Annotated in this window: 45 protein-coding genes and 11 pseudogenes (2 of these 56 only partly in view); 19 read left to right on the forward strand and 37 right to left on the reverse strand. The window is 66.4% G+C overall.

Annotated elements, in window-relative coordinates; all coding sequences use genetic code 11:
• Positions 1-87, forward strand: the end of a protein-coding gene (locus C7T91_RS03010) for a c-type cytochrome (protein WP_108257936.1). 360 nt of this gene lie to the left of the window's left edge; the window shows 87 of its 447 coding nt (coding positions 361-447); its start codon lies beyond the left edge, outside the window; the stop codon is at positions 85-87.
• A 10-nt stretch (positions 88-97) separates the two neighbouring features.
• On the forward strand, positions 98-532 hold the full coding sequence (locus tag C7T91_RS03015; protein ID WP_108257937.1) for a c-type cytochrome: 435 nt from the start codon (positions 98-100) through the stop codon (positions 530-532).
• Positions 533-585: 53 nt separating this feature from the next.
• Here the strand turns inward: C7T91_RS03015 and C7T91_RS03020 are convergent, their stop codons facing one another.
• Together C7T91_RS03020 and C7T91_RS39015 are read right to left on the reverse strand one after the other, a co-directional pair.
• Positions 586-870 carry a hypothetical protein gene (locus C7T91_RS03020; RefSeq protein ID WP_108257938.1) on the reverse strand — a complete coding sequence of 95 codons (285 nt, stop codon included), beginning with the start codon at positions 868-870 and terminating at the stop codon, positions 586-588.
• A gap of 688 nt (positions 871-1558) precedes the next feature.
• Entirely contained in the window at positions 1559-1771 is a 213-nt protein-coding gene (locus tag C7T91_RS39015; RefSeq protein ID WP_161555716.1) for a transposase, read from the reverse strand.
• 17 nt (positions 1772-1788) lie between these two features.
• On the opposite strand from C7T91_RS39015, the gene C7T91_RS32155 reads away from it, so the two are divergent.
• Together C7T91_RS32155 and C7T91_RS31330 are read left to right on the forward strand one after the other, a co-directional pair.
• Positions 1789-2097, forward strand: coding sequence for an IS110 family transposase (locus C7T91_RS32155; RefSeq protein ID WP_161555717.1), 309 nt, complete (start codon positions 1789-1791; stop codon positions 2095-2097).
• Between the two features lie 361 nt (positions 2098-2458).
• Positions 2459-2823 (forward strand): annotated as a pseudogene (locus tag C7T91_RS31330) (IS5/IS1182 family transposase); the annotation flags it as partial.
• Between the two features lie 21 nt (positions 2824-2844).
• Here the strand turns inward: C7T91_RS31330 and C7T91_RS03030 are convergent.
• Together C7T91_RS03030 and C7T91_RS03035 are read right to left on the reverse strand one after the other, a co-directional pair.
• Positions 2845-8121, reverse strand: coding sequence for a beta strand repeat-containing protein (locus C7T91_RS03030; RefSeq protein ID WP_108257940.1), 5277 nt, complete (start codon positions 8119-8121; stop codon positions 2845-2847).
• A complete protein-coding gene (locus tag C7T91_RS03035; protein WP_108257941.1) occupies positions 8112-8732 on the reverse strand; it encodes a hypothetical protein in 621 nt (206 codons plus the stop codon). Before C7T91_RS03035 ends, C7T91_RS03030 begins: the two co-directional genes overlap by 10 nt.
• A gap of 19 nt (positions 8733-8751) precedes the next feature.
• On the opposite strand from C7T91_RS03035, the gene fcl reads away from it, so the two are divergent.
• On the forward strand, positions 8752-9822 hold the full coding sequence (gene fcl, locus C7T91_RS03040; protein ID WP_330848800.1) for a GDP-L-fucose synthase: 1071 nt from the start codon (positions 8752-8754) through the stop codon (positions 9820-9822).
• 216 nt (positions 9823-10038) lie between these two features.
• Positions 10039-11202: a glycosyltransferase gene (locus C7T91_RS03045; RefSeq protein ID WP_108257943.1), complete on the forward strand. Its 1164-nt coding sequence runs from the start codon at positions 10039-10041 to the stop codon at positions 11200-11202.
• A gap of 61 nt (positions 11203-11263) precedes the next feature.
• On the opposite strand, the gene C7T91_RS03050 is transcribed toward C7T91_RS03045, so the two are convergent.
• The 3 genes from C7T91_RS03050 to C7T91_RS03060 form a co-directional block, all read right to left on the reverse strand.
• Positions 11264-12580, reverse strand: coding sequence for a polysaccharide biosynthesis/export family protein (locus tag C7T91_RS03050; protein WP_201741984.1), 1317 nt, complete (start codon positions 12578-12580; stop codon positions 11264-11266).
• 157 nt (positions 12581-12737) lie between these two features.
• A complete protein-coding gene (locus C7T91_RS03055; protein WP_161555718.1) occupies positions 12738-13364 on the reverse strand; it encodes a YjbF family lipoprotein in 627 nt (208 codons plus the stop codon).
• Positions 13365-13369: 5 nt separating this feature from the next.
• Positions 13370-15421 carry a YjbH domain-containing protein gene (locus C7T91_RS03060; protein ID WP_161555719.1) on the reverse strand — a complete coding sequence of 684 codons (2052 nt, stop codon included), beginning with the start codon at positions 15419-15421 and terminating at the stop codon, positions 13370-13372.
• 223 nt (positions 15422-15644) lie between these two features.
• On the opposite strand from C7T91_RS03060, the gene C7T91_RS31335 reads away from it, so the two are divergent.
• Positions 15645-16268 carry a hypothetical protein gene (locus C7T91_RS31335; protein WP_145962754.1) on the forward strand — a complete coding sequence of 208 codons (624 nt, stop codon included), beginning with the start codon at positions 15645-15647 and terminating at the stop codon, positions 16266-16268.
• A gap of 20 nt (positions 16269-16288) precedes the next feature.
• Here the strand turns inward: C7T91_RS31335 and C7T91_RS03070 are convergent, their stop codons facing one another.
• Entirely contained in the window at positions 16289-16489 is a 201-nt protein-coding gene (locus C7T91_RS03070; protein ID WP_145962755.1) for a hypothetical protein, read from the reverse strand.
• Positions 16490-16857: 368 nt separating this feature from the next.
• Between C7T91_RS03070 and C7T91_RS03075 the strand changes: the two genes are divergently transcribed.
• The gene (locus C7T91_RS03075) at positions 16858-17640 is read left to right on the forward strand and encodes a metallophosphoesterase (RefSeq protein ID WP_108257948.1); all 783 of its coding nucleotides are present in this window, start codon (positions 16858-16860) and stop codon (positions 17638-17640) included.
• Positions 17641-17674: 34 nt separating this feature from the next.
• Here C7T91_RS03075 and C7T91_RS03080 read toward each other — a convergent pair whose 3' ends face one another.
• Positions 17675-17884, reverse strand: a complete 210-nt coding sequence (locus C7T91_RS03080) for a hypothetical protein (protein WP_108257949.1) — start codon at positions 17882-17884, stop codon at positions 17675-17677.
• Between the two features lie 109 nt (positions 17885-17993).
• Entirely contained in the window at positions 17994-18839 is an 846-nt protein-coding gene (locus C7T91_RS03085) for a sugar transferase (protein ID WP_236637944.1), read from the reverse strand.
• Between the two features lie 266 nt (positions 18840-19105).
• Between C7T91_RS03085 and C7T91_RS03090 the strand changes: the two genes are divergently transcribed.
• Both C7T91_RS03090 and C7T91_RS03095 read left to right on the forward strand, forming a co-directional pair.
• Positions 19106-20410, forward strand: a complete 1305-nt coding sequence (locus tag C7T91_RS03090; RefSeq protein WP_108257951.1) for a UDP-glucose dehydrogenase family protein — start codon at positions 19106-19108, stop codon at positions 20408-20410.
• A 67-nt stretch (positions 20411-20477) separates the two neighbouring features.
• Complete coding sequence (locus C7T91_RS03095; RefSeq protein ID WP_108257952.1) at positions 20478-21491, forward strand: NAD-dependent epimerase/dehydratase family protein; 1014 nt, start codon at positions 20478-20480, stop codon at positions 21489-21491.
• A gap of 40 nt (positions 21492-21531) precedes the next feature.
• Here C7T91_RS03095 and C7T91_RS03100 read toward each other — a convergent pair whose 3' ends face one another.
• The 6 genes from C7T91_RS03100 to C7T91_RS03125 form a co-directional block, all read right to left on the reverse strand.
• Positions 21532-22920: a phosphomannomutase gene (locus C7T91_RS03100; protein WP_108257953.1), complete on the reverse strand. Its 1389-nt coding sequence runs from the start codon at positions 22918-22920 to the stop codon at positions 21532-21534.
• A 3-nt stretch (positions 22921-22923) separates the two neighbouring features.
• Positions 22924-24336 carry a mannose-1-phosphate guanylyltransferase/mannose-6-phosphate isomerase gene (locus C7T91_RS03105; RefSeq protein WP_108257954.1) on the reverse strand — a complete coding sequence of 471 codons (1413 nt, stop codon included), beginning with the start codon at positions 24334-24336 and terminating at the stop codon, positions 22924-22926.
• Between the two features lie 112 nt (positions 24337-24448).
• The gene (gene galE / locus C7T91_RS03110) at positions 24449-25441 is read right to left on the reverse strand and encodes a UDP-glucose 4-epimerase GalE (protein ID WP_108257955.1); all 993 of its coding nucleotides are present in this window, start codon (positions 25439-25441) and stop codon (positions 24449-24451) included.
• Between the two features lie 181 nt (positions 25442-25622).
• Positions 25623-27530, reverse strand: a complete 1908-nt coding sequence (cysN, locus tag C7T91_RS03115) for a sulfate adenylyltransferase subunit CysN (protein ID WP_108257956.1) — start codon at positions 27528-27530, stop codon at positions 25623-25625.
• Between the two features lie 52 nt (positions 27531-27582).
• Complete coding sequence (gene cysD / locus C7T91_RS03120; protein WP_108257957.1) at positions 27583-28485, reverse strand: sulfate adenylyltransferase subunit CysD; 903 nt, start codon at positions 28483-28485, stop codon at positions 27583-27585.
• Positions 28486-28509: 24 nt separating this feature from the next.
• Positions 28510-28815 (reverse strand): hypothetical protein, encoded by a 306-nt coding sequence (locus tag C7T91_RS03125; RefSeq protein WP_108257958.1) that lies wholly within the window; start codon positions 28813-28815, stop codon positions 28510-28512.
• Positions 28816-29474: 659 nt separating this feature from the next.
• Between C7T91_RS03125 and C7T91_RS39020 the strand changes: the two are divergent.
• Together C7T91_RS39020 and C7T91_RS03140 are read left to right on the forward strand one after the other, a co-directional pair.
• Positions 29475-30730 (forward strand): annotated as a pseudogene (locus tag C7T91_RS39020) (IS110 family RNA-guided transposase).
• A 379-nt stretch (positions 30731-31109) separates the two neighbouring features.
• Positions 31110-32285, forward strand: a pseudogene (locus C7T91_RS03140) (IS110 family RNA-guided transposase); the annotation flags it as partial.
• 543 nt (positions 32286-32828) lie between these two features.
• Here the strand turns inward: C7T91_RS03140 and C7T91_RS03145 are convergent.
• The 3 genes and pseudogenes from C7T91_RS03145 to C7T91_RS03155 form a co-directional block, all read right to left on the reverse strand.
• A pseudogene (locus C7T91_RS03145) lies at positions 32829-32963 on the reverse strand (IS5/IS1182 family transposase); the annotation flags it as partial.
• A gap of 19 nt (positions 32964-32982) precedes the next feature.
• Positions 32983-33891 (reverse strand): transposase, encoded by a 909-nt coding sequence (locus C7T91_RS03150; protein WP_108257961.1) that lies wholly within the window; start codon positions 33889-33891, stop codon positions 32983-32985.
• 280 nt (positions 33892-34171) lie between these two features.
• Positions 34172-34528, reverse strand: a pseudogene (locus C7T91_RS03155) (hypothetical protein); the annotation flags it as partial.
• Positions 34529-35009: 481 nt separating this feature from the next.
• Here C7T91_RS03155 and C7T91_RS03165 point away from each other — a divergent pair.
• Positions 35010-36698, forward strand: a complete 1689-nt coding sequence (locus C7T91_RS03165; RefSeq protein ID WP_108257962.1) for an alpha-amylase family glycosyl hydrolase — start codon at positions 35010-35012, stop codon at positions 36696-36698.
• A gap of 244 nt (positions 36699-36942) precedes the next feature.
• On the opposite strand, the gene C7T91_RS40300 is transcribed toward C7T91_RS03165, so the two are convergent.
• The 4 genes and pseudogenes from C7T91_RS40300 to C7T91_RS03190 all read right to left on the reverse strand — a co-directional run.
• Positions 36943-37140: a transposase gene (locus C7T91_RS40300; protein ID WP_108257963.1), complete on the reverse strand. Its 198-nt coding sequence runs from the start codon at positions 37138-37140 to the stop codon at positions 36943-36945.
• A 695-nt stretch (positions 37141-37835) separates the two neighbouring features.
• The gene (locus tag C7T91_RS40305) at positions 37836-37967 is read right to left on the reverse strand and encodes a transposase (RefSeq protein WP_456237835.1); all 132 of its coding nucleotides are present in this window, start codon (positions 37965-37967) and stop codon (positions 37836-37838) included.
• Between the two features lie 55 nt (positions 37968-38022).
• A pseudogene (locus tag C7T91_RS40310) lies at positions 38023-38229 on the reverse strand (hypothetical protein); the annotation flags it as partial.
• A 302-nt stretch (positions 38230-38531) separates the two neighbouring features.
• Positions 38532-38744: pseudogene (locus C7T91_RS03190) on the reverse strand (IS256 family transposase); the annotation flags it as partial.
• 277 nt (positions 38745-39021) lie between these two features.
• On the opposite strand from C7T91_RS03190, the pseudogene C7T91_RS03195 reads away from it, so the two are divergent.
• A pseudogene (locus C7T91_RS03195) lies at positions 39022-40282 on the forward strand (IS256 family transposase).
• Positions 40283-40725: 443 nt separating this feature from the next.
• On the opposite strand, the gene C7T91_RS34585 reads toward C7T91_RS03195, so the two are convergent.
• Positions 40726-40944, reverse strand: coding sequence for a hypothetical protein (locus C7T91_RS34585; protein ID WP_236638058.1), 219 nt, complete (start codon positions 40942-40944; stop codon positions 40726-40728).
• On the opposite strand from C7T91_RS34585, the pseudogene C7T91_RS03200 reads away from it, so the two are divergent.
• Positions 40871-41283, forward strand: a pseudogene (locus C7T91_RS03200) (Dps family protein). The gene C7T91_RS34585 and the pseudogene C7T91_RS03200 sit on opposite strands and share 74 nt — an antisense overlap.
• Positions 41284-41302: 19 nt before the next feature.
• Here the strand turns inward: C7T91_RS03200 and C7T91_RS03205 are convergent.
• The 4 genes from C7T91_RS03205 to C7T91_RS34590 all read right to left on the reverse strand — a co-directional run bounded on the left by C7T91_RS03205 (position 41303) and on the right by C7T91_RS34590 (position 43259).
• Positions 41303-41560, reverse strand: coding sequence for a DUF1289 domain-containing protein (locus C7T91_RS03205; protein WP_108257965.1), 258 nt, complete (start codon positions 41558-41560; stop codon positions 41303-41305).
• Positions 41561-41611: 51 nt separating this feature from the next.
• Positions 41612-42874 (reverse strand): imelysin family protein, encoded by a 1263-nt coding sequence (locus C7T91_RS03210; protein ID WP_108258478.1) that lies wholly within the window; start codon positions 42872-42874, stop codon positions 41612-41614.
• 71 nt (positions 42875-42945) lie between these two features.
• Entirely contained in the window at positions 42946-43068 is a 123-nt protein-coding gene (hemP, locus tag C7T91_RS03215) for a hemin uptake protein HemP (protein WP_236638030.1), read from the reverse strand.
• A gap of 53 nt (positions 43069-43121) precedes the next feature.
• Entirely contained in the window at positions 43122-43259 is a 138-nt protein-coding gene (locus tag C7T91_RS34590) for a hypothetical protein (RefSeq protein WP_236637945.1), read from the reverse strand.
• Positions 43260-43626: 367 nt separating this feature from the next.
• Here C7T91_RS34590 and C7T91_RS03220 point away from each other — a divergent pair, with 367 nt between their 5' ends.
• Both C7T91_RS03220 and C7T91_RS03225 read left to right on the forward strand, forming a co-directional pair.
• Positions 43627-44916, forward strand: a complete 1290-nt coding sequence (locus C7T91_RS03220) for an MFS transporter (RefSeq protein WP_108257966.1) — start codon at positions 43627-43629, stop codon at positions 44914-44916.
• 412 nt (positions 44917-45328) lie between these two features.
• On the forward strand, positions 45329-47413 hold the full coding sequence (locus tag C7T91_RS03225) for a methyl-accepting chemotaxis protein (RefSeq protein WP_161555720.1): 2085 nt from the start codon (positions 45329-45331) through the stop codon (positions 47411-47413).
• Between the two features lie 621 nt (positions 47414-48034).
• Here C7T91_RS03225 and C7T91_RS03230 read toward each other — a convergent pair.
• Positions 48035-50260 (reverse strand): annotated as a pseudogene (locus C7T91_RS03230) (DNA gyrase subunit B); the annotation flags it as partial.
• 17 nt (positions 50261-50277) lie between these two features.
• On the opposite strand from C7T91_RS03230, the gene C7T91_RS03235 reads away from it, so the two are divergent.
• Complete coding sequence (locus tag C7T91_RS03235) at positions 50278-50523, forward strand: hemerythrin domain-containing protein (RefSeq protein WP_108257968.1); 246 nt, start codon at positions 50278-50280, stop codon at positions 50521-50523.
• Between the two features lie 4 nt (positions 50524-50527).
• Here C7T91_RS03235 and C7T91_RS32160 read toward each other — a convergent pair whose 3' ends face one another.
• The 4 genes from C7T91_RS32160 to uvrB form a co-directional block, all read right to left on the reverse strand.
• Positions 50528-50836, reverse strand: coding sequence for an SMR family transporter (locus tag C7T91_RS32160; RefSeq protein ID WP_161555721.1), 309 nt, complete (start codon positions 50834-50836; stop codon positions 50528-50530).
• A gap of 273 nt (positions 50837-51109) precedes the next feature.
• Positions 51110-51508, reverse strand: coding sequence for a hypothetical protein (locus C7T91_RS03245; protein ID WP_108257970.1), 399 nt, complete (start codon positions 51506-51508; stop codon positions 51110-51112).
• Between the two features lie 4 nt (positions 51509-51512).
• Entirely contained in the window at positions 51513-52088 is a 576-nt protein-coding gene (locus C7T91_RS03250) for a hypothetical protein (protein WP_236637946.1), read from the reverse strand.
• 139 nt (positions 52089-52227) lie between these two features.
• A complete protein-coding gene (uvrB, locus tag C7T91_RS03255) occupies positions 52228-54423 on the reverse strand; it encodes an excinuclease ABC subunit UvrB (RefSeq protein ID WP_108257972.1) in 2196 nt (731 codons plus the stop codon).
• A gap of 459 nt (positions 54424-54882) precedes the next feature.
• Here uvrB and C7T91_RS03260 point away from each other — a divergent pair, with 459 nt between their 5' ends.
• Complete coding sequence (locus C7T91_RS03260) at positions 54883-55194, forward strand: ETC complex I subunit (protein ID WP_108258480.1); 312 nt, start codon at positions 54883-54885, stop codon at positions 55192-55194.
• Positions 55195-55363: 169 nt separating this feature from the next.
• Here the strand turns inward: C7T91_RS03260 and C7T91_RS03265 are convergent, their stop codons facing one another.
• The 4 genes and pseudogenes from C7T91_RS03265 to C7T91_RS03275 form a co-directional block, all read right to left on the reverse strand.
• Positions 55364-56005: a hypothetical protein gene (locus C7T91_RS03265; protein ID WP_236637947.1), complete on the reverse strand. Its 642-nt coding sequence runs from the start codon at positions 56003-56005 to the stop codon at positions 55364-55366.
• Between the two features lie 4 nt (positions 56006-56009).
• On the reverse strand, positions 56010-56288 hold the full coding sequence (locus C7T91_RS34595; RefSeq protein WP_236637948.1) for a hypothetical protein: 279 nt from the start codon (positions 56286-56288) through the stop codon (positions 56010-56012).
• A 171-nt stretch (positions 56289-56459) separates the two neighbouring features.
• Positions 56460-56729: pseudogene (locus C7T91_RS39030) on the reverse strand (TniQ family protein); the annotation flags it as partial.
• Positions 56730-56838: 109 nt separating this feature from the next.
• Positions 56839-56988, reverse strand: partial view of a TniB family NTP-binding protein gene (locus C7T91_RS03275; RefSeq protein WP_330848801.1) — the 3' portion only. The gene runs 711 nt beyond the window's last position; only the last 150 of its 861 coding nucleotides appear in the window; its start codon lies off the right edge, out of view; the stop codon is at positions 56839-56841.

Raw genomic sequence — 56988 nt, forward strand, 5'->3', positions numbered from 1 at the left:
GCGGCCACGGAGGCCGACATCGCGGGCGCCCGCGAAACGCGCCCGTCCCATGCCGATCTGCGGGCGATGCGCCCCGAAGGCGAATGAGGAGACTGCCATGCTGCGCTGCCTTGCCCCCCTCCTGATCCTCGCCCTCCCGGCCGCGCCGGTGCTGGCCGCCGACAGCAAGGCGCGCAGCGACTACATCCTGCGCTGTGCCGGCTGCCACGGCATGACCGGCGAAGGCACGGTCGAGGGCGGCGTGCCCGCCTTCCCCGACTCGGTGAGCGCGATCGCCAACCTGGACGCCGGGCGCACCTACATGATGCACGTCCCGGGCGTCACCGGCGCCTCGCTCGACAATGCCCAGATCGCGCAGGTGATGAACTACGTGCTCGAGGAATGGGGCGACGGCAGCAGCACGCCCTTCACCGAAGCCGAAGTTATCCGCCGCCGCGCCGTTCCCGTCGCCGATGTCGTCGACGAGCGCCGCAGCGTCGCCGATACGCTGGCCGCCGAAGGCATCTACATCGCCGAGTACCCCTGGCCCTGAGCCGGGCCTTCGGCACCTTTGACCTTCCCCCGGTTCCCGGACCGGAGCGGCATTCACTCTGCGGCCATCTTGGCGGTCATGTCGATCCTTGCCTGCTCGGGCGTGCGGTGTCCCATGGTCGAGAGGCGGCGGCGATTGCAGAAGATGGCAATGCATTCGAACAACTCCGCCTTGGCCACGCGGCGCGACCGGAACCTGGCGCGGTGCACCGGCGCGGACCTGAGCGATCCGAGGACCCTCTCCATCGGCGCGGTCTGCGCCTTCGCAGGGTCCCCCGGATTATCCGGTCCGCTGGCGCAGTCCAGCTTGAATTCCAAGCAGTTGCCGTTGCGGCTCATCGAGGCGACGGCCGTCCAGGCATAGGGAAGCCGCCGGAAATTGCCGCTGGCGCATTGAACTCCGCGGTCGGAGCGGCAGATCAGCCCCGGGCCGGCCGGTAGTTCTGCGGCACCATCCGCATCGCGTCGACGGCCAGGCTGCTCTTGAGCCGCCCGGACATCGACCCTCTGCCCTCCCGGCGATCTCCATCGCCGCGTTCGCCATCCGTCTCGGAGTTGCCCATCGCGGCGCCATCGGTCCGAGCCCGATGGGCGGCGGGGCATCAATGGCGACGGCGCGCCGCGCCGCAGCGCCTGCGGCTGGCCCCGAAGATCGCCCGCAGCCCAGGAAGAAGACCGTCCCGCGCGGCCTGCCGCGCTGCCCTTTCCGGGGCGGCGGTGCGCCAGAATTGGAACCAGCTCGGCTAACAGAGAGCACCCGTCACGGCGCCCCCGAGCGCGATCCGCCCGAGCGAAGGGGCCCGTGTGCAGCGATGACGACGCGCTTGTCCTTCACGGCTCCGCCGCCCACTGCGCGACGCCGGTCAGGTCACGCCGTCGCCCATCGGGCTCGGACCGATGGCGCCGCGATGGGCAACTCCGGGTGACAAGACCGGCGACGAAGCCTTCCGCATCACCTTCCGCCTCTTCCCTGAGACGGCGATTCCCGCGACCTCGGCCTGCTGCCTGCGGATCGCCTCGGCCGCCGCTACAGCCGCTGCAGCCGCCAGCCTTTCAGCTGCGAGCGCGTCACGCCGAGTTCCCGGGCGACGCTGGTCTGCGTGGCGCCGGGCTCGGAAAGTCGGGCAACAGCCTGCTCCTTGAATTCGGCGGTGAAACTGCGGCGGGGCTTCTGCTCATGTGGGGTCCCTCTCTCTGGAAGTACTGCAACTCCCAGTCCGGGAGCCGCGGGCGAGGTCAAGGATAGGTCTGGCGAAGATGACGGATCATGCCATCGGCATCGATATCTCGAAATCCCGTCTCGATGCCTTCCGCCTTGAGGATAGCGCGGCGAAGCAGTTCGGGAACACGTCCCGCGGTTTCCGGGCCCTGATCCGATGGCTGGGCAAGGCACCGGTGGCGCGCATCGTCTTCGAGCCCACCGGCACGTATCACCGGGCCTTCGAGACGGCGCTCCCGGGCAAGTTTCCACAGCGCCCCCGGGTTCGACAGCCAAATAGGGATTTCGGCGGGCCCCACCCATCCGCGCACAAGGAAAACAAGATAGCGTCCGTCAACGAGGTGTAATTTCCCGGGGTGCCGCTCGGACCGGTGGCGCGGCCCGCTCATGGTGCAAGCGCCACCTCGGCATAGACGAGATGGAGGAGGATCGGGAAACGGTCCGGTGGACCGTTTCCCCGACGACGGTTGGAGATCCGGGCGGTCGAGGTCGCCTCCGGCAATGTCGGCGATGTCGAGCCGGTGAGCGCCACCGGTCCGGGCGAACCGGCGAGGGATGCTGCCGGAACTCCTGAAGCAGATCGGCCCGGATCAGGAGATCGCCACCGTCACCGCCGAGTTGCCAGCGGATGCGCCGTCGTCCATCGGGCTCGGACCGATTGCGCCGCGATGGGCAATTCCGGGCACCGCTGGCGCCACCTGCGACAAAAGGCAGCGCCATTCGGCGATCCGGTCGCGCGGAGGCATGGCGGTCGTCCCATTCGTGAGAACGGCCGTCTCTCGAAAAGGACTGGCCTTCCGCCTTGGCCCGAAATGGCATCCTGCGGGCGCCCCGGCGCCACGTACGGGCGATCTGGAAGAAGTGGTCCGGCGACCATGTCCGGAGCAGGATCGAGGCTGGGATGAGAAGCCTCAAGTCCTTCGGCGAGCAGATCGCATCAAAGATCCCGATCGCCAGACCGCCGAGATCCACATCCGCGCCATTCACCGCTGTGCTCGGCCGAGGACGCGTGCCGCTCTGTCTTGAACAGCTTCGGCGCTGCGGGCACCGCCGAGATCCGACATGTGGGCTGACCTCAACTCGGGAAAGAGGCATCACGTCCAGCCCGCGGCGGCTGCAACGATGCCGTCACTATCCCCATGCCCTGCCGATCCACGGCGCAAGGCGATGTCCGACAGCAAATTCAGGTGCAGCGTGAAGCCGCCCAGGCTCCAGGCGCTGGTCGGACGGCGGCCGGTCGATGTCGCCTCCGGCCTTGCCGCCCGCTCCCAGTCCGGGAGCGGGCCGTCGCCGGGCTTTCCGGCGAGGCGGGCGGAGCGCAGGCGGGCCGCGATCGCCGCGCCGACCGAGGTGGTCACCACATCGGCATCGCCGCGGGCCGAGATCGTCGTCAGGCCGGCGCCGGTCAGGTCGATCTGCGAGGCCGAGATCACCGCACGCACCGAGCTGTCATAGGCGGCGGTGGTGATCGCCACCGCACCGGTCAGCGAAACCGCCGCCGTGCCGCTGGCCGCGACGCTGGCGGCGGCGGCGACGGTGGTGGTGCTCAGCTCCGCCTTGTCGGTGGCGGTGACAGACAGCGACCGGACATCCAGATCGCTGCCGCCGCTGACATCGGCCTGGATCGTGTTGTCCATGCTGACATTCACTTCGGCGCCTGCCCCCGCGCCGCTCAGCGCGAAATCGCTGCTGGCGGAGACCGAGAGCGCCGCGGAGACGCCCAGCGTGGTGACGCGCGCCCGGTCGCTGCCCTCGAAATTCTGCGCGTTGACGATGACATCGGCAGTGCCGTTGACCGAGCTGTCGATCACCGAATCCGAGATCGAGGCCAGGACCGTCTGGGTCACCGCGGTGGTTGCTGTGCCTGCGGCGATGGCGACGCCGACGGCGACGCTGGAGGAGGCCGAGACCGTCAGCGCGGCCGAGACATAGGTCGTGTCGATCTCGCTGATGTCGCGCGCCTCGACGGTGACGGAATCCGCCTCGGTCAGGGTCGAACCGTCGATCACGGCTTCGGTGGACCCGCCGGCAACGGCATTGGTCGCGACCACCGCCGCGGTGACGCCGAGCGCGAAGGAGCCCGAAGAGGCCGAGGCCGACAGGCTGGCCGCGACCGCATCGGTCTGGATGTCGGTGTCGTTCCAGGCCTGGACGGTGACCGCGCCCGGATCGGTGATCTCCGAGTCGGTGATGTTCGCCGAGGTCGCGGTCTGCATGTCGAGATCGGCGGTGACCGCCGAAATCGCGATGGAAATCGCCGCGGTGTTGCCGAAGGTCAGCGAGGCCGAGGCCGAGACGGCCGTCGTGTCGATCTGCGCCTCATTGTCGGCGATCACGGTGACCGCGCCGGCATTGACGATCTCCGAGCCGGAAATCGTCGCCTCGACCGTGTTGTTCAGCACGTTGTCGACATCCGAGCCCGACCCGGTCAGGCCGACCGCGATCTCGCCGCCGCCGGCCGCGGAAATCGACACGGCGACCGCATTGGCATTGATCGTGGTGTCGTTCAGCGCATCGACGCTGACCGCGCCGCCCGCATCGACATTGCTGCCGATGATCCCGGCCTGCAGCTCGGTGTCGATCTCGTTGAGGCTGACCGAGACGGCGATGGCCGCGGCGATCGAGGCCGATCCGCCCTGGCTGATCGCCAGCCCGACGGCCGCCGCCACCACGGTGGAGGTGATCGAGGAGCTGTCCTCGGCATGGACGGTCACGCCGCTGCCGCTGGTCGCGTCGCTGTCCTCGATCAGGGCCGCCACGCGGTTGTCGAGGTCGTTGTCGGCCCCGGCGCCCGAGCCTGCGCCCGCGAAGGAGATGTCGCCGCTGCTGGCCGAAACGCTCGCCGCCACCCCGGTGGCGGTGATCGAGGCATTGCCGTCGGCCGTCACGTCGATGCTGGAGCCGCTGACCGTCGAGCCGAAGATCCCCGCCTCGGTCTCGGCGTCGAAATCATTGATCGCGACGATGATCGACACGCCGATGGCGAAGCTCGCCGAGCTGCCCAGCGACACCGCCACCGTGGCCGCGACCACGGTCGACTCCAGCGTCGTCGTGTCGGCGGCGTCGATATCGACCGCCCCGCCCGCGCTGACCCCGCCCTCGGGGACGCCCATCACCAGAACCTCGGGCGAATCCTCGATGACCGCGCGCGAGATCCCGCTATGGGTGTTGGTCGCGCCCGCCCCGGCACCAGCGATCGTGCCCGAGACATCGCCCGAGGCGCCGACGCTGACGCTGGCGGCATAGGCGATGGCCGTGGCCTCGACCGAGGAGGTCACGTCGATATCGATATGGCCCGGCGTCGTCACGTCGGAGGAAATGATGCCCGAGGTCGTGTCGGTGCCGATCTCGTTGGTCGCCGCCGCGGCGGTCAGGTCCGCGCCGAAGGCGATCGAGCCCGAGGCGACGGTGACGCCGACCGCGACCGATCCCGAGGTCGCATGGATCACCGTGTCATTCACCGCAGTGATCTCGACATCCGAGGTGCCCGAGACGGTGCTGTTGCGGACCACCGACTCGACCGAGCCGTTCACGGTGTTCTGCACCACGGCCACGGTCACCGAAACGCCGACCGAGATGTTGCCGCTGCTGGCGGTCACGCTCAGCGTCGCGGCGGTGCCGGTCACGTCGATCGTGCCCGAGGAATTCGCATCCATGTCGAGCAGGCCGCCGCCCAGCACGCTGCTGTTCTCGACGAGCGCCGAAGTGTCGGTGGCAATCACGTTGTCGGCGGTCGCGACGGTGACCGTCAGCGCGATCGAGCCGTCGCTGCTGCCTGAGACAGAGGCCGAGGCCGCCGTCACGGTCGCGTCGATATCGGAATTGTTGTCGGCCTGGATGGTCACCGCCCCGTCGACATCCGCCGAGGCGCCGTTGATCAGGCCGGCGGTGATCGTGTTGCCGCCGTCTCCGCCGATGCTGTTCTGCGCCCCGGCGCCGGTGCCGGTCCCCGAGAGCGAATAGGAGCCGCTGATCGTCACCGCGATGGACGCAGAGGTCGCCACCACATCGACCGAGGCATTCGACTCCGCCGTGGTCTCAAGCGAAGCGCCATGGACCTCGGACCCGTCGACCACTGCGCGCAGGTCGCTGTCGATTTCGTTCTTCGCATTCGTCGCCGTGATCGACAGCCCGCCGGCGCTGCCCGAGCCGCTGACCGCGGCACTGATGCTGGCCGCCGTGACCACCGCCGTGACCGAGGAATCGTCGGTCGCCGTCAGCGCCACCTCGTCATCCGCCGTCACCACGGCGCCGCCCTCGATCACCGCCTCGACGACATTCTGGATGTCGTTGAAGGCCAGCGAGATATCGGCCGAGAAATTCGCCGCCGTGCCGTTCGAAGAGCTGGAAATCCCGATCGAGGCGGAGGTCGCCGTCGTCGAGATCGACGAGGTCGTGGCCGCATCGAGCGTCACCGCGCCCGCGGTGCTGGTCACCGCGATGTCGTTGATCGCCGCACGGACCGTGTTCGAAATGTCGTTCAGCGTCACCGCGACGCCCAGGTCGCCCGACACCGAAGTGCTGTCCGAGCTGATCGACAGGCTCAGCGAGGCCGCGATCGCATCTGCGGTGATCACGGTGGAATCCGAGGCATCGAGCGTCACGTCGCCCGACACCGTGACCGTGGCGCCGGAATCTGCGGTGTCCTCGATCACGGCAATCGCGGAATTGGCGACCAGGTTGTCCGCCGCAGCCCCGGTGGCGGCGACGCTGATCGCGGAATCCGAGCTTTGGGTGACCGCAAGGGCGATGCCGAAGGCCAGCGAGTCGATCACCGAAGCGGTGGAAGCGGTCACATCGAGGCTTGCCGCCTCCACCGTGGTGGAGGTCAGGCTGGCCTCGGTATCGACCTCGATCTCGTTGACCGTGACCGAGACGCCGAGCCCGACGCCGACCTTGGCGCCGTCGCCGCTGCCGACATTGAGCGAGACAGCCACGGAGCCCGCGATCGCCTCGATCATGGTTTCATCGCTGGCCGAGACGCTGACCGCGCCCGCGGCGTAGATCGTGCTCGGATTGATCAGCGCGTCGACCGTGCCGGTGACGTAGTTGCCCGAGCCGGAGCCCGCGGCGCCGAAGGCCAGGTCGCCGCCGGTAGACAGGGACCCGGCGATGCCGAGCGTGAAGGCGTCGATGCTGCTGGTCGTGGCCGCGGAGACGGTGACCCCGCCCGAGATGGCGCCGGTGCCGCCGTCGGAGGAGACATGCGCCCCCTGCAGCGCCGCCGTCGTCGCGCGGGTGATCTTGTTCTCCGCCGCCGAGGCGCCGGCCGTCACGGCCCCGAGCGCGCTCGAATCCGCCGAGACGCCGAGTGCCCCGGACCCGGCATCGGCCGTGATCTCGCTGTTGTCGGAGGCCAGGATCTCCACCCCGCCGCCGGTGACCGTCACGGCCTGCGTGCCGGAGGGATTGGCGATCCGCGCTTCGGTGGTGGCGTTGATGTAGTTGCCGGAGCCGGCGCCGGCCCCGGCGAAGGCCGAGCCGTTGGTGCCGCCCGCGAAGGAGCCCGCGATGGTCAGCGTGTCGATCTCGGCATCGTTCATCGCCGTGACCGAGACATCCGCCGCCGTCACCGGCGTGTCGGTCGCCGTCGCCCGGATCGTCTGGGTCAGGTCATTGACCGCGACCGAGGCGCCGAAGCTTCCGGCATTGCTGCCGTCGCTGGCGGTGAAGGCCAGCGCCGCGCCGCCCGCATCTGCCACCAGGACAGACTCGTCCTGGGCCGCCAGCACGAAACCGCCGGTCGTGTTCACCGTGCTGCCCGCGCCGATCGTGGCCTGGGTGTCATTGGTGACGACATTCACCACCACCGCGCCGACCCCGGCAAAGGCGATGCTGGAGCTGTTGTTGTTGTCCTGCGAACTGCCGGTGTCGATCACCCCGGCAACAGCGACGGTGAAGCTCTCGGGATCGGTGTTCACCGCGGTCTTCTGGTGCGCGTCGAAGCGGATGCCGCCGTCGCGCGCGTTCAGCACGTTCTGCCCGAGCGCCCGCGCCCAGGTGGCCTGGTCGATCACGCTGACCGAGACCGAGCCGGTGATGCCGCCGCCCGAACCGAGCACGAAGGACAGCCCGCCGATGGTCTGGTCGAGATTGGTTTCGTCCGAGCCGATCACGGTGATGCCGCCCGCCCCCGCCGGAAGCGGCGCGGTCTGCGCGTTGACATCGACCCCCTCGGCCAGCACCGCCTTGGTCTCGCCGGTCATCACCGCCACGCCGACAGACCCGGCGATGCCGACATTCGAACCGCCGCCCGAAGAGCTGGAGCCGCCGCCGCCCTCCTCGCTGCCGCTGCTGTCCGAGCCGAGCGAGGCCGAGGCCGCGATCGCCAGGAGCTTGACGTCGTCGAAGCTGGTCGCGGTCAGCACCACGCCATTCGCCGTCTCCGCCGCCTGCGTGCCCTCGTCGTCGGTGAACTCGCCGGAATTGATCGCGACCGCCGTGCCGATGCCGCGCGCTTCGATCGAGGCGCCCTCGCCGACGATGGCCGTTGTGCATCCAGATCGACCACCACGCCGACGGAGATCCCCACCGAGGAGCCGCTCAGCGACACGCCCGCCGTGCCGGCATAGCTCTCGATATCGGTGTTGCTGTCCGCCGCGATCACCAGGGAATTCCCGGCATTCATCGTGACATAGGACGGATCTTCGGCTTCGAGATCGCCCGCAACCACCGCGTTGGTGTCGGTGATGTTGACCAGCACATTGAGCGAGCCGGCTCCCGAGGTGCTGTCGCCCGCGCCGATATTGGCGGTGAGCTGGAAGAATTCCTCGGCGGCATCGGCCTCGACACGGATCGAACCCGAGCCTGCCGTGACCGTGGTCGGAGCGCCCATCGCATCCGAGCCGGCAACCAGCGCCTCGGTCGTGCCGGTATGCACCGTGACGTCAAGCCCGATGCCGACGCCCGACGCCTCCTGCGACAGCGCGAGCGTGCCGGCGAAGTCGAGCAGGGTGAGGTCCGAGGCGGCCAGGACGGACACGTCCTCGGACGCCTCGACGGTGGCGCCGCTGCCGATCGTGGCACGGGTGTCGTTGAGGAAGATGTTGACGATGGCCGAGCCCGCGCCCGCATCGCTGCCGGAGCTGCCCGAGCCGCCGCTCTGCGTGCCGCCCTCGCCGAGTTACGATCTGAACGGAAAAAGAATCTGGGTCGCCGGGCATCGCGGCATGGTGGGCGGCGCCGTTGTCCGCCGTCTTGCGCAGGAGGGATGCGAGGTCATTACCGCCGGCCGCGATGCCGTTGACCTGACCCAGCAGGCCCAGGTCCGGGACTGGATGGCTGAAGTGAAGCCCGATGCCATTGTCATGGCGGCTGCCAAGGTGGGCGGCATTCTTGCGAACAACACCCGTCCGGTCGATTTCCTGCTGAACAACCTGCAGATCGAGACCAATATCGTCGAGGCTGCGCATGAGAATGACGTTGAGCGTTTCCTCTTCTTGGGGTCGTCCTGCATCTACCCGAAGATGGCGCCCCAGCCGATCCCGGAGGATAGCCTGCTGACCGGGCCGCTGGAGCCGACCAACGAATGGTATGCCATCGCCAAAATTGCCGGAATCAAGCTTTGCCAAGCCTACCGCAAGCAGCATGGCCGCGACTGGATCTCCGCTATGCCCACCAATCTCTACGGTCCGGGCGACAACTATGACCTGACGAGCTCGCATGTGCTTCCGGCGCTTCTGCGCAAGTTCCACGAGGCCAAGGAAGCCGGGGTCAGCTCTGTCGAGGTCTGGGGCTCGGGAACTCCGCTGCGCGAATTCCTGCATTGCGACGATCTTGCCGATGCACTGGTTTTCCTGCTGAAGGAGTATTCTGGCTACGAGCACGTCAATGTCGGCTCAGGCGTCGAGGTTAGCATCCGCGAGCTTGCAGAAACCATCGCTCGGGTTGTCGGATATGATGCCGAGTTGGTTTTCGACAGCTCCAAGCCGGACGGCACGCCCAGGAAGTTGATGGATAGCTCGCGCCTGCATGGGATGGGCTGGAACAATGCGCGTAGCTTGGAAGACGGGATCCGGGAAACATACGAGACCTTCAAGGGTATTGTCGCAGGGGAAAGGAAGGTGGGCTAGGCTCTGCCATCCGGCCCGCTTTCGTGAGGCGGTATGTGCCGAAGGCATGCCTTATGCTGGCAGGGACATCCGTTAGTCCCGGGCGTCTGGAGCACCGGAGCGGCTAGGGCCATGCCGAGACATAGGCGGTGCGGGCCACAGGATCCCGGCTGCCTGTTCCCGCATGATCATCTGCCGAAATGCTGACTGGCCGGGCAAGTAACGAGTGTGGAACCCATGAGAGTCCTGAGGATCATTGCGAATACCAACCTGAATTCAGGTGGGCCGATTGAAGGTCTGCTGCGCAGCGCGGAAGTCATGGCTGCCGCCGGACACCATACTGAGGTCCTGTCCTTGGATGCTCCTGGTGCCCCCTATCTGCGGGAGTTTCCTCTTCCGATCCACGCATGCGGCACAGGCAGGACCGGGATCAAGGCCTATACACCGGCCATGGAGTGCTGGCTTAAGAAGGAACGGAACCGTTTCGATGCCGCGGTAGTGCATGGCCTGTGGAACTGGGGAGTCATCTTGGGAGGTCGCGCTGCGCGCAGTGCGAAGCTCCCCTATGTCGTCTTTACGCACGGCATGCTTGATCCGTGGTTTCGGGAGCAATATCCGGCCAAGCATCTCCTGAAGCAGGTTGCTTGGTCGGCGCTCCAAGGGCCGATCTTGGCGGATGCCCACCGAGTTCTGTTCACCACGGAAGAAGAGATGCAGCTCGCCCAGGGAGTCTTCAAGGGCCATCCGTTCCGCTCCCAGACCGTCGCTTACGGGGCTCCTGAATTTCCCAGTGGGACAGAGATGCAGACAAAGGCCCTCGAGACTGCCGTTCCCGGCCTCCAAGGCAGGCCCTATCTGCTCTACCTGAGCCGCATTCACCAGAAAAAGGGTTGTGATCTGCTGATCGAGGCTTTCGCCAAGGAAGTTGCCACCGCACCGCCCGATCTCCAACTGGTGATGGCGGGTCCCGATGCCCATGGGCTGGGAGATACGCTTCGTACTCAGGCGGATGCGCTCGGGATCGGTGGTCGCATCCATTGGCCCGGCATGCTGAAAGGGGAAGCCAAATACGGTGCCTTCAGGAATGCCGAGGCCTTCGTCCTTCCGTCGCACCAAGAGAATTTCGGGATCGTGGTCGCAGAGGCCCTGTCCGTCGGCACACCGGTCCTGACGACCCGGAAGGTCAATACTTGGCGCGAAGTGGAAAATGGTCAGGCAGGCTTCGTTGCCGAGGACACTATCGATGGCATCCGAGCCGTTCTACGCAGCTGGTTTACTCTGCCTGAAAACCAGAGGGGCGGAATGCGTGAAGCAGCGCGGATGGTCTATGATAGGAACTTCCGCATCGATGCCGCGGGACGGGATCTCGCTGAAGTCTTGGGCGCCGCTGCTGCTGGCTGACTGAAAACTCGAGCCAGTCCGGCGATCGACTTGTGCCGCCGGACTGGCTCTCGCTTCGTCTCTATTGCGCGATAGAGGTCGCTGTATTTCCGCCATAGGTGAGTAGCGAAGGTACAATCTGGTCAACCACACGGTTCCAGCGCGTCACCGGCTGCTCCGCGACGAAGATGATGTCATCGGGGCGCAATTCGAATTTCGTGGCCAGGACCACGTTTGCGGCATTGCGTCCGTTAAGCTGCCAAGCGGTGACGGCGCCCATGGCCTGCGGATCCGCGGAGCCGCGCAGCACGTAGATCTGTGCTACATTGGCGGTAGATGTCGGCACGCCGCCCAAGTCATTGCCGTAGAGTGCGTCTGCCAGCGAGGCCCGTCGGTCATACGGCAGGGCGATTCGTCCCTGCCTGCGCAATTCTCCGGTAAGATAGACATAGTCGCGGTCGACAGCATCCAGCGCAGTCCGAGTCTGGAAATTCTCTCGTGCTTCCGTTAGCTCGTTCCGCCGCAGGTTGATCTCGGTCGTCAGCTCGGTCAGCGCAGCTTGGCGAGAGGACTGGCGGAATTCGGCCAGCTGGATCTGCTCCTGAAAATAGGCTGCAGCCTGGTCGAGCGCGTATTCGGTATCGACGAAGATGCTGTCGCCATCAACCAGCCGGATCCGCTGCAGGCCGCGCCGCGCATAGAGCTCGTCGAGCGGGATCTGGTAGAGCGTACCGTCGCGGTAGATCCGGACCGTCGCATAGGTCCGGTCGGCCACGGTCGTGCCTCCCGCTGCCGCCAAGGCCTCATCGAGATAGAGCGGTGTCAGCGTGATCGGCGCCACGGCGGGTTGCGCGACGGCCCCGCCGATCGTCACCTTCTTCGAGTTGAATTCGGCGATCTCAAGGCTGAAGGTCGGCTCGATGCCGCTTTCTACCAAGCGCTGGAAGATCTCGGCCTCGGCATCCTCGAATGTCCGACCGGACAGCTGAATGCGGCCGACATTGGGAACGGCGATCGCACCGTCATCCTGCACGGTATAGCCCTGCCGCTGGGTCTGCGCAGCCAGAAGGCCCGAGAGTTCCTCAACGGTCGAGCCTGCCTGCGGCGTGGCGAGCAGCACAACGTCGCCGATGCCGATCCGGTAGGGGCCGGGATCGGCGGGCGGTGGCACACGGGTTTCCATTTGGGCGGGGCGCGATTCCGGTGAGAAGGCTGCATCGGGAAGGGCTTCCATGCCCCGCATTCCGGCAGGGCCGCCCGAAGTCATCGAAAACACGGCCGGCAGCGTCTTGGGCTGGTAGGCTGAACGGTTCGCCAGAAGCACGTTCTCCGCTGTCACCGGCAGCACGCGCACCGCAGTGCCGGAACTGTCCGTGCCGCGCTGGACCGACGGGCTCATGTAGATGGCGCCGCAGCCGCCAAGAGTGAATGCCAAGCTGAACGCTAACAGGATACGCACGGGGAACTACCTTCTGTCTCGGGCTGCGGGGGAACCTGGCCTCCAGTATCCTGAAGCAGGGGCGGCAAGCTAAGCGCAAATCGGAAACTGTGCGCAATCATCGCGGGATCTGCCGGATCGCGATCGGGCCCAGCCGGGGGCTGGCCCATTGGCGGGACTGGCGGACTTCGCCGGTCCCGTCATCCACCCAGTAAAGATTGACGAAGGACTGGTCCGAGGACTTGCAGTCCTCCTCCATCAGTCTCGTCCGGGCTGTAAAGGGACCCAGATCGACCTCGCGGGCGCCGCGCGAGGCGACCTTGCAGACGAAGCTGCGGATCACGACCTGGTTCTCGCCGTCAAGATAGCTCTGGAAGCGCGGATAGTATCCCGGGAAATCGAACAGGATGGCTGCCTGGACCTCGCCGACATCCGCAGACATCATGTCCCCGCCAAGCCCCCTCGTCGCGACCAGGAAGCCGTTCCTGAGGCTCAGGTTGACATTGTCGATCGATACCCAGCTGCCGATCCCGTTGCGCTCCTCGGCCTTCAGGAAGGCAGCGAAGCGGTCCTCCTCGTTCTCGACCCCTGCCAGAACCGCCGGGGCTCCGGCCTGGGCGAGTCCTTCGTAGCGACGCTCCGAAGGGGTTTGCTCCTCGCGCGCTCCGAACACTGCGGAAACCGGATCGGGGATCGAGCAGGCTCCGGCCAGCAGCGCGCCGAGCAGCGGCAGAAGGAGGGGCAAGCGGATCATCTCCAGAAGCGCCCCCAGCTGTCGCCGAGCTTGGGCTCCTGATCGCTGCGCACCAGGTCGTGGAGCCGGTTGCGGACATCGAGCTGGGCGCCGCCGTCCCGGGTAACCGGACGCAGGGTGGTGCTGAAGCCGCTCTTCGACGGCTGGCCCGAGAGCCAGCTGATCGGAATTTCGACCTCGATCCCCTTGTCGAAGGAGCCTTCGCCGAATTCGTCGTAGGGCACGTCGGTCAGCGTGAAGAAGGCGCCGACCCGCCAGCCGTTGTCGAATTCACGGTCCAGGCTGAAGGTCGCGCCCCAGTCGCCAGCCAGATAGCGCCCGGCATCGACCTGCCCGACATAGCCGTTCTGGAAATCATAGTAGACCGAGGCGTGGCCCAGGGTCATGTCATAGTCCTGGAAGCCGAACCCCATGTCGAAATCGCGCTTGCGGGCATAGTCGAGCTCGAGGCCCAGCCCGACCCGGCTGTCCACCGGCTTCCACAGGATCTCGCCGGAGGCACCGCCATACATGCGCTCCAGATAGCCTGCCGTGACCCGGCCATAGAGGTCCTGCCCGGGACGGAAGAAATACTCTGCCGTCAGGTGGGTCATCTCCAGATCTGTCTCATCGTAGTAGCGCAGCGAATCCGTGCGCACATGCGGCAGCTCGGAATTCGGCGGCCGGTCGGAATCGTCGATGTTCCCGGCGATTTTCTGGCGCAGGTTGCCCGAGAAGATCAGCCCGGGGGCAGCTTCCAGCCCGGCGCCGAGCTGGAGCCCGACCTCGCCGCGCACGGGCTCGTCCACATCGAAGAAGAGCGGAATGGCATAGAGGCCGAAACTGTAGCCGAAATCGGGATATTGACCCGGCCCCGGCACGCGCGGCGCAATGCCTGGCGCCTTTGCATCCTGGATCTTCGCGCTGGCATAGCTCTGCCAGGAGCCGTCGAGTTCGTGTTCCAGCCGTTCGAGCTCGCTACGCTCCAGCGTCACCGCGGTGACGGGCATGCCCTGCGTCTGGGTGACGACCGTGATCCGACCGATCTCGGGCGGCAGCACCCGGGTCATGGCGCGTGCCGCGCGGCCGATCGCCTCGGCACTGGCGGGATAGCGCTCGTTGACGATGTAGAGCGTTGCCGCGCTGCGTGTCATCGTCAGGGATTCGAGCCGGAGCCCCTGCTCGTCGAGTAGCGCGGCGGCCCGGTTGCGCAGCGTCTCCGGCGCGGCGACCGGGGAAGCGGTGCTCGGCGCCCAGCCGCCTTCGATGCGGGGCGCGGCCTGGCGCGGCAGCACCGGCAGCGGTGCCGCTTCGCGGTCGATCGGGCCGGGCGGTTCCTTCACGTTGAAGCTGTAGCTGAGCATTCCGCTGACGGTCGTCCCGCCGCCCAGCACCGCTGCGCTGAGGCCGATGCCGTTCTCGAAGCGGTACTCCGCCGAAACATTGAGTGGCCCGGAATAGTCGAAGATTCCGGCATCTTTTTCCGCGGCATAGCCGTCGGACGAATATTCGAAATTGAGCTTGATCCGGTCCGTGGCCTGCCATTCGACCCCGCCGAACAGCGCCGCCGGACCGCGGAACCACTGGTCGAACTGGACCTCGCCGGCCTCGCCGTTGATCCCAGGGCGCGTCTTGAAGCTGTCGCCGAAGATGCCCAGCGGATTGTCGAAGCTGTCATGGCTGCCAAGGCGGCCCCAGCCGATTCCGCCGGTCAGCCGGACGCGGTCCACGACAGTCTTGCTGGCCACGACATATTCGCTGGAATAGACCCCTGTACCGGTGAAATCCTGCAGGCCGATGGTGAAGGCGGGGCGGTATTCGCCTTCGTCGATGAAGCGGTAGCTGATGTCGAAGCTGCGGTCATATCGCGTGCCGTCGAAGAAGCGTGCCTCGTCAAAACCGTCGAGGATCGAGTAGCGGAAGGTGCCCGAGAGCCTGTCGCTCGCCTGGAAGGTCAGGCTGGTCCGCGACACGTTGTCGAACTGTGCATAGCCGAGCGACATCTGCGCATCCGGCTGGGAGGCCGCGGTCGGCATCTCGACGATGCCCGGGCGTCCCATGAAGGACATGTCACTTCGCGGCTCCATGAGATCCTGGGCTTTGCCGGATACCGCAAAGCCCAGACATGCGGTGCTGCCTGCAAGCCATGCAGATGCCGTGAGCTTCCGTCGTTTCACGTTCTGTTCTGTCCCGAGCGGGGGCAAGCCGGGAGGCTTCTTCCGCACATTGTTTCCGTTTTTGTTCCCCGAAAACTAACATGCGCCAAGAGGCAGGACAGAGGCGAATGCCCGCATGCCGATTTCTGCCGGAACGTGCGGCACGCAGGCAACAAATATGAAAAATCAAGTCTGTAGGTGCGGAGGTCGCAGGCAAGCGCTTCTTAAGCAATGCGTGCTCAAGTCGTCTTGGGAGACGGTTTGGAGCGATTTTATGTGGAGAAACCGGGAGATTTACCTTGCTGGGAGCGCCCTCAGCGCCGCGGTCCTTGCCGTCTGCGTGCTTGGATGGGGGATGGGGCCTGCCAGTTCCGACACGGTTGTCCCGCAGGACAGTGCGCTCGTGATCCGCAACGACCGCGGCGGCAATCTTCGGGAACGGATTGCCCTGCTCGAAACCCTGCGCCGACAGGGGCGGCGCGCCGAAATCGGCGGCGCGGAATGCCTCTCAGCCTGCACGCTATATCTGGGGCTTCCCGGGTCTTGCGTTCATCGCAGGACGGTCTTCGGCTTCCATGGCCCGTCGCATTACGGTGCCCCGCTGCCGCCCGGCCAGTTCGAATTCTGGTCGCGCCAGATTGCCGATCAGTATCCGGAACCGCTTCGCAGCTGGTATCTGGAAACCGGTCGCACCCGCATTGCCGGATTTTTCCGGCTGAGCGGAGCGGTGCTGGTCCAGATCGGAATCCCCCCCTGCTGAAGCAGGAGGGGGAACCAGCGTTACTTGGTCGTGGTGGTCGTGGTGGTCGTGGTCACGTCCAGCGCGGTCAGCAGCCCGCCGGCGCTGGCCTGGACCCCCATTTCGGAGGCGGACGCGGTCACCTCGATCGGGGTGGGGAGCTGCAGGGTCTCTTCGGAAGACTGGGCAGAGGCAATGCCGGCAGCCAGGACGAAGGGCAGGGACAGTACGAGTGTTTTCATCTTACGGAACTCCATTAACTTTCCCGAGGGTACAGAATTTCTGGTTGCAAAGATAGATGCTGCATCCGCGAAGTGATGGATGCGGCGGAGTTTTGCGCCCTTGCCCGGGGCCGGAATGAGCAGCCCTGCGCGCAGGGTGCCACGGAAGCTGCGAGAGGGACGGAGCCGGTTGCGAACAGCCGCCCGGAGCGGAGGAAGATGACTTTTGGCGGGTCGACTGATTCCCTGCCTCTGCGGCGCAAGGGAGGACAGATGGGCGCGGCTTCCCGGACTGGCAGCCGCGGTCCCGGCTGCTATAGTTCCGCACTTCGGATCAACCGGCAGCTGGGACCGATCGGCCCCAGCTGCCACACCTGAGGATGGCAGAGATGAGGCTTCTGAAGAAAATTTTCAGGCAGTCGGAGCGCACGGCGCCTGCTTGGTTCCCCGAAGCCCCGCTGTCCCCCGACGAGCCCTTCTACGCGATCGGCGACATCCATGGCTGCGACCGCCTGCTGGATCAGCTGCTGCAGCAAATCCGCGAAGATGCCGGAACGGAGGCTCCGCGGATCATCTGTGTCGGAGACTATATCGACCGCGGCGACGGCTCGCGTGCAGTGTTGGAGCGCCTTCGCCAGCTGCAGCAGAAGCACGGCTCTGCGCTGATCTGCTTGGCTGGAAATCACGAGGACATGCTTCTGCGGTTCCTCGACCAGCCGGAAAGCGGCGCCTCCTGGCTGCGCAACGGCGGCCTGCAGACGCTGGCGAGCTTCGGCGTCGGCCTGCCCGGCGGGACATCAGGCGAAGCCCTGAAGGACATCAGCGCCCGGCTGGCGGCAGCAATGGGGCCGGAACTTGTCACCTGGCTGCGCAGCCTTCCGCTGCAATGGCAGAGCGGCAATGTCGCAGTTGTGCATGCCGGGGCAGACCCGGGCCTGCCGGTTGCGCTGCAATCGCGCGAGGTCCTGCTCTGGGGGCATCCGGATTTCGGCCGGAAGCCGCGCAGCGACAGTGCTTGGGTCATCCATGGCCATGTCATCTGCGGGCAAGTCACGCAGGCCGGAGGCTGCATCTCGATCGATACCGGAGCCTATGCGTCGGGCTGCCTGAGTGCAGTGCATGTTTCGGCCGACGGGTTGCGCTGCCTCGATACGCGCAGGCGGCTGATCTGAACGGGCTGCCGCGCCTGCCTGCTGGCCAGTTGCGTCAGTGATCGGAAAACCTGTCGTTCTCCGCCCGCGGCTTGCGGTCGGGGCCCGGGCCGAAACTTGACATCAATGCGGCAATTCCCACACCGATCAGCGGCCCGGCGACGAAGAACCAGACCAAAATGATGGCAGGTCCCGCTCCCATGATCCAGAGAACGAGACTCCCGAGAATGGACAGGAGCGGAATTACCAGAACCGAACCAGCCATGCCTTACCTCCGGCAACCGAAGGTTGAATCCTAGAAGGCTCGGGGCCGGATTGACAGCCGAAACCGGCCGGACCGGCGGAGGCCGCGCGGGACCTCCACCCGCTGGGCTTCAGCAGGCGTTCTTGCTGTCGAAGAAAACGCCCAAGGTGCGGGCGCTGATCGCGAGGTCGCGGCCCATGCTCCAGGACTCGACGTATTGGGCATCCATCTGAACCCGCTCCTCGAAGGACAGGTTGCTGCGGCCGGAAACCTGCCACAGTCCGGTGATGCCCGGCCGGGTGCGTTCATAGGCCTGGATATGCACGCCGTAGACGTCGATCTGGTCGAGCATGATCGGGCGCGGCCCCACCACGCTCATGTCGCCGCGCAGCACGTTGATGAACTGGGGCAGCTCGTCGAGGCTGGTCTTCCGTAGGAAATGTCCGATCCCCGGAACGATGCGCGGGTCGTCGCGCAGCTTGCGCATCACCTCGTATTCGGCGCGTGCCTCGGGGTTCTCCGCCAGATATTTCTGCAGGCGCGCATCAGCATCCACGACCATGGTGCGGAACTTGAGGCATTTGAACCGGCGGCCGCCGAAGCCGACGCGTTCCTGGACGAAGAAGATCGGGCCGGGGCTGAGGATTTTCAGCAGCGCCATGATGGCCAGGAAAGGCAATGCGCTTGCTGCCAAGGCAAGAAGAGAGAAGCCGACATCGAAGGTCCGCTTGGGCCAGTGGCCAAGCGGAACGCTGCGCTGTTCGGCGACACGCGTCTCTGCGACTTCGGAAACCTGCGGATATTTTGCAGAAGCAGTCATTGCACCCCTTACCCTTGAGGCCGGGCGGCCATCCGAAAGGGCCGCATTCCGGGTTAACTTTACGAACTGGCAAGGCGGGCCCGCAGAACCGTGAGGGTGACACTTGCCTAAACAACTCGCTTTAGTTTTCCAAAACTTACCCGATTCGTTAACCATTCTGTTCGCCTTAGGTCCTTTTGACGCGGAGGTGGCGCAAATTTGCGCAAGCCCGGCGCGTGCGCCCGTGGGGTGCGCAGGAACAGGCCGACGCCAGCCGTTCAAATGCCGGGGAGGTCCGGCAGCGCGCTGGCGCCGCCGATCAAGCCGGTTTAAAACGTCGCGCTGACAGACCGGAAGCTGCCGGGATATGGTTCGGCGGTGGCGGCGAAGGCCGCCGGGTACAGGCGTAATTGGCAGGGGGCCGCTTCGAGCGGTAAGTTTTCATGAAAATTGTCATGCTTGGCACCGGCTATGTCGGTCTGGTCTCCGGGGTTTGCTTCTCGGATTTCGGCCATGAAGTCGTGTGCGTCGACAAGATGCCCGCCAAGATCGAGATGCTCGAGCGCGGCGAGGTGCCGATCTACGAGCCCGGCCTCGATGCCGTCATGGCGCGCAACGTCCAGGCAGGCCGGCTGAGCTTCACCACCGATCGCGCCGCCGCCATGGAGGGCGCGGACGCGATCTTCAGCGCGGTCGGCACGCCCACCCGCCGCGGCGACGGCCATGCCGACCTGACCTATGTGATGGCCGCCGCCGAAGAGATCGCGCGCAACCGCAAGAGCTTCGCGGTGGTCGTCACCAAGTCGACCGTGCCCGTCGGCACCAACCGCAAGGTCGAGGAGGTGATCCGCCGCGCCGCTCCCGATGCCGAATTCGGCGTCGCCTCGAACCCGGAATTCCTCCGCGAAGGCGCCGCGATCGACGATTTCATGCGCCCCGACCGGGTCGTGGTCGGCGTCGAGGACGCGCGCGCCAAGGAGATCATGGGCGAGGTCTACCGGCCGCTCTTCCTGCGCGATTTCCCGATCGTCTATACCGATCTGGAATCCGCCGAGATGATCAAATACGCCGCCAACGCCTTCCTCGCGACCAAGATCAGCTTCATCAACGAGATCGCCACGCTCTGCGAGAAGGTCGGCGCCGATGTGAAGGCGGTGTCGAAGGGCATGGGGCTCGACGGCCGGATCGGCAACAAGTTCCTGCATGCCGGCCCCGGCTATGGCGGTTCGTGCTTCCCCAAGGACACCTCGGCGCTGGCGCGGATCGGCCAGGATTATGCGGTGCCGATGCGGATCACCGAGACGGTGATGGCCGTCAATGACGCGGTCAAGCGGCGGATGATCGACAAGATCGTCGATCTCTGCGGGGGATCGGTCAACGGCAAGGTAGTCGCCGTGCTGGGCGTGACCTTCAAGCCCAATACCGACGACATGCGCGAGAGCCCCTCGCTGACCATTGTGCCTGCTCTGGTGGGCGGCGGCGCGACGTTGCGCGTCGTCGATCCGCAGGGCCGCCGCGAAGGCGAGGCGCTGCTGCCGGGCGTGGCCTGGGAGGCCGATCCCTATGCGGCTGCCGAGGGCGCCGACGCGGTGATCCTGCTGACCGAGTGGAACGAGTTCCGCGCGCTCGATCTGTCGCGGATGGCCGCGGCGATGTCGACGCCCGTCATGGCGGACCTGCGCAACATCTACGACCGCGGCGACGTGCTTGCTGCCGGTTTCGCGGAATACGCGGCCGTCGGCCGCTGATACAGAGCCCGCCCGGCGGAAATCCCGCTGGGCGGCACGGAACGACCAAAAGCAGAAGCGGAAGACAATGCCTCGCGCCCTGATCACCGGCTCGGCCGGATTCATCGGTTTCCACCTTTCAAGGCTTCTCCTCGAAGAGGGCTGGCAGGTCTGGGGCTATGACGGGATGACCGACTACTACGATGTCGCCCTCAAGGAGGCCCGCCATGCCGCGCTGGCCCAGCATCCGGGCTTCACCGCCCGCAAGGGGATGCTCGAGGATGCCGCCGGGCTCTCGGGCTTCGCCGCTGCCGCGAATCCTGACATAATCGTCCATCTCGCCGCGCAGGCCGGCGTGCGCTACTCGATCGACAACCCCGCTGCCTATGTCGATGCCAATATCGTGGGCTCGTTCAACGTCATGCAGGTGGCGCTGGAGCAGCGGGTGCAGCATCTGCTGATGGCCTCGACCTCCTCGGTCTACGGCGCCAATACCAAGATGCCCTATGCCGAGACGGACAAATGCGACACGCAGATGTCCTTCTACGCGGCGACAAAGAAGGCCAACGAGGCCATGGCCCATTCCTGGGCGCATATCCACGGGCTGCCGATCACCATGTTCCGCTTCTTCACGGTCTACGGGCCCTGGGGACGCCCGGACATGGCGCTGTTCAAGTTCACCAAGGCGATCCTCGAGAACGAGAAGATCGACATCTACAACCACGGCGAGATGTACCGCGACTTCACCTATGTCGAGGATCTGGTGCGCGGCATCCGGCTTCTGGTCGACGCGGTACCGCCTGCGCCCGATGCCGGGGCTGAGCCGGTTGCCGGCGACAGCCTGAGCCCGGTCGCGCCCTGGCGGGTGGTCAATATCGGCAATTCCCGCAAGGAACGGCTTCTGGATTTCGTCGAGGCGATCGAGGCCTCGACCCGGCGCAAGGCGATCCGCAACTACATGCCGATCCAGCCCGGCGACGTGCCGGCGACCTGGGCGGACGCCAGCCTGCTGCAGGCCCTGACCGGCTATCGCCCCGAAACCGACATGCGCGACGGCGTCGCGAAATTCGTCGAATGGTACCGGGACTACTACCAGGCCTGAGCGTCAGGCAGCCCCGTCGCCGGGGCTGCACAACGGGGTGTCAGGCCAGTTCCGCCCCGAGCTTCTCCAAAACCTCCGCGACCAGCTTTTCGGCTGCGGCGCTGTCGGCCATCTCGGCATAGCAGCGGAATTCCGGCGCATTGCCGGAGGGCCGCAGATGGATCACGTCGCCGCCTTCGAAGGTGACGCGCAGCCCGTCGGTCAGGTCAGTCCCGGTCTCGGGCGGCATGCCGCCGAAGAAGGCCGCGCGCGCGGCCGCATCGCCCGTCATCCGGGCAATGAAGCTGCGCGACACGTCCGGCTCGATCCCGGCGATCCGGTCAGCGGCGGTGAAGCGCGGCGGCAGCGTCGCGACCAGACCGGCAAGATCGAGCCCCCGCGCCTTGGCCAGGGCCAGCGGTGCGATGATCGGCAGGAGACTGTCGCGCGTCATCAGCGGGCCAAGCAGCCCGGCGGGGCCGTCCGCTTCGAAGCCCAGCAGGAAGCCGCCATTGGCCTCGTAGCCCACGACCTTCGCCGCCGGGTTCCCGGACAGGACCTCTTCCATCGCCGCGATCACGAAGGGCGAGCCGATCCTGGTGCGCAGGACTTGGGCGAAGCCCATCGCGTCCACGGCCGTGTTCGACGAGACCGGCGTGCAGAGCACCTCCGCGCCCAGGAGCTGCGCAGTGAGCGGCCCCAGGATGTCGCCGGGCACGATCCGCCCGGCGGCATCGGTGACCATCGGCCGGTCGGCATCGCCGTCGGTGGAGATCACCGCGTCGAGCCCGTGATCCGCGCACCAGGCCGCCAGCATGCTGCGGGTGTCCGGGTCCACGGCCTCGGTATCGACCGGGACGAAGATGTCCGAGCGCGCCAGCGGCACGGCCTCGGCGCCGAGTTCGCGCACGATGTCGGTCAGGAAGTCCCGCGCCGCCGAGCTGTGCTCGTAGACGCCGATCTTCAGCCCCGAAAGGGCCTCGGCCCCGAAAGCCGTGCGATACCGCGCGACATAGGCTTCGGCGATGCCAGCCGCCTCGGAGACCGGGGCTTCCAGCCCCGCGGACGGACGGCCGAGCGCGGCATTGATCCGCGTCTCGTCCTCCTTCGAGACCTCGCCGCCGGGCAGGTAGAATTTCAGCCCGTTGCGGTCAGCGGGGATATGGCTGCCGGTGATCATGATCGCCGCTGCACCGGCCTGCATCGAGGCGAGCGCCAGCGCCGGGGTGGGCAGCATGCCCGCCCGGGTGACGGCGATGCCCTCGCCCGCAGCCGCCGCAATCACTGCCTCGGCGATTTGCGGCGAGGACGGGCGCAGATCCCAGCCGACGAAGACATGGCCGCCGTTCGGGCAGGCGGCCAGGAAAGCGCGGGTGTAGTCCGCGACCAGGTCATCGGTCAGTTCCGTGACCAGGCCGCGCAGCCCGCTCGTGCCGAATTTGGGCGCCATGGATCAGCTCCGCGCGTAGATGTCTTCGTAGCGGATGATGTCGTCCTCGCCGAGATAGGCTCCGGTCTGGACTTCGATCAGGACCATCGGCACCTTGCCGGGGTTCTCCATCCGGTGGATCGCGCCGAGCGGGATGTAGACCGACTGGTTCTCGGTCAGCAGCTTCACCTCGTCGTCAACGGTGACCCGTGCAGTCCCCGCGACCACGATCCAGTGCTCGGAGCGGTGGACATGGGACTGCAGCGACAGCGAGGCGCCGGGATGGACATGGATGCGCTTCACCTGGAAGCGGTCCGACAGGATCAGCGTCTCGTACCAGCCCCAGGGACGGTAGTCGCGCGGCAGCTGCTCGGCTTGGGACGCGCCCTGTTCCTTGAGGACGGAGACCGCCTTCTTGACGTTCTGGCTGTCGGACATGTCGGCCACCATGACCGCGTCCTTCATCGCCACGGCAACCACGTTCTTCAGCCCGATGCCCACCAGCGCGATGCCCTCGTCCTCGGAGCGCAGCAGGCTGTTCTCGCAATCGAGCGCCGTGGCGTTCTCGCTGAGCCCGTTCCCGGCCTCGTCGGTTGCCATCTCCTTCCAGACGGCTTCCCAGGAGCCGAGGTCGTTCCAGTGGCCCTTGAAGGGAACGACGGAGACGTTGGCGGCTTTCTCCATCACGGCGTAGTCGATGGAATCCTCCGGCACGAGCTGCCACAGCGCCTCGTCGATCCGGGTGAAGGACAGGTCGGAGCGCGCGGCTTCGAAGGCGGCGGCGGCGGCGTCGTGGATCGCCGGAGCGTGGGTCTTGAACGCTACGACCAGCGCGTCGGCGCGCGCCAGGAAAATCCCGGCATTCCACAGGTTCTTCCCGTCGGCCAAGAGCTTGGCGGCGGTCTCCGCATCCGGCTTCTCGATGAAGCGCGTAAGTTCGAGCGCCCCGCCATGATGCGCAGCCCCGGCTTCGAGCCAGCCATATCCGGTCTCGGGATGGTCGGGCTGGATGCCGAAGGTGACGATCTGGCCGGTTTCGGCAGCGGCTACGCCTTCGGCCACGGCGGCGCGGAAGGCTGCCGGATCCTCGACGGCATGATCAGCCGGGGTCAGGAGAACAAGCGCAGAGGGATCCTGCGCCGCGACATGCAGCGCGGCAATGATCGCGGCCGGCGCCGTGTTGCGGCCCTGGGGCTCGATCAGGACGGCGCCCGGGGCCATGCCAATTTCGCCGAGCTGTTCGGTCACCACGAACCGGAAGGCATCGGCGGTCACGACCACTGGCGCGGCATAGCCTTCGCCGGAGAAGCGCAGGGCCGAGCCGTGGAACAGGCTCTGCTCGCCGAGAATGCCCGCGAATTGCTTGGGGTAACTCTTGCGGGACAGCGGCCAAAGGCGCGTGCCCGACCCGCCGCAAAGAAGAACTGGATAAATCACTGACAGACCTGCCTGATAAGTTGCACGTTTCCGCTCGGAAAGTTGTGGCATGCCGGAACCGCGAAAAACAGTCTCGCGGACCGGTCTTGACGTCGCAGCCCAAGCGCTCCGCTCAGCGCGCATAGCCGGGGCGCTGGTGCCAAGCCCAGGCGGTAGCGATCATCTCGTCGATCCCCGAATGTTCCGGCGCCCAGCCCAGCACCTCGCCCGCCCGGGTCGATCCCGAGACCAGCGCTGCGCAGTCGCCAGGCCGCCGCGGCCCGTCCTTCGCGGGGAGCGGCAGGCCGGTCACCCGCGCCACCGCCTCGAGCACCTCCTTCACCGAGAAGCCCCGACCGGTGCCGAGGTTGAACACCTCCGATGCACCGCCCGCCTGCAGGTACCCGAGCCCCAAGACATGCGCCGCAACCAGGTCGGTGACGTGGACATAGTCGCGCACGCAGGTGCCGTCGGGCGTCGGATAGTCCTGCCCGTTGATCGTCAGGAGGTCGCGGCGCCCCGCAACCGCGTCCAGAGCCAGCGGGATCAGATGCGTCTCGGGGCGGTGGAACTCGCCGATCTGGGCATCCGGATCGGCCCCGGCGACATTGAAATAGCGGAAGAAGACATGGCTCAGCGCCAGGTCAGGCGCGGCTGCCAAATTGCGGATCAGGTCTTCGGCGGCGCGCTTGGAGGCGCCGTAGGCATTGAGCGGATCCTGCGCGCAGCTTTCGTCCAGCATCACGCCGTCCTGCTCGCCATAGGTGGCGCAGGTCGAAGAGAAAACCAGATGCGGCACCCCTGCCCCGGCCATCGCCTGCACCAGCCGCAGCGTGCCGATCACGTTGTTGTCCCAGTAGAGCCCGGGATCGCGGCGGGCTTCTCCGACATTGGAGAGCGCCGCGAAATGCCTCACCGCCACCGGCCTGTGGCGCGCCAGAACCTCGTCCACCCGGCCGCGGTCGCGCAGGTCGCCCTCCTCGAGGGGTCCGTATTTCACCGCCTCGTGCCAGCCCGTGGAAAAATTGTCGAAGGTGACGGGCTCGTAACCCGCCGCGGCCAGTGCCTTGCAGGCATGCGAGCCGATATAGCCGGCACCGCCGGTCACCAGAACTGGGCCACTCATGAAAAACTCCCGAAACCGCGTCGCAACAGTCCCGTCCGCTTGCGGTCGGGACCCCGTCTCGGAGAAATTCTATTGGTTTGGTCCGCCGGGAAAAGGAGCCATGACGTCACGCCAGCCGGCATGCACCGCACAAGCCCGGCGGGCCGCCTGACATGGCCCGCCAGAGATTGGTCTCAGCCTGTTACGGGATCAACCGCGCGATGATGAGATCCGCCGCTTCTTCCGGGGTCATCTCGGTGGTGTCGATGCGCAGCTCCGGCGCCTCGGGATGCTCGTAGGGGCTGTCGATGCCGGTGAAGTTCTTCAGCTGGCCCGACCGCGCCTTGGCATAGAGACCCTTCACGTCGCGGCCCTCGGCCACTTCGAGCGGGGTGTCGACGAAGACCTCGACGAATTCGCCCGGCTGCATCATCGAGCGCACCATGTCGCGCTCAGAGCGGAACGGCGAGATGAAAGCGGTGATCACGATCAGGCCCGCATCGGTCATCAGCTTGGCGACCTCGCCGACGCGGCGGATGTTCTCCACCCGGTCAGCCTCGGTGAAGCCGAGATCCTTGTTCAGGCCGTGGCGCACGTTGTCGCCGTCCAGAAGGAAAGTGTGGCGGTTCATCCGCGCCAGCTTCTTCTCGACGATGTTGGCGATGGTCGACTTGCCCGAGCCCGAGAGACCGGTCAGCCAGACCACGGCCGGCTTCTGGTGCTTCATGTGGGCATGGTGCTCGCGGCCGATATCGGTGGCCTGCCAGTGGATGTTCTGGGCGCGGCGCAGCGCGAAGTTGATCATCCCGGCGGCAACCGTGTGGTTGGTGATCTTGTCGATCAGGATGAAGCCGCCGAGGTCGCGGTTCTCGGCATAGGGCGCGAAGGGGATCTCGCGGTCGAGCGTGATGTTGGCGACGCCGATGGCGTTGAGGTCGAGCGTCTTCGAGGCCAGGTGCTCCTGGGTGTTGACGTTGACCTCGTATTTCGGCGCCTGCACCGTCGCGGAAACGGTCTGGGTGCCGATCTTCAGCCAATAGGCCCGGCCCGGCAGCAGCTCGTGCTCGTCCATCCAGACCAGCGTGCTCTCGAACTGGTCGGCCACCTCGAGCGGCGCCTGCGCGGCGGTGATCACCTGGCCGCGCGAGCAGTCGATCTCGTCGGTCAGGGTCAGCGTGACCGACTCGCCCGCCACCGCCAGGTCGCGGTCGCCTTCGAGCGAGACGATGCGCGCGATCTTCGAGGTTTTGCCCGAGGGCAGCACCCGGATCTCGTCGCCCGGACGCACCTGGCCCGAGGCGATCAGGCCCGCGAAGCCGCGGAAATCGAGGTTCGGGCGGTTGACCCACTGCACCTGCATGCGGAACGGACCGGCCTGCTCGCGGCTGTCCTCGACCTCGACTTCCTCGAGATGCGGCAGGAGCGAGACGCCGTCATACCAGGGGGTGTTTCCGCTCGGGCCGGTGATGTTGTCGCCCTTGAAGCCCGAGATCGGGATCGGGGTGAACTCTTCGATGCCGATCTCCGCGGCGAAGGCGGTGTAGTCGGCGACGATCTTGTCGAAGACCTCCTGGCTGTAATCGACCAGGTCCATCTTGTTGACGGCCAGCACCACGTGGCGGATGCCCAGCAGCTTGACCAGGTAGCTGTGGCGGCGGGTCTGGGTCAGGATGCCCTTGCGCGCGTCGATCAGGATGACGGCGAGATCGGCGGTCGAGGCGCCGGTCACCATGTTGCGGGTGTACTGCTCGTGGCCGGGGGTGTCGGCGACGATGAACTTGCGCTTCTCGGTGGTGAAGAAGCGGTAGGCGACGTCGATGGTGATGCCCTGTTCGCGCTCGGCGGCGAGGCCGTCGACCAGCAGCGCGAAGTCGATCTCCTCGCCCTGCGTGCCCGAGCGCTTGCTGTCGGCTTCGAGCGTGGCCAGCTGGTCCTCGAAGATCATCTTGGAATCGTAGAGCAGCCGCCCGATCAGGGTGGACTTGCCGTCATCGACCGAGCCGCAGGTGATGAAGCGCAGCATGGTCTTGTGCTGGTGCGTCTCGAGATACTGTTCGATGTTCTCGGCGATCAGCGCGTCGGTCTTGTAGATGGGTTCTTGCGTGTTCATGGAATGCGTACCTTGAAAGGGGAGGACGGAGGGCTCTTCGGCGCGGCGGCGCTCAGAAATAGCCTTCCTGCTTCTTCTTCTCCATCGAGGCGGCCTGGTCGTGGTCGATGGCGCGGCCCTGGCGTTCGGAGGTGGTGGTCAGGAGCATCTCCTGGATCACCTCGGGCAGGGTCTTGGCCTCGCTCTCCACCGCGCCGGTCAGCGGGTAGCAGCCGAGCGTGCGGAACCGCACCGAGCGCATCACCGGCTCCTCGCCGTTCAGCGGGAAGCGGTCGTCATCCACCATCAGGATCAGCCCGTCGCGCACCACGGTCGGGCGCGGTTCCGAGAAGTAGAGCGGCACGATCTCGATGCCTTCGAGATGGATGTACTGCCAGATGTCCAGCTCGGTCCAGTTGGAGATCGGGAAGACGCGGACGCTCTCGCCCTTGGCCTTGCGGGCATTGTAGAGGCGCCACAGCTCGGGGCGCTGGTTCTTCGGATCCCAGCGGTGGTTGGCCGAGCGGAAGGAGAACACGCGCTCTTTCGCGCGGGCCTTCTCCTCGTCGCGGCGCGCGCCGCCGAAGGCGACGTCGAAGCCGTATTTGTCGAGCGCCTGCTTCAGCCCTTCGGTCTTCCACATGTCGGTATGCAGCCCGCCATGGTCGAACGGGTTGATGCCGCGCTCTTTCGCTTCGGGGTTCTGGTAGACCAAGAGCTCCATGCCGGCATCCTTCGCCGCCTTGTCGCGCAGCGCGTACATGTCCCGGAACTTCCAGGTCGTGTCGACATGCAGCAGCGGGAAGGGCGGCGGCGCCGGGTAGAAGGCCTTCTTCGCCAGGTGCAGCATGACGGCGCTGTCCTTGCCCACGCTGTAGAGCATGACCGGGTTCTCGGCCTCGGCGACGACTTCGCGCAGGATGTGGATGCTTTCCGCCTCCAGGCGCTGCAGGTGGGTAAGGGTCTTGCTGTCCATCGGGGACCTCTGTCGAATGGCACTCTACTGGAGATCGAAGCTATCCTTGCCGCGGCGCCGAATAACCCCCCATATGGGGGGTGATTTGACGGAAATGTCCGGAGGGAGCAGATGTCGCAGGAAGACGGGATCGTGGCCGCGCTGTTCGCCGCCGCCATGGGCGCCTCCGGCGGGCAAGCGGAGGCCGGAGGCGACGGGCTGTGGCAGGCCTTCCTTGCCCGGCTGGCGGAGGCGACGCAGGCGGATGCCGCGCTGCTTGCCGGGCGATCGCAGCGGCGGCGCGCGGTACCGCTCCGCCGCCTGCAGGCGGCCCGGCGGCTTCTTCGCCAAGTCACTTTGCCCTCCCCCGGCACGGTCTATCCGCGAGACCTGCCGCTCCGAGCGACTGGAATGACCTGCGGCCATCTTCGCGGGCATGGGCGGAGAGAGTTGCATCTGATGGACATCAAGGGGTTGGGGGCCAATCCGGGCAAGCTCAGGTTGCAGCCTCGCGGGGCTGGACGGAGCCGGGGCGGCCGTGTTTTGCGGAGCTCTCCGGCGGCATCGCCTGCCCGATGTTCCGGACGGGCCTCCGCGCTGCGTAGTTGCGATGGAGGCTTGCGGCGGTGCCCATCGCATCGGGCGCTTCCGTCGCGGGAAAGGGGACGCGCCGCGGCGGATGCCCCCGCGGCATCCGGCCTTGTCCGAAGGTTCACGGCGGGACGGATCACGGTTTCATCCGGCAGATGACATCCCCCGCGGCCGGGACGATCGCCGAAGCCGTGACGCATCGGCGACGCCCTTCGCCGCGATCAAGCCGGAAGAGCCGCTCGATCTTCCTCCCCTGCGCCGGGCGCGGCTGGTCCAATCCATGGCCATGATCGCGGCTGGCGCCAGTCGGCTGAGCGCATGGCCGCATGGATCGGCGGAACCGGCGCTGATGATGGGTTGGGTCGCCCCTCCTGACGGCACTTGTGCCAGGGTGATCCGGATAGGATCGGGAGGTTTGGATGAAGAAGGACGTCTCCGTCATCGGCGTGGATCTGGCCAAGCAGGTCTTCCAGCTGCACGGGGCAACCGGGACTGGCGAAGTGGTCTTCCGCAAGTATCTGTCGCGTCGCCAGTTCGAGGAATTCATGAAGGCCCAGCCGCGATGCCGGGTCGCCATGGAAGCCTGCGGGACGGCGCATCATTGGGCGAGGCTGCTGCCGGCGCTTGGCCATGATGCCTGCCTGATTTCGCCGAAGGTCTTGAAACCCTTCGCGAAGACCCAGAGCGAGGCGGGGTCCGGAACCGTCCGGGGGACGGTTCCGCCGCCGAGCGACATGGCCGATGCCGAGGCGATTGCCGAAGCGGCGAGCCGACCGACCATGCGCTTCGCGGAAATCAAGACGCCCGAACAGCAGGGGCTTGGCATGATCTTCAAGCTGCGGGACATGTTGGCCGGGCCGCGAACCCAGATGATCAACAGCCTGCGGGGGCATCTGCCGGAATTCGGGATCGTTGCAGGCAAGGGCCGGGAGAATATCGCCAAGCTGCGGCGCGCTCTGGAGGCGGAGGACGCTTCGGAGGGCCTGCCCGCCCCGGTTCGGGCCATGCCGCAGCTCTGCCCCGGGCAAATCGACGGCCTGTCCAAGCGGATCTCGGACCTCGACGCGCAGATACAGGCGGCAAGCAGGCGAACCCCGCTTTCTGCCCGGCTCCGGAAGATGCCGGGGATCGGGCCGGTGACAGCGATGGCAATTGCCGCCTTTGCCCCGCCGATGGACGCCTTCGGGCGCGGCCGAGATTTCCCGGCGTCGTGCTGAAAAGCACGCCATTGGCGTGACGCCCGGCCTGCGGTCCGTCTCCCGGACGGACCGCGTTCCGGTCCGCACTGCCGGGACAGCATTCGAGCGGCGGAAAGCAAAGGCTGGGCCGAACCAGCAAGTCCGGGCAGAGCGTTGCCGACGGCCGCTCGGACCGGTGGCGCGGCCATCGGCAACTCCGGCGCCTGCTGATCATCGGCGCGATGGCGGTGATTTCCGGCACCAAGGCGCGGCCGCCTGCCGGGAGTTCATGGCTCGGCCGCATCCTTGCGCGCAAGCCGCGGATGCTAGCGGCGATCGCGCTGGCCGACAGTGAGCGGGTCCGCGCCACCGGTCCGAGCGGCCCGCGAACGGCCCGCGTTCGCCCGCTCGCTCGAACCATGGCGTTCGCGGGCTCACTCTGGGCGATGATGACGAAGGACGAAAAGTTTCGGGACGGCCCGCAGCTGGCGGGTTGACGCGGCCAGGGCACTGCCTCGAAAATGCGGGAGAAGCTGAAGCGCGCATGATATCGATCGGAAAGATCGGGGTTGGGAAATCAGCGTTGCATGATGAGCTTCGAGCTCGGCTTGATGTTTTGAACCTGACCCGCGGATCCCATACCGGCCAGGGGGGACGAACTCCCGGAAAAGGCCTGACACATGGACGCCTTCGATCGCATGATGCCAGCCGAGGCGTGCGCCCGCTGAAACCGGGGCTGCCCACACATGCTGCAACCGCCCCCCGACGGCATCGAGGTGCCAAGGTGGGATCGCAACACTCCGAATTAGGAGGCGGTCATGTCGGAGATTGTCACGGTCGGGCTCGATCCGCTGACCGGCAGGCGAATGCAGAGCAATTGCCGGGAGGTTGGCGAAGAATGCGGTCCAGGTCCATGGCGCTGGCGCCAGGGGGGCTGCGGTTCTGCGCAGGAAGCTCCGGAGAGCCGAGGTGCTGGAGTTCTTCGCGAAGCTGCCGCCCTGCCTGGTGGCGATGGAGGCCTGCGGCGGCGCCCATGTCCGGGGGCGCGAACTGTCCAGGCTCGGTCACGACATCAGGTTCGTCCCGCCTGCCTATGTGAAGCCTTTCGTCAAACGGCAGAGAGAGGCGGGGTCCGGAACAGTCCGGAGGACTGTTCCGCCGCCGAACGGATGCCGCCGACGCCGAGGCGATCTGCGAGGGTCCGAAGCCGCTCGCGCAGCGATCCGGGGGATCGATGGAAGGCGCAAGACGCAGCGGCCTGGCATGCGCTTCGTTCCGGTGAAGAGCGAGGAAACGCAGGGGGCGGCCAGCGCCTTCCGCGTGCGGGAGCTGCTGATCCGGCAGCGCACCCAGGCGATCAACGCGCTCCGAGGACACCTGGGCGAGTACGGCTGGGTCGTGCCGCAGGGAGCAACCAATGTCCGGCGGCCCGTCGCGATACTGGAGGACAAGGAGTCGGACCTTCCGGCAACGGCGCGGGCCTCCCTGACGGTCCTGGCCGCAACGCTCGCGCAGCTCGACGGGCAGATCGGCACGCTGGATGCCGAGATTGAACGCCGCGCCCGCAGGAGCGCCGTCGCCCGCCGCCTCATGACCATTCCGGGCATCGGCCCGCTGATCGCAACGGCTCTGGCCACAGTTTCGCCGCCGCCGGAGATGTTCCGGAAAGGCCGTGACTTCGCGGCCTGGCTCGGCCTCACGCCAAGGCAGCACTCGACGGGCGGAAATCAGCGGCTCGGCGCCACGACGACCCTCTCGGGACATTGCGTTCCGCAATGCCCTGCCGGGCAGCGGATGGGCGAGCGCTCGCTGAGGCGGCTGCTGATCATCGGCGCCAACAGCGTCATCATCAAGCGGCACTGCCACGCCTCGGCGCACCCGGGCACGTGGCTCGCGCGGATGCTGGAGCACAAGCCGCCGACGCTGCTCCGCGTGGCGCTCGCGAACAGCGAGCGGTGACGCGCCGCCGGTCCGAGCGCACCGCGAGCGGCGCGCATCGTCTGGGCCTTGATGAAGAGCGGAGAGACCTGCCGGGCTCCCGCCACGGCCGCGCAAGCCGTCATCGGCCGCGAGACGTCGGAGCGGAGGAGGGCTGGGAGCAGCTTGGCGCAACGGTCGTGAGACGGGGTCGGAAAACCAGGGCGCAACAGAGTGCCATCGAGCACGCGGCGTTGATTTGGACGTTCGGCATTTCTCTCGGACCAATGGCGTTCGATGCCTCACTCCGCGAACACCATGCGGGCCCGCGGCATAGAGAAGGCCGCACCATGAGGCCGGATACATGTCAGCACCCGGCACCGCGCCAAAATGCTCCGAAAACCCTCTTGCGCAAGGGGCGGTTATGCATGTTGCGCAAATCAGCTGGCGACGGCAGGTCTCCTTTCCCCGGGCACACTTGTCCCTTTGCCACGGTGACCGGGATGCCGAGGGCAGCGAAGCGGTTCATGAATGAGCGGCAAGCGGCATCGGTCCGGGGCCGATGCCGAACGGACATCAGCCTTCGGCCGAGCAGCTGCACGCAGGTCATTCAATCGCCGGGGACATTCAATCGCCGGGGAAAAGGTCCCCCGGACCTTTTCCCGGTCCGGCACATCTCTCCATCCTGCCGCGGCGGCGGTAGCCGCTCCGGTTCCGCCAGAGCGCCCGGCCCAGATGCTTCGAGGTTCTCAGGATCCCGTTGCGCGCCCGGGCTCCCGCCGTGTCCGGCTGCCATGGCCTCGCGTTGCTGCGGGCCAGGAGTGAGTATCCGTCATGCGCAAGTGGCTTTTGGGGTCCACAACCTGTCGGCCTTGACCAGCGCGTTGGCGGTGAGCATGAGCTTTCTCATGAGCGCAACGATGGCAACCTTTGCGGGTGTCCCGGCCTCTCGGAGCTGGGCGTGCTTGACCTTGAGATCGGGGTTGAAGCGCATTGCGAGGAGTGCGGGCCTGCAGAGCGCATCGCGCAACGGCTTGCGGCCGCCGCTGATGAAGGACCTGCCTGTCCACTGGCCGGATTCTCGGCTGAAGGGGGCGAGCCCTGCGAGGCTTGCGGCCTGCTTGCTGTCGAACCTCCCGATTTCGGGCAGGAAGGCCGGGATCAGCGCCGTGGCGACGGGGCCGATGCCGGGAATGGAGCACAGGATTTCGCGGGCGCGTGCCATGGCACCGTCTTCGGCGGCCAGCCTGGCAAGCCCGGCATCCAGCTCCGCAATCTGGCGCTTCACCAGAGCGTGGATCTGGACGTGGCCGCGGTTGCGCAGCCTGGTCCGCCCGGTGGCCAGGGCGCGGCGGGCAACCTGCAACTTCTCGAGAACCTGCAGGTCCGGCGATACGGGCACATCGGGTTCCAAGGCCAAGGCTGCGCCCATGCGGGCCAGAATGCGCGCATCCGCGGCATCGGTCTTGGCTTGCGCACCGCAAGCCTCGGCGAAGCGCCGGGCCTGCAAGGGGTTGACCTTCACCAGTGGAAACTTGCCCGAAAGCGCCGCCTCGAAGGCCCGGTGATGCGGGCCGGTGGGCTCGAAGACGATGCAGGCCACCCGTGCCTTGCCCAGCCATCGGATCAGCGCCCGGAAACCACGGGACGTGTGCCCGAACGGCTTCGCCGCGCCCTCCCCGAGGCGGAAAGCATCGGGACGGGATTTCGAGATATCGATGCCGATGGCATGATTCGTCATTTTCGCCAGTCCTATCCTTGTCATGCCCGGCGCAAACACGCGCAGCCCCTCCCGCGACGTTGCTCCGCAACGCGCTGCTGGGCGGCAGTGCAGGCCCATGGTGAAGACGGCGGCCGGCCCTGCTCACTCGCGGTACGGTCGACCCAGGAGGATACGATCCGACCGCCGCCGTCTGTTTCCCGCCATGCATGGCGGGAAACAGACGGCCCCGAACATGAACGACGGACCCGGAAACTCATGATACAAGGGCGTGACTGCCACTGGTCCGAAGGAAGGCCCGAACGCCGGCGGCGTCGCGGGCAGCGATGGCGTCATGGCAAGCGCGGGTGTCATAGGCGTCGCCAGCGGTGCTCGGACCAGTGGCGCATCCGCTGGAAACTCGGCCGTGACGGTGGCGATCACCTCCTCCGACGGGATCTGGGCAAGCAGGTCCGGCAGCATCCCTCGCCGGTTCGCCCGGACCGGTGGCGCTCACCGGCTCGACATCGCCGACATTGCCGGAGGTAACCTCGACCACCCGGATCTCCAATGTTTGCCCGTCGATCCCGAGGTGGATCTTGCGCAATGAGCGGGCCGCGCCACCGGTCCGAGCGGCACCGCGAACGCGCCGTTTCGAGCCGTCATGCTTGCGGCTGTGCCGTGCTGCGCGCTTTCGCGGTCGGCCAGGTCCGCGGTCTCGGCCTGCTGCCGACGGATTGCCTCTGCTGAGCCCGCGGCGGCAAGGTCGAGCTGCCAGCCTGCCAGCTGCGGCGGCGCAACGCCGCGTTTCCGGGCAAAGCTCGTCTGCGTGGCGCCCGGCTCGGACAGGCCCGCGACGGCCTGCTCCCTGACCCAGGAGGTGAACTGTCGGCGGGGTCGTCTGCTCGTCGTGGTGCCTTTCCCCGAGAGCAATTGAACTCCTGGTCCCGGTTCCGGGGGCAAGGTCACGGTCGTTTGGGCGCGATCAAAGGACATGCTGTCCTGCCTGTTTGGCAGGAACTTGCCGGGTTTCGGCGGTTTGCCCTTGCAAAGTGGCCACCCGCCACGGGAGACAGGAAGGGAACGGAAAGGGATCTGCAGCCCGCGCTCACGCGCGGACGGTCGATCCCGGGACGCTAGCCCGGGGGAGGAGGGCTTCCATGTCCGAGGGGAAAGAACCTGCAGCCGCGGGACCGGCCTGCGGCACTGCCTCACCCGAGGATGCAGGCTGGTGGCGCGGAGCGGCCATCTACGAGGTCTATGTCCGCAGCTTCCTTGACAGCGACGGCGACGGAATCGGCGATCTCGGCGGCGTGGCGCAGAAGCTCGACTACATTGCCGACCTTGGGGTCGATGCGGTTTGGCTATCGCCCTTCTACAAGTCGCCGCAGAAGGATTTCGGATACGATGTATCGGACTTCCACCTGGTCGATCCTTCGGCGGGGACGATGGAAGACTTCATGACCGTGCTGGACGGGGTGCACGCGCGCGGCATGAAGCTCCTGCTCGATTTCGTGCCCGGCCATACCTCAGACGAGCATCCTTGGTTCCTGGAAAGCCGAGAGAGCCGGGACAACGCCAAGTCCGACTGGTATGTCTGGGCAGACAAGGCGCCGGATGGAGGTCCGCCCAGCAACTGGCTCAGCTCTTTCGGCGGTTCGGCATGGCAATGGGAGCCGCGCCGCGGCCAGTACTACTACCATCCGTTCCTGCCTTGCCAGCCTGCGCTGAACCTGCTCCGGCCCGAGGTTCTTCGCCACGTCACCGCCCAGATGGGATACTGGGCTGATCTGGGCGTCGACGGATTCCGGCTGGATGCGGTGCAATGCCTGGGCCATGATCCGGATTTCCGTTCGAATCCGCCGCTCGGCCAGGCGGACCATCGGATTCTGATCGGCGGCGGCCGCGGCAATCCCTTCGGCGACCAGTGGCATGTCTTCGACCGCAACGCCCATGGCACGGCGGAGGTGCTGGCACATCTGCGGGACTTCGCCGAACGCAGCGGCTGCATTCTGATCGGCGAACTCGCGGATGTGGATTCCTCGGCCATAGCAAGGGACTATGCCAACGAGGGGCGCAATCTCCATGCGGTCTATGATTTCGACCTGATCAACTGCAAGGCGGAGACCGAGGCCCTCAACGCCATGCTGGAAAAGCGGGCCGGCCTGCTCGAGGATGCCTGGCTGATGAATGTATTCACCAATCACGACAGCCGCCGCTCGGTGTCGAACCTGACCCGCTTCGCCTCGCTGGACAACCGCGCAGAGGCGGCGAAGATGCTGATCTTCCTGCAGATGACGCTGCGGGGCGGATGCGCCGTCTTCCAGGGCGAGGAGCTGGGGCTGCCGCATCCCGTGCTGACCTGGGAGGACATCCTCGATCCCTGGGCCAAAGCCTTCTGGCCGGTCTTCGACGGAAGAGACGGCGCACGCACGCCCTTTCCGTGGAGCGACGGCCCGAATGCGGGCTTTAGCACGGCCGAGCGCACATGGCTGCCGGTCCCGCCTGAGCATCTGCGCCTCAATGCAGCTGCTCAGGCCGAAGATCCGGATTCGGTGCTGTCCTTTTTCCGCGGCTTCTCCCGCTGGCGGCGCGGGCAATCCATCCTCAGGACCGGCCGGATGGAGATGGGCCGCCGCGACAGAGCGCCGCTGATCTCGTGGTCGCGCCTCGCCGGCGACACGATCTGGCGCGCGGCGGTCAATTTCAGCGAGGACCAGGCCTTCTTCGCCCTGCCGGAGAGCGCGCAGGCCATCAATGCGCCGGGCTGTGCCAGCGAGGTCACACGGCATGGCATCGCCTTGGACCCGTTCGGTCGGGCGCTGGTACGCTGGCCCAAGAGGGCATGACAGCGGGCCCCTCAGCGGCCGTCGATAGTGTCCGTCAAGCTGGCGTACTTTCCCGGATAGCCTGAGGTCATGGTCAGGCGGCCTTCGTGGCCATGCCGAGAATGGGGTCGATCTCCTCCTCGCCGATCTGGACGAAAGCCTCGACCATCATGTAGCGGCTCGCCGTCTGCCATTCATCATTTTGCCCGAACAGGACGGCGCCGATGAGGCGCGTGATGGAGGCCTCGTTCGGGAGCTGGGAGGATCAGAAATCCTTCCGGGGAAGGATTTCCCGGCCGACGCCCACGGCGCCGACCCGGCGCTTCATCTCTTTGTTCAACCTTTCCATGGGGTTGGCAGAGTGCAGCCTGGTGCGGTGCTGGCGGGGAGTTCGCGCCGGTCCGCGAAGCGGCGAACCGTCCGGCGGACGGTCCGAGGCAAGACCGGGCGGCGCCCCATGCAGGCAAGGACATCATGCTCGCCGGCATCCACCAGGTCCGCCAGTTTCGGCCATCCGGACCGCAGCTGCTCCGCCACCTTGCGCATTCGCCATTGCCCCCGGACCAATGGCGAGCGGCCGCGACGACGGTGTGCTGGCCGCGCGAGACATGGGCCAGGGCGTTGCGCATCCAGCGGAGTGAGACAGTGGCCGCCATCGCTCCGGGACCGCTGCCGGACGCAGCGCTGCCAGGTTGCCCCGAAGACCCGCGCGATCGCGGCCTCCAGGCCGGCATGGGCGTCGCTGATCACCATCCTGATCCCATCCAGGCCGCGGGCCTTGAGCGTGCGGAGGAGTGAACGGGAACCGTGGCGCCAGTGGCGCCGCGAAAGTCCCCTGAACGGTCCGGAAGGTCTCGGACTCCGAGGGTCCCAGTCCCAGGCCGATGATCTCGCGCCGCCCCTCGGTATTCGCGGCGACGGCGGTCATGGCCGCGACGGGAACGATCCGGCCGCCCTGGCGGACTTTCAGGTAGGTGGCATCGAGCCAGAGTGAGCCGGCTGGTCGCCACCGGTTCGGGACCGTCGGCGATCGAGTCACTCGCCGGTGGGCGGACGGTTCCGAACCTCGTTCGCGCGCTCGTCATTCGCCAATGCCACTCGCAGTTGCCCATCGCGGCGCCATCGGTCCGATTCCGATGGGCGACGGCGCTGATCGGCTCATTCCTTGCAAAGCTTGGACACCGTGCTCTTGGAGATGCCGGACAGGCCCATCGCCTGCACCAGCTCGTTGGCGCGACGTGTCGAGACGCCGCCGATCCAGGCCTCCCGGAACGAGCCATGTCGCGCCATTGGTCCGAGCGGCAATGGCGGGTGCCACCAGCGCTTGCTCCGAGGTTTTGCGGGCCTCGGGGACGCCCGGGAAACAGCCGCCCTGGCGCAGCTTCGTCACCCGCAGGTTCAGCGTCCCGAGGCGGGTGCCGAGCGACCGGTCGCGGCAGCCGCTCGCGGCGAATGCATGCATTCGCCTGTCGGCAACGGTTGCGCCAGGCCGTACATTCGCCGCTGCGCTCATGGCGGCAGGCGCCGATCGGCCTTCGACATCGGCCTCCATGATCAGCTGAAGCACGGCCTCGGCGATGCTGCGATGCTTCGCAGCAAGTCGCCGGTCGCCAGCAGTCTCGGACCGGTGGCGACAGGCTGGCTCACTCGTGCTTGGCCATGAGCTCGGACAGCTCCATGTGCGTTTGGGTCATCATTCGCCATTGTCGCTCGGACAAATGGCGCGACATGGCTCGTTCCTCTGTGGCCTGCGGTTGACGTCGCCAAACTCCACCTCGACCATGCACCTCAGTGACCACCCGGGATCACACCGTCGACGGCGCTGAAATTACACCACGTGCTCGGACACTATCCGCCCGCGGAGACGCCGCGCAGGTAGAGCACCGGCAGCAGCGCATCCAGGCTGCGCGACCGGCGGGCCCATCGCGGCAGGATGCTCGAGCCGAACCGGATCTTCCTGTCCTCGGGCACACCGGCCGCCCGGTCGCGGACCTTCTGGCGCTGCACCGGGATCGACACGCTGGCGGCCGTCCGGCACCCGCCACGATACGCCGCCTTCTCAGGCCCCATCACCAAATTTCCGCCATAGCTCGCGCCGCTTGAACGGAGCCAATTTCACATGCCCGGAGCACGCCGCTCGGCATTTTCCACCACATTCGCGACACGACCTTATTGCGCGTTTCGCGGGCACAGCGGCCACGACCGTTTCCAAGCGTTGAGCTTTGCAGTGTATTCAGTCCACAGACCGCGAGTAACGCGCGAAAGTTGGTGATGCCCTGAGGGGCGGCATATCATGGCGGTGTCGACGCGCCGTCAATTCTCTGCTGAGAAAGGGATATGCCACATGTCGGAGACTACCATCAGCACGCTGCCCGATCCATCGGGGTTGTCGCCAGATCCGTTGACGGACCTTATCCGCGATGGTGCGCGCAAGCTGATCGAGCAGGCGGTCGAGGCGGAGCTGGCCGCACTGCTTGCGGCATTCGCCGAAGACAAGCTCGAAGACGGTCGGGCCAGGCTGGTGCGGCACGGACATCTGCCGGAGCGCGAGATCCTGACCGGGGTCGGTCCGGTCGCCGTGAAAGTCCCGCGCGTGCGGGACCTCAAGCCAGGCGAGGACAAGATCACCTTCACGCCCAGCCTCCTGCCACGGTACCTGCGCAAGGCCAAATCGGTGGGGGAGCTGTTGCCCTGGCTCTCCCTCAAGGGCGTGTCCACGGGCGATTTCAGCGAAGCGCTTTCAGCGCTTCTAGGGCCCGGCGCCAAGGGCCTGTCGGCCAAGACGATCACGCGGCTCAAGGCGGACTGGTGGAGCGAGCACGAAGCCTGGGAGAAGCGTGACCTCGGCACCCGGCGGTTTCTCTGCATCTGGGCCGATGGCGTCTACTTCAAGCCGAGTATGTCCGAAGATAAACGAATATAAACAATGTGTTCTGGTGATTGTCGGCGCCGACGAATACGGCCGCAAGGAGCTTCTGGCCATGACCGACGGCTTCCGAGAAAGCGCCGGGAACTGGCGCGCCGTTCTGCTCGATCTCCGGCGGCGCGGCTTGAAACAGGATCCGAAACTCGCCATCGGCGACGGCGCCCTGAAATTCTGGACCGCGCTGCGCGAGGTGTTCCCCACGACACGGGAACAAAGATGTTGGGTCCACAAGACCATGAATGTGCTGAACGCGCTGCCCAAGTCGGTACAGCAGAAGGCCAAGGCGCACCTGCACGACATCTGGCAGGCCGGGACACGCGCCGAGGCCGAGCAACCATTCGATCGCTTCGTCGGAACCTACGGCGTGAAATGGGACAAAGCGGTGGCCAAGCTGGTCAAGGACCGCGACGTGCTGCTGACCTTCTACGATTATCCTGCCGAACACTGGAAACACATCCGGACATCAAACCCGATCGAGAGCACTTTCGCCACCGTCCGGCACCGCACCCGGCGCACCAAGGGCTTCCTCAGCCGCAAGACAGGCCTCGCCATGGCCTTCCGGCTCATGATGTCGGCACAGGCGAAAGGGCGAAAGCTCGACGGCCGGAACCGTCTGCCGGAGATCATCGAAGGGGGTGAATTCCGCGACGGCGTCCGCCACCTTCAAACCGCCGCCTGATCAAGCGTCACCAACTTTCGCGCATATCTCCCAGGCGTGGCGGCAGGATTCTGCGGAGAGACGATCGCGCTGCGATCCGGCGAATGCACGGTCCCGCTACTGGTCTGTTTTCCAGCCAGTTTCGCGGTCAGGCAGGCACTCCGCGGAGCGTGCAAACTGAGGTGGGTTCCTGCTGCGCCGCCGCGTGCCGCATGACTACCGCCGCTCGGTGGCCTTCCTGCTGCACGGGCTGGTCTCGCGCCCCGACCGCCCGGCCTGAGCCCGCAGGACGGGCGCCGCTGCCGCGCCCGAGCAAAAACCATACCATTTTCCTCGGGCTACGGCGCAGCATAAGCGCCGGAGAAAAAAGGGATTTTGTCAGGTTTTTTAGGCCTTGCATCCTGCGCGATCTGGAATAGTTCTAAGCCACGACAGCGAGCCGCAGGCCAGCCAGATCGACCGGATCAGCCAGCCCGCCAAGATGCCAGCTCGCACAGCCAGCCAAGCGCCAGCCAGAACGGTTTTCCTGTATCTTGACGTGAGAGGCCCGAAATGACCCAGACCGCCGCCGCCCTCGGAGAAGACGCCCAGACCGCGATCTGCACCGCATTGAACCAATGCGTCGCCGAGACCGCCGTGACCACCATGCTGGCCCAGAACTTCCACTGGAACGTCAAGGGCATGGCCTTCGGTCCGCTGCACGCGCTGTTCCAGGACATCTACGAGGACCATTTCGAGGGCCAGACGAGCTGGCCGAGCGGGTCCGCATGCTGGGCGGCCATGCCGAGGGCATGCTGGCCGGGATGGTCGAGCGCTCCAAGGTCAAGGAACATGACGGCCGCGCCGCCGACCGCGAGATGATCGCCTACATGCTCGAAGCGCAGCGCACCGTGGCCGAGACCCTGGCAGGCGCAGGCGAGCTGGCCGCCGACAACGGCGACACCCTGACCGAGGACCTCTGCATCGCCCGCGGCCAGAAGCACGAGAAATTCGCCTGGATGCTGAAATCGCACCTGGAGTGAGCCCGCGGGCCCGTCCCGGTCACGCAGATTGCTCGAAGGGCGCCTCGGCGCCCTTTTTGCTGCATTTGCGCAGATAGGCGCGCCGCCAGCCTTTCGCCGATTTCGCCACTTCCTGCTGGCCGAGCAGCTCGAGCAGGAACCCGCGGCGGTGCTTGTCCTTCGACAGCTTCTTCCAGCCCTTCTTCTGCTTCTTGGTCATCGCGCAGGCGATGCAGCGCCCGCCCTCGAGGCGGAACTTGCAGACATCGAGACAGGGAGAGGGAAGCTTCTGGCCCATGCGTCGGCCTCCTGTTGACGGGCGGGAGACGCGCCCCCGCCCGGATACTCGTTACTGGAACACCGCGGAGGGGTCATCGAGGCTGTCGGAGCCCTCGAACTCGCCCGCATCCAGCGACAGCACCGACACCACGCGCTCGATCGAGCGGGTCTGGTCGACCAGGCCGTTCACGCCGCCCATGATCAGCGCCTCGCCCGCTTCGCTGCCGCGCTCGAGCATCATGTCGTACTTGAAGCCGGCATCGCCCGCGATCTTCATCTGCAGGAGCGCATCGACCGTCGCGTCGAGTTTCGCGCGCAGCTCGGCATCGAGCTCCGGATCGGCTTCGGCGACCAGCTCGGACAGGGACGGCCCCTCCACCTTGGTGCCGTCGACGCGGGTATAGCTGCCGATATAGGCCGAGCGGATGCCCACGCCGTCGTAGAAATGGCTGTTGTAGGTATTGTCCGAGAAGCAGTCATGCTCTTCCTCGGGATCGTTCAGCATCAGGCCCAGCCGCATCCGCTCGCCCGCCTGCTCGCCATAGGACAGCGAGCCCATGCCGGTGACGATCGCGACGATCCCGGCATCGACATCGGCCTCGAGCGCCGCGCGCGCCTCGCCGCCCTCCTGCCACTGCGACGCCATGAATTCGAGGTCGCGCACCAGAAGCGCGGCCGCCGCCTTCAGGTAATCGCCGCGGCGGTCGCAATTGCCGTGGGTGCAGTCGTCGCCCGCAGCGTAATCGGTCCAGGGACGCTCGCCCGCGCCCGCCTCGTGGCCGTGCAGATCCTGGCCCCAGAGCAGGAATTCGATCGCGTGATAGCCCGAAGCCACGTTGGTCTCGACCCCGTCCGCCTCGTGCAGCACGCCCTCGATGAAATCGGGGGTGATCTCCGAGGCATCGATGGTTGCACCGCCGACGGTGAATTCCGGCGTGGCGATGACATTGAGTGCCGCCAGCTCGTTCTCGTCGGTCGGCCCGCCATAGCCGTCGTCGACATAGTCGATCAGCCCCTCGTCCAGCGGCCAGGCATTCACCTTGCCTTCCCAGTCATCGACGATCGGGTTGCCGAAGCGGTAGACTTCGGATTGCTGGTAGGGAATCCGCGCCGCCAGCCAGGCCTGCCGCGCCGCGTCCAGCGCCTGCGGCGACGGATCGGCCACCAGCGCATCGACCTTTTCCTGCAGGACCTTGGCCGTGGACAGGCTGTCCTCGAACTTCGCCTGGCCCATGTCGATATAGGTGGCGAGAACATCGGTCTTCTCGACGGCGAAGGCGGGCGCCGCCAGCGCAGCGGCCAGGGCGGTCGAAGTCAGGAAAATCTTGGGCATCGCAATGTCCTTGGTCGTTGTCTGCATGGCAGCGGCGCCGCGGCGCCGGGGGCTTCAGGGGCCGGGCCGGCTCACTTGGTCAGGATCAGCTTCGAGGACCGGGTGATCCTGAGCGTGTAGATCTGGCCGTCGAGCTCCAGCAGCGCGATCTGGCCGCCATCGGTCAGGCCGCGCGCATCATAGAGCGGCGGCATGCCGTCGCGCTTGATGACGGTTTCGGGGGAAGGAGTGGTTTTGGTCATGTAGGTCATTTGTGCGTCTCCAGCCAGTCAAGCAGCGCCTCCAGCGAAGGCAGGGTCAGGAAGCTCCGGTTTCCCGCGTCCCAGGTCTGGGGCACGGGCATCGGGGCTAGCCTTGTCATGGGCTGGGCTCCGGTATGGGTCATGTGCATCTCGGGTCTCCGGTGGGATCCATCGGCTTCCCCAAGGCACGGCGAGGGGTGGCTGTGACAGAAGTTACTCTGACAAGTTTTGTCAGGATTGGCAATCCGAGTTTTTTACTCGGATAAGATTTCCCGTGCCCTTGGGCGACAGGCCGCCGCGACCGCCCAAGAAACAGGCCGAAGCCGCCGGAATGCCCGGCAAACCGGCCGCCGTAGGTGCCCACAGGACCGGCGGCGATGCGGAAAACTCTCCATGTGGCAGCGCTTGTCGCAAAGGAATGGAGTAGTGTCGCGCATGTCGCAGCCGGCACGGCGCGAATCCGGACACTCGCAAAACCACAACCTGCACGGGAGCGTTGACGCAAGGGCCATGGGAAACGTTCTTCTGGGGATCTGGGCGCTCCTGCTCGGGATCGTGCTGATCATGCTGGGCAACGGCATGCATTTCACCCTGATCGGCCTGCGCGGCGGAATCGAGGGGTTTTCCGCGGCCGAGCTGTCGGTGGTGACCTCGGGCTATTTCATGGGCTTCCTGTCGGGCGCGCGGATCACGCCGCTCCTGATCCGCCGGGTCGGCCATGTCCGGGTCTTCGCCGCGCTCGGCAGCTTCATGTCCGCCGCGCTGATCGCCTTTCCGCTGGTGCCCGAGCCCTGGACCTGGACCCTGCTGCGGATCCTCATCGGCTTCTGCATGTCCGGCGTCTACGTCACCGCCGAAAGCTGGCTGAACCATGCCGCGACCAACGAGACCCGCGGCAAGGTGCTTTCGGCCTACATGATCGCCCAGACCCTCGGGATCATCGGCGCGCAGGGGCTGCTGACCCTCGGCGATGCCGGGACCTCGGTGCTGTTCATCTGCGCCTCGATCCTGGTCTCGGTCTCCTTCGCGCCGATCCTGCTCTCGGCCACGCCGGTCCCGGCGGTCGAGGTTGCCCGGCCGATGCCGCTGCGCCGCCTCTTCGCCGCCTCGCCGCTGGGCACGGTGGGCATCTTCCTGCTCGGCGGGGTCTACGCCACGCAATCAGGCATGGCGGCGGTGTTCGGCACCCAGATCGGCATGGGCACATCGGAGATCGCGCTCTTCGTGGCGATGCTCTTCGCCGGGGCGCTGGTGCTGCAATACCCGATCGGATGGCTGTCCGACCAGATGGACCGGCGCGGGCTGATCTTCGGGGCGGCCGTGCTCGGCGGCGCCGCCTGCCTGGCGGGCTGGACCACCGGCGGCAGCCTGTGGATGCTGATGGCCGCGGCCTTCCTCGCCGGTGGCGTGACGACGCCGCTCTACGCGCTGTTCCTGGCCTTCACCAACGACACGCTGGCCGCCGAGGACATGCCCGCCGCCTCGGGCGGGCTGGTCTTCACCTTCGGCCTAGGCGCCATCGCCGGGCCGCTGGCGACCGGCTGGGCGATGGAGCGCACCGGCCCGGATGCCTTCTGGCTGGTCCTCGCCGTGACCTTCGCAGCGATTGCGCTCTATGCGCTCTACCGCATGACCCGCCGCGCCGCGCCGCCGGTGGAGGAGACCGAAAGCTACCTGAACGTGCTGCCGACCAGCTCTCCGGTCGCCGTGGAGGCGGCAGGCGCCTGGGCCGCGGAGAATGCCGGAGAGATCGAGGACACCGAGGAGGAGGAGCCGGAGGAAGAAGAGCCGCGCCCCTGACCCGTCGCGTCCCGGCGGCGGGCCCGGCCACGCCGCGGGGCCTCCGCAGGCGGCCCTGTCCCAAAGGAACGGGACGTTCCCGCACCGCCCCGTCCCCTCCGGCCCAGCCCGAGGCAGAGCAGCGCCAGCCCGAGCTGGGCCTCGCCGAGCCCGTGCCGCTCCTGGACGGCGGGGACCCGCGCGGCCCAGCTGCCCAGCAGCATCCCGTTGAGCGCAAAGGCTGCGGCAACGCCCCGCCAGGGCGTGCGGATATCGTGCATGTCAGGTCTCCGGTGTCTTGCGGTCCCGTTCTGCACGACGCCCGGGCGGCCGTCACGCGGCTTTCCAACGGGCTCTCCGGGCCGGCGGGAACCGAATGTTATGACTCTCCGTGTGAGAAGAGGGTGTTCTGTTTTGGCCAGGTAGACGGATGATGTTCGGGATTTTCGGAAAGAAGGGCGCCAAGCCCGTTGCGCAGGCCCAGGCCGAAAGGACCCTCGACGGGGTCATGTCGATGTTCATGGTCGCCCGCATGGCGCCGGACGGGACGATCCGCTCCGTCAACGGCAACTTCGAGAAGATCACCGGCTATCCTGCGGAAGAGGCCATCGGCCAGAATTTCGCCTTCCTCATGCGCGGCAAGGACCGCGACGATCCCAAGGTCCGGGCGCAATGGGACGCGCTGCGCCGGGGCGAACCGATGACATTGATCGCGCCGCTGCAGTCGAAATCGGGCGGCGAGGTCTGGCTGACCAAGACCTACACGCCGCTGGCCAACGCAGCGGGCGAGATCGACGAGATCGCCTTCTACGGCCAGGACATCACCGAGTTCCACCTTCTGCGCAGGGACAACCGCAGCAAGGTCGATGCGATCTCGCGCACGATGGCGGTGATCGAGTTCGAGCTCGACGGCACCATCATTCATGCCAACAAGCACTTCCTCGACGCCACCGGCTACAGGCTGGACGAAATCCGCGGCAAGCATCACCGCATCTTCATGCCGCCCGGCGAGGCGGAGCGCGCGGAATACAAGGCGTTCTGGCAGCGTCTGGGGGCGGGCGCGTCCGAAAGCGGACAGGTGCGCCGCGTCACCAAGGATGGCCGCACGCTGTGGCTGGAGGCGACCTACGAAACGCTGGTCGATCCCGAGGGGCGGCCGTTCAAGGTGGTGAAATACGCCTTCGACATCACCGGGACCAAGAACCGGGAGGCCGAGGTGGCCGCGCAGCTCTCGGCGATCCAGAAGGTGCAGGCGGTGATCGAATTCGACAGCAAGGGCCATATTCTCACCGCCAATGACAAGTTCTGCGAGGTCATGGGCTACGATCTGGACGAGATCCGCGGCAAGCATCACTCGATGTTCGTCGAAGAGGATTACGCCGGGAGCGGGGAATACAGGGCGTTCTGGGACAAGCTTCGCAGCGGCGAGGCGATGATCGGCCGGTTCCGCCGGATCGGCAAAGGCGGGCGCGAGGCCTTCATCGAAGCGAGCTACAATCCCATCCCCGATGCCGAGGGCAAGATCGTCAAGGTGGTCAAATACGCCGTCGACACGACCAATTTCCAGATCACCCTGCGCGAGACCGGCGCGGCGCTGAGCCGGCTGGCCGAGGGCGACCTGCGGACCCGGATCGAGCGGCATCTGGGAAATCTCGACGAGATCCGCGAGAAGTTCAACGGGGCCGTGGGCAAGATCGACATGGTGATCGCCGATGTTCTGGGGCAGTCGCAGGAGCTTGTTGCGGACTCGGCCGCGATCCGCAGCGCGAGCGACGACCTGTCCCGGCGCACCGAGCGGCAGGCGGCGACGCTGGAGGAAAGCGCTGCGGCGCTGGAGCAGCTCAACAATTCCGTGCATGGCACCGCGCAGCAGAGCCAGGAGGCGCGCGACCGGGCACGGCAGGCAAAGGATGACACGCAGCGTTCCGCCGCGGTGGTCCAGAATGCGATGGAGGCAATGGAGCGCATCGCCAATTCGTCCGAGAAGATTTCGAAGATCACCAATGTCATCGACGACATTTCCTTCCAGACCAATCTCTTGGCGCTGAATGCCGGGATCGAGGCAGCGCGTGCCGGCGAAGCTGGACGCGGCTTCGCGGTGGTGGCCTCGGAGGTGCGGGCGCTGGCGCAGAGATCCTCGGATGCGGCCCAGGAAATCGCCCAGCTGATCTCCGAATCGGGACTGGAGGTCCGGCAGGGGGTTGAGCTGGTCGGCCAGGCCGGCTCGGCCTTGGGCGAAATCGACGGCCGGGTCAGCGAGATTCTCGAACTGAGCCTCTCGATCGCCTCGGCGGCGCAGGAGCAGTCCGGCGGGCTGAGCGAGATGAACCGCGCCATTGCCGATCTAGACCGTGTCACCCAGCAGAATGCGGCGATGGCCGAAGAGACCAATGCGGCTGTTCATGGTCTCGGCGCCAAGGTCGAAGCCATGCAGGAAGAGGCGCATTACTTCAAAACCTCTCCATCCGGCGAGGTCGGGTTTGCTGTTGCGGTCCGGGATCAGCGAAAGGCCGGGTGACTGGCTGGAGACCGTCCCGCCCCTGCGTGACGGCGTCCATTGGAGGATGGCGGTCATGCCGAGAACGGGCCGCGGGAGCCTTCGCCAGATGGCGTGGCTTCGGTGCCGTTGCGGCCCGGCCGCAGCCGGCAGGGCCAAAGGCTTTCCGGCGGCCGGTCCGCTTGCCAGTGCAAAGGAGGCGGGTTGGTGCGTATCCGGTCAGCTGGAAACGTTCTTCCGGGCCTGCCCCGATGCCTGCTCTGCCCATTTTCCGGGGCGGGAAGCGAGATGCCGGTTGGCGCCGGGGCAGCAACGGCGCGCGGAGAAGGGGAGTTCTTGCACTGCGGTGTCCCTGTCCGAGGTGCCCCTTGCCTGAGGTCGGGGCCGTGCGCGGCGCGGATGTCTGCGCAGCGGGGGCGCGTCCATAGCGGATTGAAGGCGCTGCAGGCGAGAGGTCTGGTGCCGCCGGGCGGAAAGCCGGTCAGGGCAACTTGGCCGACGGAGCTTCGGCCCGGTTTGGTGCCTGCCGGTTGCCCTTTCCGCACGGGCCGTCATGGCGCAAAGGCCGTGGCCGACGCTGCGTTGCGTCATCGGGCATCCGGGACGGCAGGCGGAGACGATGCCCACTGCCGTCCCGCTTGGTCAGAAGTCGAGATTTTCGACGCTGAGGGCGTTCGACTGGATGAATTCCCGACGCGGCTCCACGACATCGCCCATCAGCTTGGTGAACAGGTCATCCGCTTCGGCCAGGTCCTCGACCCGCACCTGCAGCAGCGTCCGCGCCTCGGGGTCCAGCGTGGTTTCCCAGAGCTGGTCGGGGTTCATTTCGCCTAGGCCCTTGTAGCGCTGCAGCGTCAGGCCTCGCTCGCCCTCGGCGAGGATCGCCTTCAGCAGGTCCAGAGGCCCGTGGATCGGGATGCCCTTGTCGCGGCGCAGCAGCGTGGCGGAGGTGGCGTAATTGTCCTGAAGCGCTTCGGTGAAGCTGCCGAGGCGCCTTGCCTCGCCCGAGCGCAGCACCGGGCCGTCGAGCGTGCGGACCTCTTCGACCCCGCGCAGCAGCCGTGCGAGGCGGATGCCGTGATCCTGGGTCGGGCGGCCCTGCCAGCCCTTTTCGTATTCCAGCGCGATCAGGTCGAGCCGCGCCGCGACCGTATCGGCCAGCGATTGCAGGTCGCCATCGGCCATGCCCGGCAGGAAGGCGCCGGCGATCGCCGCCTGTTCCAGGATATGCGCCGGGTAATGCGTCGGGAAGGCTTGCAGGATGCGGCGCACCTGGCGGGCCTCGTCGACCACGCGGGCCAGGTCGGCGCCGGTGATTTCCTCGCCCGAGCCCAGCCGCAGCGCCGCGCCGTCAATGCCCTGTTCGATCAGGTAGTCGTCGAGCGCGCCCTGGTCCTTCAGGTAGACCTCGGACTTGCCGCGCGCCACTTTGAAGAGCGGCGGCTGCGCGATGTAGAGATAGCCGCCCTCGATGATCTCGGGCATCTGCCGGAAGAAGAAGGTCAGGAGCAGCGTGCGGATATGCGCGCCGTCGACATCCGCGTCGGTCATGATGACGATCTTGTGGTAGCGCAGCTTGTCGATGTCGAACTCGTCGCGGCCGATCCCGGTGCCGAGCGCGGTGATCAGCGTGCCGATCTCCTGGCTGGACAGCATCCGGTCGAAGCGGGCGCGCTCGACGTTCAGGATTTTCCCGCGCAGCGGCAGGACGGCCTGGTTGGCGCGGGCGCGGCCCTGCTTGGCGGAACCGCCGGCCGAGTCGCCCTCGACCAGGAAGAGTTCGCGCAGATGCGGGTCGCGTGCCTGGCAGTCGGCCAGCTTGCCCGGGAGAGAAGCGACGTCGAGCGCCGATTTCTTGCGGGTCAGTTCGCGGGCGCGGCGGGCGGCCTCGCGGGCCAGCGCCGCCTCGACGATCTTGCCGACGATGGTGCGCGCCTCGGCGGGGTGCTCGTCGAACCATTCGGTCAGACGCTCGTTCATCAGGCCCTCGACCGCCGGGCGGACCTCGGAGGAGACCAGCTTGTCCTTGGTCTGGCTGGAGAATTTCGGGTCCGGCACCTTCACCGACAGGACGCAGGTCAGGCCTTCGCGGGCGTCGTCGCCGGAGAAGGTGACCTTCTCCTTCTTCGCCAGGCCCGAGCTGTTCGCATAGAGGTTCAGCGTCCGGGTCAGCGCGCCGCGGAAGCCCGCCATGTGGGTGCCGCCGTCGCGCTGCGGAATGTTGTTGGTGAAGGGCAGGACGGTCTCGTGATAGCCGTCGTTCCACCACATCGCGACCTCGACGGTGATGCCGTCGCGCTCGCCGGTGATGAAGATCGGCTCGGAAATCAGCGGCGATTTCGAGCGGTCGAGATAGCGCACGAATTCCTGCACGCCGCCTTCGTAATGCAGCTCGCTTTCCAGCGGTTCGGCCGGGCGCTCGTCGCGCAGGATGATGCGGACGCCCGAGTTGAGGAAGGCCAGCTCGCGCAGGCGGTTTTCCAGCGTCTTGAAGCTGTAGTCGAGATTGGAGAAGGTCGAGGTCGACGCCAGGAAGCGGACCTCGGTGCCCTTCTCGCCGGGGGCGTCGCGCACGACGCGCAGATGTTCGACGGTCTCGCCGATCTCGAACTTGGCGTAATGTTCCTTGCCGTCGCGCCAGATGCGCAGCTCCAGCCAGTCGGAAAGCGCGTTCACCACCGAGACGCCGACGCCGTGCAGGCCGCCCGACACCTTGTAGCTGTTCTGGTCGAATTTCCCGCCCGCATGGAGCTGGGTCATGATCACTTCGGCGGCCGAAACGCCTTCTTCCTGATGGATGTCCACCGGGATGCCGCGGCCGTTGTCGCGCACCGAGACCGAGCTGTCGGCATGGATCGTCACGGTCACACCACTATTTCCCCGAGATGCTGCGGCTGGAGCCGCGGCTGGAGCGCGGCTTCGCGCTGCTCGATGCCGACCATCATGCGCTCGATCCCTGGCTGGAGCAGCTCGCGGCCGAGGCCAATGCACTGATCGGGGCGTCTTCGGACCGCGAGGCGGCGGCGCGGCTGCTGGGCTCGGTGGAGCGCTTCGCGCCGTTTCTCGAGCGGCATCTCGAGGATGAGGAAGACCTGATCGTGCCGGTCATCCTGCGCCACGGCATGGGCTAGTGGCTCAGCCTTCGGGCAGCATCAGGAGCACCGCGGCCAGCGCGCAGGCCAGCCCCGCGGCCTCGCGGACCGAGAAGGGTTCGCCGAAGGCCACGACCCCGACGGCGCAGGCGCCTGCCAGGGTGAAGCCCGAATAGGCGACGGCGGCGGGGCCGAGCGGGATGTGGCGCATCGCGAGGAACCACATCAGCGCCGAGACGACATAGAGCAGGCAGCCCCAGGTCAGGTAGGCGCTGCCGCGGGCGGTGCCGCCATGGTCGGCGGCGAGCTTGATGACATAGTCCCCGAGGATCACCACCAGCGCGGTTGCCAAAGAAAATCCCAGTCCGGTCAATGCGCTTTGCATCCGAAATACCCCGTGCCATCCAGTCTTCCCAATGCAGCGATCCTGCCGCTGCGGCAGGCGGGGCGCTAGGCAGGGGATCCTGACCCGGACATGTCCTGCGATGCATGGGGCTTGCGGCGCCCACGGATATCCGCACGTCGGCGGCAGGATTGCGATCCGCGCGCTATCCGGAGCGGGCCGTGGCACCGCCGGCCCGCCTCCTGGACGGGTCCAGGGCAGGCCGGCCCGCATCCGCAGCCGTCAGGAGCACAGGAGGCGGAAATCGGCCGTCGCCTTGCTGCCCTTCAGGTTCTGCAGGTTGAAGACGTCGAGAAAGCAGGTCTTCTTGTCCTCGAACATCCCGCGGATGTAGTACGGCCCGTTCCCGAGGGATTTCAGGTTGAGCCGGTCGCCTTGCGCAACGCAGCCCGTTCCGCGGTTCATCCGCACGGCGATGCAGCCCTCCTTGCCGCGGACCAGCGTCAGCAGGAGATGCTCGTCCGTCAGGTCGATCGACTGGCCCTCCTCGAGCGTGAACACGCCTTCGGTCACCTGGTAGAGGCGGGCGCCGGCAACCGGGACGGCATCGCTCGGCGCGGCCGGGGATTGCGCCGCGGCGGGGCAGGCGAGAAGGATCAGTGCAAATGCGAGGTGCCGCATGGTCTCAATCTCCCGATACCAGATAGGGTGTGCCGTTCATCGTCCTCAGGGTGAAGACCGGGCTGCCGTCCCAGCCGAAGCTGCAGCTGTCGCCCTCGTAGCAGGAAACGGTCTGTCCTGCGGCGCTGCTGTAGACCACCACGCTTGGATCGGCCCTCTTGATCAAGGCCAGGCCCTTTCCCGCGATGCCGGTCAGGCACATGTTTCGCCGGACGGGCAGCATCATCTCCGCCCCGGGGGCGATTTCGATGCAGCGGGCGCCGTACTTCCCGTCCGGCTGCGCCGGAGCAGGTGCGGGCGGCGGCGCCAAGCTCTGGCGGCGGGACTCGTAGTCGATGAGCATCTGCATCATCTGCTGGATGCAGGCGTTTTCGTCGAGTGACTGCTCCAGCCGGTGTTCCCGGAGAACTTGCTCCACGCCCTCCCAGCGGCTGGCCGAGATCTCGGCTTCCCCGCCGATGTCGCCGCCTGCCAGCCGTTTCAGGATGCTGGCCCTGGCTTCCGCGCTGAGGGTCCCGTCGGCCTCCAGGCGGTAGCCGCTTCCCGACCTGTCGCAGGCCCGTGCCGCGACCTCGGCCAATTCCGCGCCGCTGGGACCGGCCGGAACCTGTCCCGCCGCAATCACGGCCGGCAGCACAGCGACTGCCTGGAACAATCTGCGCATCTGAGCCACGCCTCCTCCGTCGCATTCAGATGTGTATCATGGAGGCGCCGCTTCTCTACTTCTTTTTCCGCCGCTTCACGTTCCCGCCGCGCTGGCCGGGGCGGCCGGCGGTCGAGCGGCCCGAGGCCTTGGCGGAGGCTTCCACCGCTTCCTCGACCGCCGATTGGCGCGCCAGCGGGTCTTCGTGGACGGCGAGATCCACCGCTTCCAGCCGCTTGACCTCGTCGCGCAGGCGCGCGGCCTCCTCGAATTCCAGGTTCTCCGCCGCCTTGCGCATCTGCTCGCGCAGCCCGTCGAGATGGGCCGCCAGATTGGCGCCGACCATCGGCTTGTCGACCGTCGCCGTGACGCGGTTCATGTCGGTATCGCCCTCGTAGAGCCCGGCGAGCACGTCCTCGACATTCTTGCGCACCGTCTCGGGGGTGATGCCGTGCTCCTCGTTATAGGCCATCTGCTTCTCGCGGCGGCGGTTGGTCTCGCGCAGCGCGCGCTCCATCGAGCCGGTGATCTTGTCGGCATACATGATCACCCGGCCGTCGGCATTCCGCGCCGCCCGGCCGATGGTCTGGATCAGCGAGGTTTCCGAGCGCAGGAAGCCCTCCTTGTCGGCGTCGAGGATCGCCACCAGCCCGCATTCCGGGATGTCTAGCCCTTCGCGCAGGAGGTTGATGCCGACGAGAACGTCGAAGGCGCCGAGGCGCAGGTCGCGCAGGATCTCGATCCGCTCGATCGTGTCGATGTCCGAATGCATGTAGCGCACGCGGATGCCCTGTTCGTGCAGGTATTCGGTCAGGTCCTCCGCCATGCGCTTGGTCAGCACGGTGGCAAGCGTCCGCATGCCCTTGGCGGCGACTTTCCGGATCTCGTCCAGCAGGTCGTCGACCTGCATCTCGACGGGGCGGATCTCCACCGGCGGATCGAGAAGGCCGGTCGGGCGGATCACCTGTTCGGTGAAGACGCCGCCCGCCTGCTCCAGCTCCCAGGCGGCAGGCGTCGCCGAGACGAAGACGGACTGCGGCCGCATCGCGTCCCATTCCTCGAACTTGAGCGGCCGGTTGTCCATGCAGGAGGGCAGGCGGAAGCCGTGTTCGGCCAGGGTGAATTTCCGCCGGTAGTCGCCGCGGTACATGCCGCCGATCTGCGGCACCGAGACGTGGCTTTCATCGGCGAAGACGATCGCGTTGTCGGGGATGAACTCGAAGAGGGTGGGCGGCGGCTCGCCCGGCGCGCGGCCCGTCAGGTAGCGCGAATAGTTCTCGATGCCGTTGCAGACCCCGGTCGCCTCCAGCATCTCGATGTCGAAATTGGTGCGCTGCTCCAGCCTCTGCGCCTCCAGGAGCTTGCCCTCGCCGACCAGCTGGTCGAGCCGCTGGCGCAGCTCCGCCTTGATGCGGATCACCGCCTGCTGCATCGTCGGGCGCGGCGTGACGTAGTGGGAATTCGCGTAGATGCGGATCTGGTCGAAGTTCTGCGCCTTCTCGCCGGTCAGCGGGTCGAATTCGGTGATGGCCTCCAGCTCTTCGCCGAAGAAGCTCAGCCGCCAGGCGCGGTCCTCGAGGTGGGCAGGCCAGACCTCGACCACGTCGCCGCGCACCCGGAAGCTGCCGCGGGAGAAGGCTTGGTCGTTGCGCTTGTATTGCTGCGCCACGAGATCGGCCATGACCTTGCGCTGGTCGTACTCGTTCCCGGCGATCAAGTCGACGGTCATCGCCGAATAGGTCTCGACCGAGCCGATGCCGTAGATGCAGGAGACCGAGGCCACGATGATCACGTCGTCGCGTTCCAGGAGCGCCCGCGTCGCCGAGTGGCGCATCCGGTCGATCTGCTCGTTGATCTGGCTTTCCTTCTCGATGAAAGTGTCCGAGCGGGGCACATAGGCCTCGGGCTGGTAGTAGTCGTAATAGCTGACGAAGTATTCCACCGCGTTGTCGGGGAAGAAGCCCTTGAACTCGCCGTAGAGCTGCGCGGCCAGCGTCTTGTTGTGGGCGAGGATGATCGCCGGGCGCTGGGTCTCCTCGATGATCTTGGCCATCGTGTAGGTCTTGCCGGTGCCGGTCGCGCCGAGCAGAACCTGGCTGCGCTCGCCGTCGCGCACGCCCTGGGCCAGTTCGGCGATGGCCTTGGGCTGGTCGCCTGCCGGCTTGAACTCGGTCTTCATGGCGAAGCGCTTGCCGCCCTCGAGCTTCTCGCGGCTGCCCGCGGGCATCGGGGCATGCAGGACGGGCAGGCGGTCGGGGGCGTTGTTGTGCATCGGGCAATCCTCGGCGTGTCCTGCCATTATGTGAAGCTGGATGGCCCGGGGATCAAGGCGGCGGCGGACATGGCGCGGCGGGTCCGCTGCGAGCGGGGGAGTCGCGGCGCCGGCCGCGGCAAATTCCGGGTGCAAGTGCTTGACCGAATTGCTTTGCAACCATAGGTGGAAAATTGGCTTGGAAAACAAGATGACCCAAGGTAATCTATGGGCGCAAGCAGTGGCAATGGATGCCGGCGATGACCGGCAACCCGCCCACCCCTCGCTCCCTATCGGTTGAGCCGGCATCCATCCTGCTTGCGGACCGCGCAGCCCCGGACCGCATCGGTCCATCCCGAAGCCGGGCAGGCGGCGTTTCTTCCCTTCAGCGGATGTCGGGCTTGGATGTTCTCCGGCATGATCGGCGTTGCCCGGAGCGGGTCCGCGCCCTATAGATTCCGTGACTTTGCGGAGGACATGATGCGCGCACGAATCTACCAGCCGGCAAAAACCGCGATGCAGTCGGGTCTGGCGAAGACCAAAACTTGGATTCTCGAATTTCCGTCTGCTTCGGCGCGGGAAGTCGATCCTCTGATGGGCTGGACTTCGTCTTCGGATACCCAGGCACAGGTCCGGCTGAGCTTCGACAGCAAGGAAGCGGCGCTGGCCTATGCAGAAGCAAAGGGGCTGGAGGTTCAGGTGAGCGAGCCGCACAAGCGCAAGCCGAATGTGCGCCCCCGCGGCTATGGCGAGAATTTCGCGCCCGACCGCCGCGGCGCATGGACCCATTGATGCTGTAGATCGGGGCAAAGTTGTCTCCACATTGCCTGAAATACTAAGTGACTTCAATGGGTTATTCTCGGTCACTTCCGACTGGGAGCAAAGATCCCGCGAAAATCCGGGTAAGATCCCGCGAAGTTTTGGAAATAAAAAAAGGAAAAACCCGCCGAAGCGGGCTTGATCATCCGTTCTGCGGGGAAGGATCAGGCTGCAGACTTCGTGGCAACCAAGGGCCGGACCTCGACGAGAATGGACCCGATCCCGGTCCTGTCGGATGTCGGACCGCCGGGATCTTGCCTTCGATAATGTCGATGAACAGGCGTTCGAACCGGCCCGCGCCACGCTGGCACTCGTAGGAGATGGGGTGAAAGCCTTCGTCGTTCGAAGGCTGCAACATCGGCAAGCAGGCTATCTTCTTCAAGAGGTCGTCTAGGTGGGAGCGGGCGAAGACGACGTGGCGGACCGATCCGCGGCCGGACCTCGGAACCAAGGGCAACACGATACCTTCGCGATACAGGATTTCGACTTGCCGCTTTGTCGTCCCCAGGTAATCCGGGAGATCTCGCAGGGGAACGGCCGTCTGAAACGCTTCGATGAGCGGGACGCTTGTTGCTGCGTCAAACACCATGTTCCCGCTTTCGACCTCAGTCGCCTCATCCGGGATTTCACCAAGTTTCTTGAGGAGGCGCGCGAGTCGCGACCGATCGATGCCAACCGCATCGGAGAGGCTGTAGAGGGTGTGGAATCGCCGCTCGGTGATCTCGACACCGAGGACCGTCGTGCCGGGTTCCACAGCCGAATGCTTCACGATGTGGTCGCGCAAGATATCACGGATCGGGCCGGATGGAGTTGGCCCGGCGGTCGAGCCAATCGAAAAGCCGACCGTAATAGGCGAGAGGCCCAGCCTGCACCGCCGTGGCAGGAGACGTCCGGCGGATTGTGTCCACCGCTTCCGGTCCCTCGCTGTAGATGGAAAACCCGATGTCGGTGGCCTCTTCGGACTCGGCGGAAGACAGTTTCGTCAGGGTTACTTTGTGGCCGTACTGCAAGATGCCACCGATCATCTCGGAGGCCGCCAGAACCTGCTCCAGCGTCTGGCTTGCCATCCAGTGGGGCTCCGAGACACCACCCCCATGAACGCGGCCGCGGAGCCACGAGAGGTACTCTGGGGCTTCAGCATCAGGCTCCTGCACTGTTGCCAGGGGCACGTCGTTCAATGCGACCCGAAGACTCGTCCCAGTGCCCTCGGGTGTCGATGACAACCACAGTCCGTGCCGGTCGCAGCGATGAATGTGACGGAAGCCCCACATCAGGCGGAAACGCCACTCGGTGGGGCCGCCGTCTTCCGCGAGGCAGGCGGGGCAGTAGCATTTCGCCTGCGGCGTCAGGAAGGTCTTCGAGATCGCTTCCCCGCGGAACGTGCCGCCCCGCGGGAAAACGCGAATGGCATTTCGTTGCAAATCGGGCAATGCGTGCCCGGTGGCTTCGGCGAACTGTGTGATGGCTTCGGGCCGCCCGGCCTGAAATGCTCGTGGTGGATCCCGCAGTCACGCAGAAGCTGCTCCATGCCGCGGCCGGTATGGAACACCGACAGACGGTCGGCGTAGGAGGTCAGGGTCTCTGTCGGGTCGAACTGAAGTATGGGACGCAACATTGTCATGCCTGCCATCCGATGGCTTCCAGTTCCCGCTTCACGGTCCCCCATTCGGCCGCATGAAAGGGGGTCATGTCGGCACCCTTCCGATCCTTGCGATAGACGGCTTCGGCGCGTTCAAGCGACAGCATTGGACGCCGCCGGGTGACTGC

Origin of the sequence: Mangrovicoccus ximenensis (assembly GCF_003056725.1) — a bacterium.
Lineage (GTDB): Bacteria > Pseudomonadota > Alphaproteobacteria > Rhodobacterales > Rhodobacteraceae > Mangrovicoccus > Mangrovicoccus ximenensis.

What these genes read in the sequence shown, in the direction of transcription:
- C7T91_RS03080 (WP_108257949.1), bottom strand. Translation starts at nt 17,884, where the DNA reads ATGGCTGGTTCGGTTCTGGTAATTCCGCTCCTGTCCATTCTCGGGAGT.
- C7T91_RS03260 (WP_108258480.1), top strand. Translation starts at nt 54,883, where the DNA reads ATGCGCGCACGAATCTACCAGCCGGCAAAAACCGCGATGCAGTCGGGT.
- C7T91_RS03085 (WP_236637944.1), bottom strand. Translation starts at nt 18,839, where the DNA reads ATGGTTAACGAATCGGGTAAGTTTTGGAAAACTAAAGCGAGTTGTTTA.
- uvrB (WP_108257972.1), bottom strand. Translation starts at nt 54,423, where the DNA reads ATGCACAACAACGCCCCCGACCGCCTGCCCGTCCTGCATGCCCCGATG.
- C7T91_RS03210 (WP_108258478.1), bottom strand. Translation starts at nt 42,874, where the DNA reads ATGCCCAAGATTTTCCTGACTTCGACCGCCCTGGCCGCTGCGCTGGCG.
- hemP (WP_236638030.1), bottom strand. Translation starts at nt 43,068, where the DNA reads ATGCCGCCGCTCTATGATGCGCGCGGCCTGACCGATGGCGGCCAGATC.
- cysN (WP_108257956.1), bottom strand. Translation starts at nt 27,530, where the DNA reads ATGAACACGCAAGAACCCATCTACAAGACCGACGCGCTGATCGCCGAG.
- C7T91_RS34595 (WP_236637948.1), bottom strand. Translation starts at nt 56,288, where the DNA reads ATGGCAAGCCAGACGCTGGAGCAGGTTCTGGCGGCCTCCGAGATGATC.
- C7T91_RS03070 (WP_145962755.1), bottom strand. Translation starts at nt 16,489, where the DNA reads ATGAAAACACTCGTACTGTCCCTGCCCTTCGTCCTGGCTGCCGGCATT.
- C7T91_RS03015 (WP_108257937.1), top strand. Translation starts at nt 98, where the DNA reads ATGCTGCGCTGCCTTGCCCCCCTCCTGATCCTCGCCCTCCCGGCCGCG.
- C7T91_RS31335 (WP_145962754.1), top strand. Translation starts at nt 15,645, where the DNA reads ATGCCGATTTCTGCCGGAACGTGCGGCACGCAGGCAACAAATATGAAA.
- C7T91_RS03075 (WP_108257948.1), top strand. Translation starts at nt 16,858, where the DNA reads ATGAGGCTTCTGAAGAAAATTTTCAGGCAGTCGGAGCGCACGGCGCCT.
- C7T91_RS03020 (WP_108257938.1), bottom strand. Translation starts at nt 870, where the DNA reads ATGAGCCGCAACGGCAACTGCTTGGAATTCAAGCTGGACTGCGCCAGC.
- C7T91_RS03095 (WP_108257952.1), top strand. Translation starts at nt 20,478, where the DNA reads ATGCCTCGCGCCCTGATCACCGGCTCGGCCGGATTCATCGGTTTCCAC.
- C7T91_RS03205 (WP_108257965.1), bottom strand. Translation starts at nt 41,560, where the DNA reads ATGGGCCAGAAGCTTCCCTCTCCCTGTCTCGATGTCTGCAAGTTCCGC.
- C7T91_RS34590 (WP_236637945.1), bottom strand. Translation starts at nt 43,259, where the DNA reads ATGACCCATACCGGAGCCCAGCCCATGACAAGGCTAGCCCCGATGCCC.
- C7T91_RS03225 (WP_161555720.1), top strand. Translation starts at nt 45,329, where the DNA reads ATGTTCGGGATTTTCGGAAAGAAGGGCGCCAAGCCCGTTGCGCAGGCC.
- C7T91_RS03050 (WP_201741984.1), bottom strand. Translation starts at nt 12,580, where the DNA reads ATGAGCCCGTCGGTCCAGCGCGGCACGGACAGTTCCGGCACTGCGGTG.
- C7T91_RS03165 (WP_108257962.1), top strand. Translation starts at nt 35,010, where the DNA reads ATGTCCGAGGGGAAAGAACCTGCAGCCGCGGGACCGGCCTGCGGCACT.
- C7T91_RS03090 (WP_108257951.1), top strand. Translation starts at nt 19,106, where the DNA reads ATGAAAATTGTCATGCTTGGCACCGGCTATGTCGGTCTGGTCTCCGGG.
- C7T91_RS03100 (WP_108257953.1), bottom strand. Translation starts at nt 22,920, where the DNA reads ATGGCGCCCAAATTCGGCACGAGCGGGCTGCGCGGCCTGGTCACGGAA.
- C7T91_RS40305 (WP_456237835.1), bottom strand. Translation starts at nt 37,967, where the DNA reads ATGGCGCGACATGGCTCGTTCCGGGAGGCCTGGATCGGCGGCGTCTCG.
- C7T91_RS03220 (WP_108257966.1), top strand. Translation starts at nt 43,627, where the DNA reads ATGGGAAACGTTCTTCTGGGGATCTGGGCGCTCCTGCTCGGGATCGTG.
- galE (WP_108257955.1), bottom strand. Translation starts at nt 25,441, where the DNA reads ATGAGTGGCCCAGTTCTGGTGACCGGCGGTGCCGGCTATATCGGCTCG.
- C7T91_RS03245 (WP_108257970.1), bottom strand. Translation starts at nt 51,508, where the DNA reads ATGCGGCACCTCGCATTTGCACTGATCCTTCTCGCCTGCCCCGCCGCG.
- C7T91_RS03150 (WP_108257961.1), bottom strand. Translation starts at nt 33,891, where the DNA reads ATGACGAATCATGCCATCGGCATCGATATCTCGAAATCCCGTCCCGAT.
- C7T91_RS03235 (WP_108257968.1), top strand. Translation starts at nt 50,278, where the DNA reads ATGCTGCGGCTGGAGCCGCGGCTGGAGCGCGGCTTCGCGCTGCTCGAT.
- C7T91_RS32155 (WP_161555717.1), top strand. Translation starts at nt 1,789, where the DNA reads ATGACGGATCATGCCATCGGCATCGATATCTCGAAATCCCGTCTCGAT.
- C7T91_RS03060 (WP_161555719.1), bottom strand. Translation starts at nt 15,421, where the DNA reads ATGTCCTTCATGGGACGCCCGGGCATCGTCGAGATGCCGACCGCGGCC.
- C7T91_RS34585 (WP_236638058.1), bottom strand. Translation starts at nt 40,944, where the DNA reads ATGCCCTTGACGTTCCAGTGGAAGTTCTGGGCCAGCATGGTGGTCACG.
- C7T91_RS03045 (WP_108257943.1), top strand. Translation starts at nt 10,039, where the DNA reads ATGAGAGTCCTGAGGATCATTGCGAATACCAACCTGAATTCAGGTGGG.
- cysD (WP_108257957.1), bottom strand. Translation starts at nt 28,485, where the DNA reads ATGGACAGCAAGACCCTTACCCACCTGCAGCGCCTGGAGGCGGAAAGC.